43 protein-coding genes and 4 pseudogenes are annotated in these 49,709 nt (G+C 73.0%); 21 read left to right on the top strand and 26 right to left on the bottom strand.

Features of this window, described 5'->3' with window-relative positions; all coding sequences use genetic code 11:
* Positions 1–157: 157 nt before the first annotated feature.
* On the bottom strand, positions 158–2,947 hold the full coding sequence (locus AC07AZ_RS32850; protein WP_478854280.1) for a penicillin acylase family protein: 2,790 nt from the start codon (positions 2,945–2,947) through the stop codon (positions 158–160).
* A 222-nt stretch (positions 2,948–3,169) separates the two neighbouring features.
* Between AC07AZ_RS32850 and AC07AZ_RS32855 the strand changes: the two genes are divergently transcribed.
* Complete coding sequence (locus AC07AZ_RS32855; protein WP_478854282.1) at positions 3,170–3,772, top strand: hypothetical protein; 603 nt, start codon at positions 3,170–3,172, stop codon at positions 3,770–3,772.
* 419 nt (positions 3,773–4,191) lie between these two features.
* Here the strand turns inward: AC07AZ_RS32855 and soxR are convergent.
* Positions 4,192–4,671: pseudogene (gene soxR / locus AC07AZ_RS32860) on the bottom strand (redox-sensitive transcriptional activator SoxR); the annotation flags it as partial.
* 128 nt (positions 4,672–4,799) lie between these two features.
* Here soxR and AC07AZ_RS32865 point away from each other — a divergent pair.
* Positions 4,800–5,261, top strand: coding sequence for a MaoC family dehydratase (locus AC07AZ_RS32865; protein WP_478854284.1), 462 nt, complete (start codon positions 4,800–4,802; stop codon positions 5,259–5,261).
* A 49-nt stretch (positions 5,262–5,310) separates the two neighbouring features.
* Here AC07AZ_RS32865 and AC07AZ_RS32870 read toward each other — a convergent pair whose 3' ends face one another.
* The 3 genes from AC07AZ_RS32870 to AC07AZ_RS32880 form a co-directional block, all read right to left on the bottom strand.
* Complete coding sequence (locus AC07AZ_RS32870) at positions 5,311–5,934, bottom strand: TetR/AcrR family transcriptional regulator (RefSeq protein WP_478854286.1); 624 nt, start codon at positions 5,932–5,934, stop codon at positions 5,311–5,313.
* 85 nt (positions 5,935–6,019) lie between these two features.
* A complete protein-coding gene (locus tag AC07AZ_RS32875; RefSeq protein WP_478854288.1) occupies positions 6,020–6,265 on the bottom strand; it encodes a YiaA/YiaB family inner membrane protein in 246 nt (81 codons plus the stop codon).
* Between the two features lie 70 nt (positions 6,266–6,335).
* Entirely contained in the window at positions 6,336–7,487 is a 1,152-nt protein-coding gene (locus tag AC07AZ_RS32880) for an acyl-CoA dehydrogenase family protein (RefSeq protein WP_478854290.1), read from the bottom strand.
* 100 nt (positions 7,488–7,587) lie between these two features.
* Here AC07AZ_RS32880 and AC07AZ_RS32885 point away from each other — a divergent pair, with 100 nt between their 5' ends.
* On the top strand, positions 7,588–8,229 hold the full coding sequence (locus AC07AZ_RS32885; RefSeq protein ID WP_478854292.1) for a TetR/AcrR family transcriptional regulator: 642 nt from the start codon (positions 7,588–7,590) through the stop codon (positions 8,227–8,229).
* Between the two features lie 33 nt (positions 8,230–8,262).
* Here the strand turns inward: AC07AZ_RS32885 and AC07AZ_RS32890 are convergent, their stop codons facing one another.
* The 10 genes from AC07AZ_RS32890 to AC07AZ_RS32935 all read right to left on the bottom strand — a co-directional run bounded on the left by AC07AZ_RS32890 (position 8,263) and on the right by AC07AZ_RS32935 (position 20,545).
* Positions 8,263–9,345 (bottom strand): Zn-dependent alcohol dehydrogenase, encoded by a 1,083-nt coding sequence (locus AC07AZ_RS32890; RefSeq protein WP_478854294.1) that lies wholly within the window; start codon positions 9,343–9,345, stop codon positions 8,263–8,265.
* Positions 9,346–9,356: 11 nt separating this feature from the next.
* Positions 9,357–10,745, bottom strand: coding sequence for an aldehyde dehydrogenase family protein (locus AC07AZ_RS32895; RefSeq protein ID WP_478854296.1), 1,389 nt, complete (start codon positions 10,743–10,745; stop codon positions 9,357–9,359).
* 171 nt (positions 10,746–10,916) lie between these two features.
* Complete coding sequence (locus tag AC07AZ_RS32900; protein WP_478854298.1) at positions 10,917–12,251, bottom strand: ABC transporter ATP-binding protein; 1,335 nt, start codon at positions 12,249–12,251, stop codon at positions 10,917–10,919.
* Positions 12,252–12,466: 215 nt separating this feature from the next.
* Positions 12,467–13,177: a class F sortase gene (locus AC07AZ_RS32905; protein ID WP_478854300.1), complete on the bottom strand. Its 711-nt coding sequence runs from the start codon at positions 13,175–13,177 to the stop codon at positions 12,467–12,469.
* Complete coding sequence (locus AC07AZ_RS32910; protein ID WP_478854302.1) at positions 13,164–13,946, bottom strand: hypothetical protein; 783 nt, start codon at positions 13,944–13,946, stop codon at positions 13,164–13,166. Before AC07AZ_RS32910 ends, AC07AZ_RS32905 begins: the two co-directional genes overlap by 14 nt.
* 102 nt (positions 13,947–14,048) lie before the next feature.
* Entirely contained in the window at positions 14,049–15,293 is a 1,245-nt protein-coding gene (locus tag AC07AZ_RS32915; RefSeq protein ID WP_478854304.1) for an MFS transporter, read from the bottom strand.
* 38 nt (positions 15,294–15,331) lie between these two features.
* A complete protein-coding gene (locus AC07AZ_RS32920) occupies positions 15,332–16,759 on the bottom strand; it encodes a CitMHS family transporter (RefSeq protein WP_478854306.1) in 1,428 nt (475 codons plus the stop codon).
* A 171-nt stretch (positions 16,760–16,930) separates the two neighbouring features.
* Positions 16,931–19,165, bottom strand: coding sequence for a molybdopterin oxidoreductase family protein (locus tag AC07AZ_RS32925; protein WP_478854308.1), 2,235 nt, complete (start codon positions 19,163–19,165; stop codon positions 16,931–16,933).
* 160 nt (positions 19,166–19,325) lie between these two features.
* Positions 19,326–19,943, bottom strand: coding sequence for a TetR/AcrR family transcriptional regulator (locus tag AC07AZ_RS32930; protein ID WP_478854310.1), 618 nt, complete (start codon positions 19,941–19,943; stop codon positions 19,326–19,328).
* The gene (locus AC07AZ_RS32935; protein WP_478854313.1) at positions 19,940–20,545 is read right to left on the bottom strand and encodes a hypothetical protein; all 606 of its coding nucleotides are present in this window, start codon (positions 20,543–20,545) and stop codon (positions 19,940–19,942) included. The genes AC07AZ_RS32930 and AC07AZ_RS32935 overlap by 4 nt, the downstream gene beginning before the upstream one ends.
* Before the next feature lie 148 nt (positions 20,546–20,693).
* Here AC07AZ_RS32935 and hmgA point away from each other — a divergent pair, with 148 nt between their 5' ends.
* From hmgA to AC07AZ_RS32955, 4 genes and pseudogenes are all read left to right on the top strand, one after another.
* Positions 20,694–22,019: a homogentisate 1,2-dioxygenase gene (gene hmgA / locus AC07AZ_RS32940; protein ID WP_478854315.1), complete on the top strand. Its 1,326-nt coding sequence runs from the start codon at positions 20,694–20,696 to the stop codon at positions 22,017–22,019.
* Between the two features lie 26 nt (positions 22,020–22,045).
* A complete protein-coding gene (locus tag AC07AZ_RS32945) occupies positions 22,046–22,795 on the top strand; it encodes a GntR family transcriptional regulator (RefSeq protein ID WP_478854317.1) in 750 nt (249 codons plus the stop codon).
* Between the two features lie 24 nt (positions 22,796–22,819).
* Positions 22,820–23,986: a type ISP restriction/modification enzyme gene (locus AC07AZ_RS32950; protein ID WP_478854319.1), complete on the top strand. Its 1,167-nt coding sequence runs from the start codon at positions 22,820–22,822 to the stop codon at positions 23,984–23,986.
* A 97-nt stretch (positions 23,987–24,083) separates the two neighbouring features.
* Positions 24,084–24,265 (top strand): annotated as a pseudogene (locus AC07AZ_RS32955) (ABC transporter permease); the annotation flags it as partial.
* Positions 24,266–24,483: 218 nt separating this feature from the next.
* Here AC07AZ_RS32955 and AC07AZ_RS32960 read toward each other — a convergent pair.
* The 3 genes from AC07AZ_RS32960 to AC07AZ_RS32970 form a co-directional block, all read right to left on the bottom strand.
* Positions 24,484–24,753, bottom strand: a complete 270-nt coding sequence (locus AC07AZ_RS32960) for a hypothetical protein (protein WP_356046904.1) — start codon at positions 24,751–24,753, stop codon at positions 24,484–24,486.
* A gap of 115 nt (positions 24,754–24,868) precedes the next feature.
* Positions 24,869–25,690 (bottom strand): anti-sigma factor, encoded by an 822-nt coding sequence (locus AC07AZ_RS32965; RefSeq protein WP_478854322.1) that lies wholly within the window; start codon positions 25,688–25,690, stop codon positions 24,869–24,871.
* Complete coding sequence (locus tag AC07AZ_RS32970; protein ID WP_478854324.1) at positions 25,687–26,229, bottom strand: sigma-70 family RNA polymerase sigma factor; 543 nt, start codon at positions 26,227–26,229, stop codon at positions 25,687–25,689. Before AC07AZ_RS32970 ends, AC07AZ_RS32965 begins: the two co-directional genes overlap by 4 nt.
* A 225-nt stretch (positions 26,230–26,454) precedes the next feature.
* Here AC07AZ_RS32970 and AC07AZ_RS32975 point away from each other — a divergent pair, with 225 nt between their 5' ends.
* From AC07AZ_RS32975 to AC07AZ_RS32990, 4 genes are all read left to right on the top strand, one after another.
* Positions 26,455–27,987, top strand: a complete 1,533-nt coding sequence (locus tag AC07AZ_RS32975) for a DUF4331 domain-containing protein (RefSeq protein ID WP_478854326.1) — start codon at positions 26,455–26,457, stop codon at positions 27,985–27,987.
* A 200-nt stretch (positions 27,988–28,187) separates the two neighbouring features.
* Positions 28,188–29,960, top strand: a complete 1,773-nt coding sequence (locus AC07AZ_RS32980; protein WP_478854328.1) for a tetratricopeptide repeat protein — start codon at positions 28,188–28,190, stop codon at positions 29,958–29,960.
* Positions 29,957–31,750 carry a HoxN/HupN/NixA family nickel/cobalt transporter gene (locus AC07AZ_RS32985; RefSeq protein ID WP_478854330.1) on the top strand — a complete coding sequence of 598 codons (1,794 nt, stop codon included), beginning with the start codon at positions 29,957–29,959 and terminating at the stop codon, positions 31,748–31,750. The genes AC07AZ_RS32980 and AC07AZ_RS32985 overlap by 4 nt, the downstream gene beginning before the upstream one ends.
* Positions 31,751–31,795: 45 nt before the next feature.
* Positions 31,796–33,409: a serine/threonine-protein kinase gene (locus AC07AZ_RS32990; RefSeq protein WP_478854332.1), complete on the top strand. Its 1,614-nt coding sequence runs from the start codon at positions 31,796–31,798 to the stop codon at positions 33,407–33,409.
* 4 nt (positions 33,410–33,413) lie between these two features.
* On the opposite strand, the gene AC07AZ_RS32995 is transcribed toward AC07AZ_RS32990, so the two are convergent.
* The gene (locus AC07AZ_RS32995; RefSeq protein WP_478854333.1) at positions 33,414–34,220 is read right to left on the bottom strand and encodes an SGNH/GDSL hydrolase family protein; all 807 of its coding nucleotides are present in this window, start codon (positions 34,218–34,220) and stop codon (positions 33,414–33,416) included.
* 597 nt (positions 34,221–34,817) lie between these two features.
* On the opposite strand from AC07AZ_RS32995, the gene AC07AZ_RS33000 reads away from it, so the two are divergent.
* From AC07AZ_RS33000 to AC07AZ_RS33020, 5 genes are all read left to right on the top strand, one after another.
* Entirely contained in the window at positions 34,818–35,639 is an 822-nt protein-coding gene (locus tag AC07AZ_RS33000) for a glycosyltransferase family 2 protein (RefSeq protein WP_478854335.1), read from the top strand.
* A complete protein-coding gene (locus AC07AZ_RS33005) occupies positions 35,636–36,625 on the top strand; it encodes a glycosyltransferase family 2 protein (RefSeq protein ID WP_478854337.1) in 990 nt (329 codons plus the stop codon). Before AC07AZ_RS33000 ends, AC07AZ_RS33005 begins: the two co-directional genes overlap by 4 nt.
* Complete coding sequence (locus AC07AZ_RS33010) at positions 36,618–37,424, top strand: polysaccharide deacetylase family protein (protein ID WP_478854339.1); 807 nt, start codon at positions 36,618–36,620, stop codon at positions 37,422–37,424. The genes AC07AZ_RS33005 and AC07AZ_RS33010 overlap by 8 nt, the downstream gene beginning before the upstream one ends.
* A gap of 134 nt (positions 37,425–37,558) precedes the next feature.
* On the top strand, positions 37,559–38,653 hold the full coding sequence (locus tag AC07AZ_RS33015) for a DUF5925 domain-containing protein (RefSeq protein WP_478854341.1): 1,095 nt from the start codon (positions 37,559–37,561) through the stop codon (positions 38,651–38,653).
* 29 nt (positions 38,654–38,682) lie between these two features.
* Positions 38,683–39,435, top strand: a complete 753-nt coding sequence (locus AC07AZ_RS33020) for a DUF72 domain-containing protein (protein ID WP_478854343.1) — start codon at positions 38,683–38,685, stop codon at positions 39,433–39,435.
* 23 nt (positions 39,436–39,458) lie between these two features.
* On the opposite strand, the gene AC07AZ_RS33025 is transcribed toward AC07AZ_RS33020, so the two are convergent.
* A complete protein-coding gene (locus AC07AZ_RS33025; RefSeq protein WP_478854345.1) occupies positions 39,459–39,830 on the bottom strand; it encodes a GntR family transcriptional regulator in 372 nt (123 codons plus the stop codon).
* Positions 39,831–39,903: 73 nt separating this feature from the next.
* Here AC07AZ_RS33025 and AC07AZ_RS33030 point away from each other — a divergent pair, with 73 nt between their 5' ends.
* Positions 39,904–40,833, top strand: a complete 930-nt coding sequence (locus tag AC07AZ_RS33030; RefSeq protein ID WP_478854347.1) for an N-acetyltransferase family protein — start codon at positions 39,904–39,906, stop codon at positions 40,831–40,833.
* Positions 40,814–41,317, top strand: a complete 504-nt coding sequence (locus AC07AZ_RS33035) for a ribonuclease FAU-1 family protein (RefSeq protein ID WP_478854349.1) — start codon at positions 40,814–40,816, stop codon at positions 41,315–41,317. Before AC07AZ_RS33030 ends, AC07AZ_RS33035 begins: the two co-directional genes overlap by 20 nt.
* 346 nt (positions 41,318–41,663) lie before the next feature.
* Here the strand turns inward: AC07AZ_RS33035 and AC07AZ_RS33040 are convergent, their stop codons facing one another.
* Complete coding sequence (locus AC07AZ_RS33040; RefSeq protein ID WP_478854351.1) at positions 41,664–42,290, bottom strand: class I SAM-dependent methyltransferase; 627 nt, start codon at positions 42,288–42,290, stop codon at positions 41,664–41,666.
* 137 nt (positions 42,291–42,427) lie between these two features.
* Between AC07AZ_RS33040 and AC07AZ_RS33045 the strand changes: the two genes are divergently transcribed.
* Positions 42,428–42,562 (top strand): hypothetical protein, encoded by a 135-nt coding sequence (locus tag AC07AZ_RS33045; RefSeq protein WP_478854353.1) that lies wholly within the window; start codon positions 42,428–42,430, stop codon positions 42,560–42,562.
* A 10-nt stretch (positions 42,563–42,572) separates the two neighbouring features.
* Here AC07AZ_RS33045 and AC07AZ_RS33050 read toward each other — a convergent pair whose 3' ends face one another.
* Positions 42,573–43,022: a GNAT family N-acetyltransferase gene (locus AC07AZ_RS33050; protein WP_478854355.1), complete on the bottom strand. Its 450-nt coding sequence runs from the start codon at positions 43,020–43,022 to the stop codon at positions 42,573–42,575.
* Positions 43,023–43,173: 151 nt separating this feature from the next.
* On the opposite strand from AC07AZ_RS33050, the pseudogene AC07AZ_RS33055 reads away from it, so the two are divergent.
* Positions 43,174–43,278: pseudogene (locus AC07AZ_RS33055) on the top strand (chitin-binding protein); the annotation flags it as partial.
* 53 nt (positions 43,279–43,331) lie between these two features.
* Here the strand turns inward: AC07AZ_RS33055 and AC07AZ_RS33060 are convergent.
* Together AC07AZ_RS33060 and AC07AZ_RS33065 are read right to left on the bottom strand one after the other, a co-directional pair.
* On the bottom strand, positions 43,332–44,225 hold the full coding sequence (locus tag AC07AZ_RS33060; protein ID WP_478854357.1) for an esterase/lipase family protein: 894 nt from the start codon (positions 44,223–44,225) through the stop codon (positions 43,332–43,334).
* Positions 44,226–44,433: 208 nt separating this feature from the next.
* Positions 44,434–44,880, bottom strand: coding sequence for a MarR family winged helix-turn-helix transcriptional regulator (locus tag AC07AZ_RS33065; protein ID WP_478854359.1), 447 nt, complete (start codon positions 44,878–44,880; stop codon positions 44,434–44,436).
* A 160-nt stretch (positions 44,881–45,040) separates the two neighbouring features.
* Between AC07AZ_RS33065 and AC07AZ_RS33070 the strand changes: the two genes are divergently transcribed.
* Positions 45,041–45,415, top strand: a complete 375-nt coding sequence (locus AC07AZ_RS33070) for a cupin domain-containing protein (RefSeq protein ID WP_478854361.1) — start codon at positions 45,041–45,043, stop codon at positions 45,413–45,415.
* 11 nt (positions 45,416–45,426) lie between these two features.
* Here the strand turns inward: AC07AZ_RS33070 and AC07AZ_RS33075 are convergent.
* Positions 45,427–45,725, bottom strand: a pseudogene (locus tag AC07AZ_RS33075) (hypothetical protein); the annotation flags it as partial.
* Positions 45,726–45,780: 55 nt separating this feature from the next.
* The gene (locus tag AC07AZ_RS33080; protein ID WP_478854363.1) at positions 45,781–49,383 is read right to left on the bottom strand and encodes a DNA polymerase III subunit alpha; all 3,603 of its coding nucleotides are present in this window, start codon (positions 49,381–49,383) and stop codon (positions 45,781–45,783) included.
* Positions 49,384–49,709: the final 326 nt, after the last annotated feature.

Raw genomic sequence — 49,709 nt, forward strand, 5'->3', positions numbered from 1 at the left:
CATAGATTCCGCTACGGGGTGGGGCGTGAGCTCCTCCCCCCGCGGAGCACACACCCCCCCCTGCCCGCCGTCACCATCCGGTCGGCCGCCGTCTCCCCCCCCCCCCCCCCCCCCCGCCACCGGTGACCGGTGAACGTCACCGGTCACCTCCCGCCCGTCACCGGTGCGAGGTGAACTCCACGACCTGCTGGAAGGTGGGCCGGTTCTGCCAGCTGATGTTGCCGTGCTTGATGCCGCCGAGCGTCCGCTGGACGATCGAGTCGGCACACCACTGGTCGCCCGCCGAGCACAGGTCGTCGCCGGGGTAGACCTGGGCCGCGGTCTTGCCCGCGGCCTGCTTCAGCGAGCTGATGAGCAGGTCACGGCAGGCGGTGAGGCTGCCGCCGCCGCAGTACTTCTGGGCCAGCGGGCCCTGGACCGTCTCGCCGAGCACGGACCGGATGTCCTTGTCGACATAGCTCCACCAGCCGTACTGGAAGGAGCTTCCGGCGTGCGCGCCGGTCGGTCCGTGGGCCGCCGACGGTGTCTCGTCCACGGGCAGGTTGGTGCCGAAGGCGGTGTACAGGTCGCTGCCCAGGCCCGGTTCGAACTCGGCCTTCACCAGCAGCGGCCACCAGGCGTCCAGCAGCCGTACGGCGTCGGCGTCGGCGTAGGTCTTGGAACCGGCAGACGTCTCGGTGCGCTTGGCGCCCGCCGACACCCAGGCCGACAGTTTGGCGACGGCGGACGCCGCGGTGGAGTCCGTCACCGTGGAGCTGTTGACCACCTTGAGGAGGTTCGGCAGCACGTCCTCGGCCCGCAGGTCGGCCAGGGCCGCGTCCGCCATGGCCTTGGCCAGGGAGGCCCTGGTGACCCCGCCGGCGGCGGCCAGCTTCTTGACCCGGTCCTCCAGCAGGTCGCCGCGGTGCACGGACCCGTCGCCCCAGGAGGCGGTCGTGTAGTCCTTGGCCTGCTTGTTGTTCCAGGAGATGTAGTAGTCCTGGTCGACGGAGTTGGGGTGGGCGGACGCCGGCGTGTAGTCGGCGGTGTTGGTCGCCGGGTCCCAGTTCCTCCACTCGTAGGCCGCCTGGGCCCACACCGGGAACTCGGCGTCGACACCGCTCGCCCGCACCGGGTTGTCGCCGCTGTTGTAGTACGCGGTGTGCGTGGAGTCGGCGTAGAACCAGTTGAAGGTGTAGTTGATGTGCTGCACCGCCGACTGGAAGGTCTGCGGGCTCTTCACGTAGTCCGGGTCGTTGAGCATCTGGAAGCCGATGATCGAGTCGGCCTCGTGCAGGTAGGAGGAGCGCAGGGTGGTGTAGGCGACCTTCTTGCCGCCGACGGTCGCCCGGTACTCGACCGGCCCGTACTTCGTGCGCCACACCTTCATCGTGTACGAGCCCGCCGCGGTGCCGTCGGCCGTGGTCGGCTTCCAGGCGTTCTTCTGTTGCACCTGCTCCATGGCCGTGCAGGTGCCGTGGTACAGGTAGTGGTTGTCGTCCTGGCACAGCTCGACGGCGTAGGAGTCGATGATGTCCTGGCCGGAGGTCGTGGCGCTCCACGCGTAGTCCTGGCCGCGCCCGAGCTCGACGTACATGCTCAGCCCCGCGAAGGAGGCGCCGCGGGCGCTGAGGCCCGGCCCCTGGATCTCCTGGAGCATGAGCAGCTGCGGCGCGAAGTAGCCGGTCTGCGGCCCGAAGACGGCGATGGGGTGCCCGCTCGCCGTGGCCTTCCCGCTGACCACCAGGGCGTTGGACATCCCGCGCCGGGCCGAGGTGAGGGCCGTGGTGGCCGCCGCGCTGGACGTGCCGGTCGCGCTCGCGGTCGCCGCGCTGCCCGTCCGGTCGTAGACCAGCTGTTCCTGGGTGACGGAGCCCGCGTCGGGCAGCGCCTCGCCCTGCGGGCTGTCGGGCCTGGTGGCGTACGGGAAGCTCTCGCCGTTGTGGACGGTGAGGGCGGCCTCGGGGTCGTTGCGCTCGCGGAAGGACTCCCAGACCCGGGTGCCCTCGCTCACGCCGTACTTGGCCTGGGCGGCGAGCAGGGACAGCGCGTTGTTGACCTCACCGCCGCCGCCGGAGCCGAAGAGCGAGCCGATCACGGAGGCCAGCGCGACCAGGTCGGTGGTCTTGAAGTGGTCGATCGTGCCGGCGTTGGTGACGGAGTCCTTGTGTCCGGTCAGCACGTACTCGCCGGGGAAGTACCGGCCGCTGTCGGAGGCGTCGATGTAGGAGTTGATGCCGGCCAAGTAGGCGTTGACGTCGGCGAGGGCCTGCTGGCCACGGGTGCCCGCTGCGGCGACCGCGCTGTCGATCTGGGCCTGGAGGTCGGCCTCGGTGTAGGGGGCGTTGCGCCAGAACTCCTGCTCCAGGCCCTGGTTGGAGGCGGCGCCGCCCGCGAAGGAGGTGACCTGGCCGCGCCCGACGTGACGGAACACGTCCATCAGCCACAGCCGGTCCTCAGCCGCGGCATACCCGGCACCGAACTCCGTGCCGTATCTGGTGGTACCGGTGATGTGCGGCACGCCCGTCTTCTTGTCGCGGACGATCGTGACGTCACCGCGGCCGCCCGGCTTCTCGGAGGAGGCGACCTGATCGGACGGGACCCCGAAGGACGCGTCGTTGAAGAAGGTGTTGATCTTGGCGTCGGTGAGCGTGGGGTAGCCCTTGGCCAGGTTGGCGTAGGGGCCGAGCTGGTCGTCGGCGTGGGCGGGCTGGGTGCCGAAGGCCTGGTTGAGGAGGACCTGCGCGAGGGTGGCGTTGCCGTTCTCGCCGGGCGGCAGGATGTCGGAGCACTGTCCGCCGCAGTAGTCGTTGCCGGCCGGCGCCTCGGCGGCGACCGCCGCCTGGGAAAGCGGGGACAAAAGACCGGCAATCAGGACGCATATGGATGCGGACTTCAGGAACCCGGGGAGTCCGTGGGGAGTTCTCAGTCTGTCGAGAAGGGTGCTGCCTGGGGTACGCCGTGGCATGTGTGCTCCTACCGACGGAGGGTGGGGCTGGACGTTACCGCCGGTATCCCCGCGAGTGAAGATGAACATGCGTCACTTTTTGGAGTCGGTAGGAAGACTCAGGGAGGGCATCGGAAAAGGGATGGAGCCAAATCGCTTGTCGATACGTCTATTCGGCGAAGTCCGTACGACGACACCGAAGTGACCGAAGTACAGGTGCAGGTGTGACGGAGGTGCAGGACGATGGCCGGTTTCCGGAGTCTGGCGAGACAGGTGCGAGATCCGCGCAGCGATCTGGCGCTGCGGCGCTACTCGCTGCGCAAGTGCCTTGAGCGGTTCGCGCCTTACGGGCACAGGGCGACCTGGGACCATTTGTGCTCCCGGGCGGGGTTCGGACCCGAGGACCGCTCCCCCGATCCGGTGCGGCTCGTGGCCGCACTGGACGAACTGGAGGAAGCGCGGTCGGTGTGGCTGGGCTACGAGGTCGAGTTCGCCGAGCGGCGCAAGAAGGAGAAGCACGACGGGCTGCGCCGGCCGGGCAGTGTGGACGACTGGCACCGGCTGACCTGGGGCGGCTTCGGGGTCGCGTGGTGCGACGACCCGCGGGTCCACCCGCGTGAACCGCTCGGGGAGGTGCTGCGCCGACTGACCTCCGCCCTGGGGCGGGACCCGGGTGCGGAGTGCCCGGTGTGCGGCGGTGAGCGGCTCGTGTGGAAGGACGAACTGGACCACGAACCATCGACCGGTCCGGTCTGCACGGCCTGCGGGATTCTCGTACCGCGGCCCGTGCTCACGCCCGAGGCCCTGGCGGACGCCAGGCGCGGGAGGCTGTTGGTGTCGGTCTGAGCGCGAGGGGGGTGCGCCGGGGATGCCGCACCCCCTGTTCTTCCGGAACGTTCCGCGACGCGTCGCGCGCTCCGACGCCCCGGCCCGCCCGCCGGATCCGCGCGGTGGGGTCAGGAGTCGCCGGGTGCGGTGCCGCCGGGTGCACGGCCGTCAGGTGCACGGCCGTCGGATGCGCTGCCGTCGCGTGCCCCGCTGCCCGATGCACGGCCGTCAGGTGTGCGGCCGTCGGGTGCGCTGCCGTCAGGTGCACGGCCGTCGGATGCGCGGTCGCGGGGTGCGCGGCCGGCAGACGCGAGGTCGCCGGATGCCCCACGGCCGGACGCGCGGCCGTCGGGTGTCCGACCGTCAGGTGCGCGGCCGTCCGGTATGCGGCCGTCGGGTGCGCGGCCGTCGGGTCCGGTGACGTCGGATGCGCGGCCGGGGGCCTCGCGGGGGCGGGCGGCGCGTCGTTCGACCAGCAGGCGGGAGCCGGTGAGCCGGTCGCCGAAGACGTCGTCCGGGTTGGACAGGACGCAGGTGTCCATGGAGAGGCAGCCGCAGCCGATGCAGTCGGTGAGGTGGTCGCGCAGGCGGTTCAACTGCGTTATGCGCTCGTCGACTTCGGACCGCCAGGCCGCCGAGAGGCGGGCCCAGTCCTCGCGGGTGGGGGTGCGTTCCTCGGGCAGTTCGGCGAGCGCCTCGCGGATCGTGGCCAGCGGGATGCCCACGCGCTGCGCGGCCCGTACGAAGGCGACCCGGCGCAGTGCGTCGCGGGAGTAGCGGCGCTGGTTGCCGGTGGTGCGGCGGCTGCTGATCAGCCCCTTGGCCTCGTAGAAGTGCAGGGCGGAGACCGCGGCGCCACTGCGGGCGGCGAGTTGGCCGACCGTGAGCTCGTGGATCGTCTCGGGAATCTGGGGCACCCCTCGAACCCTACCGACCGCGCCACACCGCCGGTCCGTTGACACGGGCCCTCCACCCGACCATGCTAAGCAGTCGCTTAGAGACTTCGTGTCGCGCCGACGCGACATGCGACCGGGAGGCCAGGGACATGGCAGAGCCGAGGATCTTCACGTCCGCCGACGAGCTGAAGGCAGCGGTGGGCGAGCAGTTGGGGCACACCGACTGGCTGGAGGTGGACCAGAAGCGGATCGACCTGTTCGCGGAGGCGACCGGCGACCACCAGTGGATCCACGTGGACCCGGAGAGGGCGGCCGCGGGCCCCTTCGGGACGACCATCGCGCACGGCTACCTGACCCTGTCGCTGCTCCCCCTCTTCGGGCCGCAGCTGATCAAGGTCGAGGGCGTGAAGATGGGCGTCAACTACGGCACCAACAAGGTCCGTTTCCCCTCCCCCGTGCCGGTCGGCTCCCGGCTGCGCGCCACCGCCGCCATCACCGGCGTGGACGACGTGCCCGGCGGCATCCAGGTGACCGTCGCCTTCAGCGTGGAGCGCGAGGGCGGCGACAAGCCGGTGTGTGTCGCGGAGTCGGTGTCCCGCTACTACCTCTAGCGGCTCCCCCTGGGCGCGTGCCCGGCACCCCCCGTGCGGCCCCCGCGGGTCACCGGGCTCCCACCATCCGCAGAACGAGGTCGGCGTACAGGTCGCCGATCTCGTCCGGTGTCCAGGAGCCTTCGATGTTGAACCAGCGGGCCACGTCGATGCACAGGGACAGCACGGCGAGGGTGGTCCCGCGGACGTCGGGCACGTCGAACTCGCCCGTCGCCACGCCGTCCTCGACGATCCCGCGCACCTGGGCGTCGACCTGGCGGCGCAGCGCGAGGATCTCGGCGCGGGCGTCGGGGCCGAGGGAGTCCAGTTCGTACTGCACGACCCGCGCGGTGGTGCGTCCGCCGGCGTGCCAGCGGACGAAGGAGCTCACGGCGTCGGCGAGCCGCTCGGTGGCGCCGCCCTCACCCTCGGCCGCGGTCCGCAGGATCTCCAGCGCCTTCTCGTGGCCGATCCTGCTGATGCGGTGGAGCAGCTCCTCCTTGGTCTTGTAGTGGATGTAGAGCGCGGCGGGGCTCATGCCCGCGCGGCCCGCGATGTCGCGGGTCGTCGTGGCGTGGTAGCCCCGCTCGGCGAACGCCTCCACCGCGGCGACCAGCAGCCGCCGGGCCGCGTCGGGCGTGACCTCGCCCCACGGCTGCGGCTCTCCGCCGACCGTCTGCTCCGCCGTACTCATCGCTCGTTCGCCCCTCTCACCGGCACGGGGTACACCATACCGCCGAAGCTGAGCGGGCGCTTAGAGCTGGCTCGCCGGGGGCCGGTCAGAGCTTCTCGAAGGGGCTGTACGTGCGCGCCGCCGCGTCCTGCCGGTCGCGGATGACCTTGGCCAGGGTGAAGGCCGAGGTGACCAGGTACAGGACGGCGATCGCGAGGAACGCCCGCACCCAGGCGTCCGCGTGCAGCCTGAAGATGCCGATGGCGGTCGCGCCCATGGCGACGGCGAAGGAGGCGACCGCCTGGCCGTAGAAGGCGGCGGTGTTCTGCGGCTTGCCCGATGTGTCACTCATGGGGACAAGGATCGGCCCGAGGCGGCACGCGCCGCATCCGCCGGGATACTCAGACCGCACGGTGACGTACTCAGAACGCCGAGACGCCCGTGAGCGCCCGGCCGATGACCAGCTTCTGGATCTGGCTGGTGCCCTCGTAGAGGGTCATGACGCGGGCGTCGCGCAGCAGCTTGCCGACCGGGTACTCGTCGATGTAGCCGTAGCCGCCGAAGACCTGGAGGGCGTTGTTGGCGGCGCGGACGGCGGCCTCGGAGGCGAAGAGCTTGGCCTTGGAGGACTCGGTGGCGAACGGCAGGCCGCGGTCGATCAGGTCGGCCACCCGCCAGGTCAGCAGCCGGGCCGCGTCCACGTCCACGGCGATGTCGCTGATCAGTTCCTGGACGAGCTGGTGCCGGGCGATGGGCTTGCCGAACTGCTCGCGTTCGCCCGCGTACCGCACGGCCGCGTCCAGTGCCGCCTGGGCGATGCCCACGCAGCCCGCCGCCACCGACATCCGGCCCTTGGCCAGGGCCGACATGGCGACCGAGAAGCCCTTGCCCTCGGGCGCGAGCATCGCGGTGGCGGGGACCCGCACGCCGTCGAGGACGAGTTCGGCGGTGGCCTGGCCGCGCAGCCCGAGCTTGCCGTGGATGGTGCGGCGGGTCAGACCGGGGGTGTCGGCGGGCACCAGGAAGGCGGAGACGCCCTTGTGCCCGGGGGCGTCGGTGGAGCGGGCGAAGAGCAGCACCACGTCGGCCCAGGTGCCGTTGGTGATGAAGGTCTTGGTGCCGCTGATCACGTACGCGTCGCCGTCGCGGACCGCGCGGGTGGTGAGGTTGCCGGCGTCCGATCCGGTGCCCGGCTCGGTGAGTCCGAAGCAGCCGACGTACGCGCCGGAGGTGAGGCCGGGCAGCCAGCGCCGCTTCTGCTCCTCCGTGCCCCACGCGGCGACGGACTTGGCGACCAGGCCGAGGGAGACCGACACGATCCCGCGCACCGAGGAGTCGCCGCGCCCGAGCTCCTCGGTGACCAGGCAGTACGCGAGGTGGTCGCCGCCGCTGCCGCCGTACTCCTCGGGGACGGTCAGACCGAGGAAGCCGACCTCGCCGAGCTTCTTCACGATCGACCGGTCCACCTCCTCGGCACGGTCCCACTCGACGACATGGGGGGCGATCTCGCGTCCCACGAAGTCCCGGGCGAGCTGCCGTACGGCCGTCTGCTCCTCGCTGAGCCCCAGGTTCACGCCGAGTCACCCCACCCCATCCGAAACGAGTCCGCCTCTTGAAAGCCGGACATTTAAATTAGCACTGCTAGTTTCAGTGTGCAGCCCTACTATGTGCGCCATGGCCCGACCGCGCAAGCCCCTGCTCAGCACCGACCGGATCGTGGCGACCGCGCGGGAGCTGGTGGACGCGGAGGGTCTGGCGGCCGTCTCCACCCGCCGGCTCGCGGCGGAACTCGGGGTGAGCGGGCCCTCGCTGTACAACCACTTCCGGACCAAGGACGAGATCCTGGAGGCGGTCGCCGACTCGGTGAGCGCGCAGGTCGACCTGTCGGTGTTCGACGACGACCGGGACTGGCGGACCGCGCTGCACGACTGGGCCGTCTCCTACCGCGCCGCCCTGCGCGACCACCCGAACATCGTCCCGGTCCTCGCGCGCGGCCCCGGCCGCCGGCCCGCGGCGCTCCGGCTCGCGGACGCCGTCTACGGCGCGATGGTCGCCGCCGGCTGGCCGCCCGCGCAGGCCACGTCGATCGGCGCGCTGATGCGGTACTTCATCATGGGCTCGGCGCTCGGCTCCTTCGCCGGCGGCTTCGTGGACGACGCCACCGCCTACGACCCCGCCGACTACCCCCACCTCGGACAGGCCCACCTCCTCGCCGACCAGCAGGAGAAGATCGACGAGCGGGCCTTCGGGACGGGACTCACCGCGCTGCTCGACGGGCTGGCGCGGCAGTACGAGCAGGTCGGGCGCGCCGGGTAGGACTGGCCCGCGACCCGCGGGCACCCGCGCCCGTCAGAACACCACCAGCGCCCGGCCGCCCTTTCCGGCCAGCATGTTCTCGAACGCCGCCGGGATGCCGTCCAGGCCGATCCGTTCGGTCACCAGCGCGCCCAGGTCCAGGCGGCCGGCGCGCACGTGCTCGGCCAGTACGGGGAGGTCCTTCGCCGGGTCCGAGTCGCCGTAGACGCAGCCCGAGAGGGTGCGGCCCCAGTGGAAGAGCTCCAGCGCGTTGAAGGTGACCTGCTGGTCCTTGCCGCCGATGCCGACCACCGTGGTGCGGCCGCCGCGGCGGGTGGAGTCCCAGGCCGCGCGGATGGTGACCGCGCGGCCCACGCACTCGACGGCCACGTCCACGCCCTGCTTCCCGGTGCGGGCGCGGATCTCGCGGGCGGTGGTGTCGGAGGCGACGACGTAGTCGGTGGCGCCCGCCGCGCGCGCCAGTTCCTCCTTCTCCGGGGACACGTCGACCGCGACGATCTTCGAGGCGCCCGCGATGCGGGCCGACTGGAGGGTGGCGAGCCCGACGCCGCCCACCCCGAACACCGCGACCGTCTCCCCCGGCAGGACCCGCGCCGAGTGGTGGACGGCGCCGTAGCCGGTGAGGACCGCGCAGCCGAGGAGGGCCGCGTCGGTGAGCGGGACGCCGTCCGGGACCGGCAGGACGCAGGCGACCGGTACGACCGTCTCCTCGGCGAACGCGGCGACGTTCAGCCCGGGGTGCAGGTCGGTGCCGTCGGCGGCGCGGCGGGCGTGGATGTCGGCGGCGCCGTTGAGGGCGTTGGCGCACAGCCACACCTCGCCGAGCGAACAGGCGTGGCATGTCCCGCAGGACGGCGCCCAGTTGAGGACGACGCCGTCCCCCGGCGAGAAGCGGGTGACACCCTCGCCGACGGCGACGACCGTGCCGGCGCCCTCGTGGCCGAGGACGGCGGGGACCGGCACCCGCATGGTGCCGTTGGACAGGGACAGGTCGGAGTGGCAGACCCCGGCGGCGGCGAGACGGACGCGGACCCGACCCGGGCCGGGGTCCGGGAGCTCGATCTCCGTGATCTCCAGGGGGGCGCCCACGGCGGGCAGGACGGCGGCACGAACCACGGGAGGACTCCTCAGAACTGCAGGGACTTGGTCTGGAGGTACTCGGACAGGCCGTGCGTGCCGAGTTCGCGGCCCACACCCGACTGTTTGTAGCCGCCGAAGGGCGCGAGCGGGTTGAAGCGGCCGCCGTTGATGTCGACCTGGCCGGTGTCCATCCGGCGGGCGAAGGCCACGGCCTCCTCCCGGTCGCCGGCCCAGACGGCGCCGGCGAGGCCGTAGACGGTGCCGTTCGCGATCCGCAGGGCGTCCTCCTCGTCCTCGTAGCGCAGGATCGACAGGACGGGTCCGAAGATCTCCTCCTGGGCGATCGCCATGTCCGGGGTGACGTCGGCGAACACCGTGGGGCTGACGAAGTAGCCCTGCTCGCGCGGTGGTTCGGAGCCACCCGCGACCAGGCGGGCGCCCTCGGCCACACCCTTGTCGATGTAACCGAGCACCCGGGTCCGCTGCTTGGCGTTGACCACCGGGCCGATCCGGTCGCCGTACCTGGCGGCGGCGGCCGCGGCCAGTTCGACCGCCTCGTCGTAGCGTGAGGTGTGCACCAGCATGCGGGTCCAGGCGCTGCACGTCTGGCCGGAGTTGGACATCACGTTCGCGACCCCGACGTTGACCGCCTTGGCGAGGTCGGCGCTCGGCAGGATCACGTTGGCGGACTTGCCGCCCAGTTCGAGGGCCACCTTCTTGACGGCCGCGCCCGCCGCCGCGCCGATCCGCCTGCCGACGGCGGTGGAGCCTGTGAAGGAGACCAGGTCGACGCCGGGATGCTCGGCGAGGGCCTGCCCGGCGACCGGGCCGAGACCGGTGACCAGGTTGAACACGCCCGCGGGGATGCCTGCTTCGTCGACGGCCTCGGCGAAGAGCTGCGCGGTCAGCGGGGTGTCCTCGGCCGGCTTCAGCACCACGGTGCAGCCCGCCGCGAGCGCCGGGGCCACCTTCGCGACGATCTGGTGGAGGGGGTAGTTCCAGGGCGTGATGGCGGCGACCACACCGACCGGCTCCAGGTGGACGGTGGAGTTGCCGGCCTTCTCCTCGAAGGCGTACGTCGCGGCCAGTTCGGCGTACGAGCCCGCGACCGCGATCGGCACGGCGGCGTGCACCGCCTGCGAGAACGCGAGGGGGGAGCCCAGTTCGGCGGTGACCGTGCGGGCGATCTCGTCGGCCCGGGCCGTCAGGACGTCCCGGAGGGCGGCCAGCCGTGCGGCGCGCTCGGCGGGCGCGGTCCGGGCCCAGCCCGGCAGGGCGCCGCGGGCGGCCCGTACGGCGGCGTCGACGTCCTCGGCGGTGCCCGCGGGAACCCGGGCGATGACCTGTTCGTCGGCCGGGTTCACGACCTCGATCGTGTCGGGCCCCGCGGCCGGGCGCCAGGCGCCGTCGATGTACATGCCGTCGTGTGCCTTCATGGTGCGTCCTCCCGGCGGGGCGGTGTCGTCGTCCGGCTCACAAACTAGCGGTGTTAGTTTTCGGGCGCCAGACACCCCGGACGTCGGCGGAGCGAGAGTTACGTCTCGGCGCGCCCGGACGCGGCGCGGCCCGCCGCCGCGGACGGTCCGCGTACCCGCGCCGGGCGCGCGTCACTCGTCCAGGTCGGGCAGGCGGTCCGGGGCCGGGCAGATCCGCTCGCCGTGCTGGTCGAAGACGAACAGATGGGCGATGTCGACGAGCAGCGGCACCTGCATGCCCCGCCGCAGGTCGATGTCGGGAGTGGTGCGGACGACGAGATCGCCGGGCAGGCGGCCCTCGGGCGGCTCGGGGCCGGTGTCGTCGTCCGCTCCCTGATCGAGGACCACCACCGGCCCGGCCCGCAGCGTGCCCGCCCGCCCCTTCAGCCGGTCCAGGACCGTGCCCTCGCGGCGCCGGCGCCGGACCGGCCGCGCCGGACGCGGCGCCTCCAGGTCCGGTACGACCGCGGGGCGCGACCCGGTGTCGAAGTGCACGAGGACCTCGTGGCCCTGGAACTCCACGTGCTCCACCAGACCGCTGATGGCCACCTCGCCCGGGCGGGCGGACGCGGGCCGCGCGATCCGCACCGCCTCCGAGCGCAACCCCACGATGACCTCCCGGCCCTGCTGCACGCGCAGCAACTGGTGGTCCAGGCATAGGGGTTCGGGCAGGCGCAGGAACTGCCTGCCGAGGCTGATGGTCATCGCCCCGTCCAGCGGAGCGCGCACCAGACCGCACAGCAGGTTGATGCGCGGGGTGCCGATGAAGGCGGCGACGAAGACGTTGCGCGGCAGGGCGTACACCGAGCGCGGGGCACCCACCTGCTGGAGGACCCCGCCGCGCAGGACGGCGACCCGGTCCCCGAGGGACATGGCCTCGGACTGGTCGTGGGTGACGTAGACCGTGGTGACGCCCAACTCGCGGGTGAGGTGGGTGATCTCGGCCCGCAGGTGGTTGCGGAGCTTGGCGTCGAGGTTGGACAGCGGCTCGTCCATCAGGAAAGCCGAGGGGTGCCGGGCGATGGCCCGGCCCATGGCGACGCGCTGGCGCTCGCCGCCGGAGAGCTGGCTGGGGAAGCGGTCGAGGAGGTCCTCTATGCCCAGCATGCGGGCGGTGGCCTCCACCCGCGGGCCCGGGTCGTCGCCGGGGCTCTCGACCCGCAGCGGGAAGCCGATGTTGCCGCGGCTCGTCATGTTCGGGTAGAGCGCGAAGTTCTGGAACACCATCGCGATGTCCCGCTCGGACGGGAGCAGGTCGTTGGCGTGCTCGCCGTCGAGCCGCAGCTCGCCGCTGGTGATCTCCTCCAGGCCCGCGATCATCCTCAGCACGGTGGACTTGCCGCAGCCGGAGGGGCCGAGCAGGACCAGGAACTCGCCGGGCACGATGTCGAGCGAGAGCCGGTCCACCACCCGGACGCCCTTCCCGTAGACCTTGCTGACGTCGTGCAGGGAGATGGCGCGTGTCATGACGGTGCCCCCGGGGGCTCACTTGGGCGCTGGTACTCCGCGGTCGGAGGTCCCGTGCGGGTCGTACGGGCCCGTGAGTCACGGAAGCTAACGGACAGTGCGCGGTCGGGGGAAGACGCTCGACGCAATCGGACTCCGTGATCCGCTGCGGGAGGAAACGGACGCGCCGGTTCAGCGGCGCCGGCCCCCGGTCGCGGCGGGTGGCCGGCGCCCGGTCAGCGGGTCGCGGTCAGATGGGCGAAGACCACGACGTTGCCGGTGTAGCCGGTCCTGCGGGTGAAGAGGCCCCCGCAGGTGAGCACCCGCAACTCGGGGCGTCTGCTCGGGCCGTACACCTCCTTGTCGGGGAAGCGCGCCTTGTCGAAGACCCGCACGCGGTCCACGGTGTAGACGGCGGTACGGCCGTCCGTGCGCCCGGCCTCGATCCGGCTGCCGCGGGTCAGCTGGGCCAGGGCGGCGAACACCGCGGGGCCGGTCTTCGTGTCGCGGTGACCGACGGCGATGGCCGTGCCGGTCTCGCCGGGTGCGGGCCCGTCCTGGTACCAGCCGACGAGCTTGGGTCTGTCCAGGGGCGGTGTCCCGAGTTGCCGGTCGGGGCCGAGACGCAGCCCGATGACGGGCGCGGTGATGCCCAGGGAGGGGACGCGCAGGGTGGTGGCCGGCGACCGGGGCAGCGGCCGGGGCGGGGGCGTGGGGTCGGGCGACGCGGTGGGTCCGGGCTCCGGGCTCCGCCCGTCGGCGTCGCCCGGGGCGGGGTCGGCCGGAGCCCCGGCGGCCGCCGGACCGCCGGCCCGGACGGGCCCGGGCGGCTCGTGCCCCCCGCACCGGACGACCGTCACCAGGACGGCCACGATCATGGCCGTCCTGGCGAGGCGGTAGGCGCGGGTCCGGTACCAGGGCCTGCGTCTGCGCCTACGCGGCACCATGCGAGCGTCGGCGCAGCAGCCGGAAGTACACGGCTCCGCTGACCACGACCAGGCCGACGGCCGCGGCCGCGCTCAGCGGGGTGTACGCCTGCACGGTGTCGACGAGACCGCCGCCACCGGCGTGGACGCCGCCCTTCGGGGCCTCGCCGCCGCCCTCGGAGCGTTCGCCGCCCTGGCCGCCGGCCTGGTCGGGCCGGCCGGCCTGGCCGCCGGCTTGCTCGGGCCGGCCGCCCTGGCCGCCGTCACCACCGGGGCCGCTCATGCCCGCCGCCTGACGGCCGTCCTCCCCGATCGGGCGGTTCGGGTCCTGGTTGCCCTCGCGCCGGTCCTCGCGGCAGCTGACCTTGAAGATCTTCACCTTGGGCGACGGGACCGGGGCGGTGGCCCCGACGGGCGTGATGGTCCACTCCAGCGTGTACGACCCCTCGGCCAGCCCCAGCGTGTCGGTGTGCCCGGCACCCTGGGTCAGCTCGATGCTGCCGGTCACGGTGGCACTGGAGGGCGCCGGGGGCCGCGCCTTGATGGTGTAGGCGACGGTCGGCAGCTCGCCGAAGTTCGCGGCGTCGAGGTAGAACCTGCAGACCACCGGGTCGTCCTTCGAGACCCCGAAGGGCACCTGCTCACGGTGGATCCTGATGTCGGCACCGTCGCCGGGGGCGGCCATGGCGGTCGGCGTCGCGATCCAGGTGGCCCCGGCCGCGGTGAGTACGGTGAGGGCCGCGGCGCCGAGGCGGGTGCCGACGGCGGACGGGGGCAGCAAGGTGGGCATGGACGTTCCTCCGAGTCAGACGATTTTCACACAAATCGCGCTTTCATCTGACTCTCTTTCACATCCGCCGCCCACGGCACGGCAGCGCCACCCGACGCGCCGTCAGATGTCGCTCGACCGGCGCAAGCCGCCTCCGGTACGGCCACCGGCCGGGACCGACCCGGCCGCCGGAGCGGTTCCCGGAGCCGCCGGCGCACGCAGGGCGCCGCCGGCCGAGAGCAGCAGGAGGGCGCCGAGCATCACGAACGGCGCGGCCGCGCCCGTGGCGCCCGCGACCAGTCCGGCCGCCGCCGGAGACGCGACCTGGCCCAGCCGGTTGCCGGTCAGCCGCAGCGCGAGGGCCGTGGACCGGGCACCCTCCGGGGCCGCCTGGACGACCGTCGTCATCGACAGCGGCTGACCGACACCGAGACAGAAGCCGAGAGCGATGAGCAGGAGGGCGAGCGCCCACACCGGCACCGGCACGGCGATCCCGGCGCACAGCACGGCCGCCAGCACACAGGTCACGGTGAGCAGCAGGGTGCGGCCCAGCAGCCGCAGCAGGGGGGTCAGCACGAGGCGGCAGGCGATGGTGGCCGCCGCGCGCAGGCTGAGCAGCAGGCCGATCACCGGCGGTGCGATGCCCCGGTGGTCGCCGACCACCGGCAGGTAGGCGGTGAGGACGTCGGTGGCGGAGAGCACGGAGAGGCTGACCAGGAGGCCCGCGGGCACGCCGCGGGCGCGCAGGATGCGGCCGAGCGGGACGGGTCCGCCGCGTCCGGCGGACGACGGGGCCGTCGCGGGACGTTCGATGCGCCACAGCGAGGTGAACGCGACCGTGGCGCCCGCGCCCGCGGCGAACAGGGCGAGCGCGCTGGTGCCGGCCCGGTCGGGGCCGCCGATCAGGGCGCCCGCGGCGATCGGTCCGGCGAGCTGGCCGAGCGAGGCGCCGATGGTGAAGTGGCCGAAGTTGCGGTCCTGTTCGTGCGGGGCGGACTGGCGGGCGACGAGCGACTGGGCGCCGATCACGAAGCACAGGTGTCCGAGGCCCGTCACGCCGCTCCAGACCGCCATCGTCCACAGGGAGCCCGCGGCACCGCTCAGCGCGCAGCCGGCGGAGATGAGGAGCACACCGGAGGGCAGCAGGGGCGCGCAGCGGCCGTGGTCCGTACGGCGGCCGAGCGGGACGGCGGCGAGGAGCGGGAGCAGGGCGTACACCCCCGCGACCACCCCGACCGCCCGCTCGTCCGCGCCCAGCGCGAGGGCCCGGTAGGAGACGGCGGGCCGGGCCATCGACACCGCCCCCTGCGCGAAGCAGAAGGCGATGACGAGGCGGAGCAGCCAGCCGCGGTTCTCACCGGGCGCCATGGTCAAGTCCTCTGTACAAGAGTCTTTGTGACGTCGCGTCAGATGATGCCGAAGAGGATTCCGGCGCCCAGGATCACCGCCGAGGTCAGCGCGGCCCACTTCACCACGAACCTCGTGTGGTCGCCGAACTCGACCTTGGCCATGCCGACCAGGACGTACACGGCCGGGACGAGCGGGCTGGACATGTGCAGCGGCTGGCCGACGAGCGAGGCGCGGGCGATCTCCAGGGAGGAGACGCCGTGGGCCTGGCCGGCCTCGGCGAGCACGGGCAGGACGCCGAAGTAGAAGCCGTCGTTGGACATGAAGTAGGTGAGCGGGATGCTCAGGACGCCGGTGACGAAGGCCATGTGCGGGCCCATGCCGTCCGGGATGTTGTCCACCAGCCACTTGGCCATGTGGTCGACCATGCCGGTGCCGGTGAGCACGCCGGTGAAGACGGCGGCGGCGAAGACCATGCCGGAGACGTTCAGCACGTTCTCGGCGTGCGCGCCGATCCGGGCCTTCTGGTCGGGCATGTGCGGGAAGTTGACGGTGAGGGCCAGCGCGGCGCCGAGCACGAACAGCACCGGGATCGGCAGCCACTCCATGATCATGGCGGTCAGCAGGGTGACGGTGAGCAGCGCGTTGAACCAGTACAGCCTGGGGCGGAGGGTGGCACGGTTCGGGTCCAGGCCGCGGAAGCCGTCGTCGTCGGCGTCCCCGGTGTGGTCCTCGGGCGTGTCCGCGCCCGTTCCGGTGCCCGCGCCGCCGGTGCGCACGGGGGTCGGGCCGGTGCCGGGGCCGGAGCCGCCGGCGCCCACCAGGACCGTCTCGGTCTCCTTCTCCTCGACCAGCGCCTCGTCCAGCGTCAGCACGCCGAGCCGCCTGCGCTCGCGGCGGCCGAGGACGTACGCGAGGACGAGGACGCCCAGCAGGCCGACGGCCAGGGCCGGGATCATCGGGACGAAGATGTCGCTCGCGTCCAGCTTCAGGGCGGTGGCGGCGCGGGCGGTGGGGCCGCCCCACGGCAGCGTGTTCATCACACCGTTGGCCATGGCGGCGACACCGGTCATCACGACCAGGCTCATCTTCAGGCGCTTGTACAGCGGGTACATCGCCGAGACCGTGATCATGAAGGTGGTCGAGCCGTCGCCGTCGAGCGAGACGATCGCGGCGAGCAGGGCCGTGCCGACCACGATCCGCAGCGGGTCCGCCTTGCAGAACCTCAGGATGCCGCGGACGATCGGGTCGAAGAGACCGACGTCGATCATCACCCCGAAGTAGACGATCGCGAACATGAGCATCGCCGCCGTGGGGGCGAGGCTGGTGACGCCGTCGATGACGTAGTCACCGAGCTTGGCGCCCTTCCCGACGACGACACAGAACAGTGCCGGGATCAGCACGAGCGCCGCGATCGGCGACATCTTCTTCAGCATGATCAGGACCAGGAAGGTCGCGATCATGGCGAAGCCGAGGATGGTCAGCATGAGTGGATACCTAACGTTCGCCCTTGAACTCCCACCAGGGCCGGCGGTGGCGTTGACGTTAGGTCTGTTCGTTCGGCGTTAACAAGACGTTGACCTGCGAGCAATAAGCGCAAAATCGCAGGTCACGGCTTTGCACTGGTCAGGGCGTGGGCGCGGTGGGGCTCATTCCGGTCACGGGGCGACCGCGGTGACCTCGATCGGTACGCCGTTGAGCACCGCGTTGCCCGACAGCGGATCGAGCAGGCTGCCGTCCAGGAGCTGGTTGACGTTGACGCCGGGATCGGTCGCCGCGTGGCTCATCCGGGTGCCGGGGCGGTCGTGGCCCCAGCCGTGCGGCAGGCTCACCACGCCCCGGCGCACGCTGTCGGTCACCTCGGCGGGGGCGGTCACCTCTCCCCCGGCGCCCTTCACCCGCACCGGCGCCCCGTCGCGCACCCCCAGCCGCTCCGCGTCCTCGGGATGGATGTGCACGGTGCAGCGGTTCGTACCGCCGGTCAGGGCGGGCACGTTGTGCATCCAGCTGTTGTTGGAGCGCAGATGGCGGCGGCCGACGAGGACGAGCCCGTCGGGGAGCTCGCGCAGGGCCCGGCGCAGCCGCGGCAGGTCGTCCGCGATCGGCCCCGGCAGCAGTTCCACCTGACCGCTGGTGGTCTTCAGCGGCTGCGGCAGACGCGGCTGGAGCGGTCCGAGGTCGATGCCGTGCGGGTGTGCCAGCAGTTTCTCCAGGCTCAGCCCGTCCGGGCGCAGGCCGAAGCCGTCGCCGTAGGGGCCGAGGCGCAGCATCAGGTCGAGCCGGCGCTCCGGGCCGCTGACGCCGGTGAGCAGGCCGGCCAGCTCGCGCGGGTCGCGCCCGTGCACGGGCGAGTGCGCCTCCTTGACCGCCTTGCCGAGGGTCTGGTCGATCACCAGGGTGTCGACGGCCGCCGGGTCGGCGCCGTGCATGCCGGTCGCGGCCAGGGTCAGCCGGGCCAGGATCTCGGTCTCCGGCATCCGGCCGGGTTCCAGCGGGACGGCGGGGCGGGTGTAGCGGACCTGGTTGCGGACGGCGAGGGTGTTGAAGGCGAAGTCGTGGTGCGCGCTCTGCGCGGGCGGGGGCGGCGGCAGGACGACGTGCGCGTGGCGCGAGGTCTCGTTGAGGTAGGGGTCGACGCTGACCATGAAGTCGAGCGAGCCGAGCGCCTTGTCGAGGCGGTCGCCGTCGGGGGCGGACAGCACGGGGTTGGCGGCGACGGCGACGAGGGCGCGGACCGGCTCGCCCTGTGCCGTCGCGGTGTCGATCTCCTCGGCGAGCGCGGACAGCGGCAACTCGCCCTTCGCCTCGGGATGTTCGCTCACCCGTGAGTGCCAGCGGCCGAGCGCGAACCCGTGGCCGGGTCCGGCCGGGCGGGGCGTCCGGTCGGTGGCGGCCTGCGGGAAGAGGGCGCCGCCGGGGCGGTCGAGGTTGCCGGTGAGGATGTTGAGGACGTCGACCAGCCAGCTGGCCAGGGTGCCGTGCGGGACCGTGCAGCTGCCGATGCGGCCGTACACGGCGGCGGTGGGCGCGGCGGCCAGTTCCCGGGCGAGGGCGCGCGTCTCGGCGGCGTCCACGTCACAGGCGGCGGCGACCGCCTCGGGCGTGAACTCCGCGACGGCCTCACGCAGTTCGTCGAGTCCCCGGACGTGCGCGGCCAGTTCGCCGAGGTCGGCGAGGTCCTCGGCGAACAGGACGTGGGCCATCGCCGCGAGCAGCAGGGCGTCGGTGCCCGGCCGGATCGCGATGTGCCGGTCGGCGAGCTTCGCGGTGCGGGTGCGGCGCGGGTCGATGACGGTGAGGGTGCCGCCGCGGGCCTTGAGCGCCTTGAGCTTGCCGGGAAAGTCGGGCGCGGTGCACAGACTCCCGTTGGACTCCAGGGGGTTGGCGCCGATGAGCAGCAGGTGGTCGGTGCGGTCGAGGTCGGGGACGGGGATGAGGTTGGCGTCGCCGAAGAGGAGCCCGCTGGAGACGTGCTTGGGCATCTGGTCGACCGTGGAGGCGGTGAAGACGGAGCGGGTCCCGAGCCCCGCGAGCAGCACCGGCGGGTAGAGGGCGCCTGCCATGGTGTGCACGTTGGGGTTGCCGAGGACCACGCCGACGGAGTTCGGGCCGTAGCGCTCGACGACCGGGCGCAGGCCCGCCGCGACCGCGTCGAACGCCTCCTGCCAGGTGGCCTCGCGCAGTTCGCCGTCCCTGCGCACGAGCGGGGTGCGCAGCCGGTCGGGGTCGCCGTCGACGGCACCGAAGGAGGCGCCCTTGGGGCAGATGAACCCGCGGCTGAACACGTCGTCGCGGTCACCGCGGGCGCCCGTCACCCGGGTCCCCTCGACGGTGAGCGTCAGCCCGCAGGTGGCCTCGCACAGGGGGCAGATTCGCAGGGCGGTGCGGGACACGGGTCCTCCCGGGGAGCGGCGGCGGTGGCGCGGGGACTGACACCGAGCATACCGACCGGTATGAACGGTGGGGAGTACTTGCCGGCGGCGGCTCGCCCGATTCCGGCGGGGACGTGCGCGGGCCGGGGTCGGTCCAGGCCGGGTGCGCCCGGCGGCGGGCTCAGTCCAGCACCCGCGCCAGATACGCCCGCAGCAGCTCCCGGGTCTCCTCGATGATCCGCGGGTCCCCCTCCGGAGCGACCCGGAAGGCGAGGTGGACCAGGGTGTCGGCGGTCTCCACCGCGATCAGGAAGGTGCGCCGCAGGTCGTCGTCCGGCTCCCGGTCGAGGTAGCCGGACAGCAGGTCGGTGAGGCGGTCGGCGACGCGGTGGTTGGGTTCGGCGTACCGGGCGCCGACCGGTATCTGGTTGCCGAAGTCGACGAGGGAGAAGCCGGGCGCGGTGCGCTTCATGGCGAGGTACTCGTCGAGCACCGCGTCCACCGCCGCCCGCCATCCCCCGCCGCCGGTCTCCTTCAGCCGCTCGGCGACGCGCTCGGTGTAGCGCTCCAGGTTGCGCTGGGCGAGCGCGTCGGCCATCGCGCGCTTGTTGCCGAAGAAGCGGTAGACCGAGCCGATGGGGACGCCGGCGCGCAGCGCGACGGCACGGGTGCTCAGATCGTCGTAGCCGACCTCGTCGAGGAGGTCGGCGCAGGCGTCGAGTATGCGGGTCAGACGTTCGGCGCTGCGCCTCTGCACGGGCGCACGGCGGAGCGATGTCGCGTGGGGCACGGGCTTCATGATGCCTTCCCGCCTCGGTCCGGTGAACCTCGCCCCTCAGTACGGAGATCAGTGCCCGGTGCACTCAACGCGTGGCCCGCGGTCGTGGAAGCGTCCGCCCCGGACACCGTGACGTCCGCCGTGCTCTCCACCGGTTCGCCGGCCACGGACCACACCGTGTCGTCGTCGGCGTACAGGCGCGCGGTGACGTGGTGGGTGCCGTGCGGGACGTAGCGCGGCGCGAGGTGGTGTCGGGTGGTGCGCAGGGAGGCGACCGCGCGGCCGTCGACGAGGAGGAGGGCGTGCCCGCGGCCTGCCACGGGCTTCGCCGCGGCGCCGGCGGCGGAGAAGCGGAAGTGGTGGAGCGTCAGCCGGACGTCCCAGCCGGCGTCGGCGTCGGGTTCCACCTCGATGCCGACCCCGGGTGCGTCCTTGTCGTCCACCTCGCGGTAGTGCCGCCCTTCCCGGTCCGTCTTCTCCAGGAGCCTGCCCACCGCCACGGTCGGTGCTCCGGCACTCCCGCCCGGGTGTTCCCGTGCGTCGCCTGAACCGCAGCTCACGGATCCGGTCAGCAGCAGGACACAGACCGTGAGCGCGGCGAGAGGTCCACGCGTCCACGACATGCGGGGAGGTTAGAACACCGGTCCGGCGGCCGGATCCCCCTCAGGTCTGGTTCCTGTCGTCCCCAGTGAGGAGGCCCCCGACCTCTTGCGCCGGGGAAAACGCAATCCTACGGTGTTGCATAGGAATCGATACGCAAGGGAGCGATCAATGAGCGGGGACGCGCGGAAGGCCGCCGAGGAGTTGGCCCACCTCTCCGGTTTCGGCAACGAGCACAGCTCCGAGGCCGTCCCGGGGGCGCTGCCCGAGGGACGCAACTCGCCGCAGCGCGCACCCCTCGGGCTCTACGCGGAACAGCTCAGCGGTACGGCGTTCACCGAGCCGCGGGCGCACAACCGCCGCTCGTGGCTGTACCGCATCCACCCGTCGGCCGCGCATCCGCGCTTCACGCGCACGGACAACGGCGCGCTGCGCACGGCTCCCTTCACCGACGAGGTGCCCGACCCGAACCGGCTGCGCTGGGACCCGCTGCCCGAGCCGCCGGCGGGGACGGACTTCCTGGCGGGCCTGTGGACCCTCGGCGGCAACGGGGACGTCACCCAGCGCACCGGCATGGCCGTGCACCTGTATCACGCCACCTCCTCCATGGACCGGGTCTTCGGCGACGCCGACGGGGAGCTGTTGATCGTCCCCGAACACGGCGGGCTGCTGCTGCACACGGAGTTCGGCCGGCTGCATGTGGAGCCGGCACACATCGCACTGATCCCGCGTGGGGTCCGCTTCCGTGTGGAGCTGCTGGACGAGTCGGCCCGTGGCTATGTGTGCGAGAACTATGGTGCGGCCTTCCGCCTGCCCGACCTCGGCCCGATCGGGGCCAACGGGCTCGCGGCCCCGCGTGACTTCCGGGCCCCGGTCGCCGCGTACGAGGACGTCGAGGGGCCGGTGGAGGTGGTCAACAAGTTCTGCGGCAACCTGTGGACGGCCACCTATGACCACTCACCGCTGGACGTCGTCGCCTGGCACGGCAACTATGTGCCGTACGTCTATGACCTGCGCCGTTTCAATGTGCTCGGCACGATCAGCCACGACCATCCCGACCCGTCGATCTTCACGGTGCTGACCTCGCCCTCCGACACCCCCGGACTGGCGAGCGTCGACTTCGTCGTCTTCGCGCCGCGCTGGCTGGTCGGCGAGGACACCTTCCGGCCGCCGTACTTCCACCGCAACGTGATGAGCGAGTACATGGGCCTGATCGAGGGCGCCTACGACGCGAAGAGCTCCGGCCCGGGCGGCTTCGTGGCCGGCGGCGGCTCGCTGCACAACATGATGTCGGCGCACGGACCGGACCGGGAGACCTTCGACCGGGCGAGCGCCGCCGAACTCGTGCCGCAGAAGCTCGACGACGGGCTGGCGTTCATGTTCGAGACCCGCTGGCCGCTCTCGCTCACCCCGCACGCCGCCCGGGCGGAGCACCTGCAGCCCGGCTACGACGACGTGTGGCGGGGCCTGGAGCGGCACTTCCGCCCCTTGCACTGAAGATCCCCTACCGGTACGGATGGCGCGTGACCTCCTTCGCCCCGGACTCGATCGTCCTGAACCGCAAGCTGCCGCTCTGGTACCAGGTCTCGCAGTCGCTGCGCGCCTCGATACTGGGCCGCTCGCCCCGGGACCCCCTGCGACTGCCCACCGAGGAACAGCTCGCGGGGCACTACGGGGTGAGCGTGCTGACCATGCGTCAGGCGCTGAAGGAGCTGGAGGACGAGGGGCTGATCACCCGTCACCGGCGGCGCGGCACGTTCATCGAGCCCGGTGTGCGGCGGGGCGCGCCGGTCCGGCTGCTGGGCTCGGTGGACACGATCGTGGCCCAGCAGTCCGGCATGACCACCGATCTGCTGGACCAGGGCAGGACGCCGGTCCCCGCCCAACTCGCCGAGTACTTCCCCGACCTGGCCGAGGTGGCGACGTACCACCGGCTGCGCAGCGACGAGAAGACCGGCGAACCGACCAACCACGCCCGCAACTTCGTCCGCCCCGAACTCGCCGTGGGCATCGACGCGGAGGACCTGGTCCGCTGGCCGATGACCAAGGTGCTGCGGGACGTCGTCGGGGCGGACATCAGCCGCATCACGGACACGGTGGAGGCCCGGCTCGCCGACCCGGAGACGGCCCGGCTGCTCCAGGTCCCGCTGCTCAGCCCGATCCTGCACTACACCGGCGTCACCTACGACAGCGCGGGCCGGCCGCTGGACGTGGCCGTCATCCACTACCGGGGCGACCGTTTCTCCTTCACGGTCACCCTCGACGCCACCTGACCCGTGCCGCGGCCCGCCGATACGATGCCCAGCGTGACGCACGACGACGCTCCGCTGCTCGCGGACCTCATGCCGTGGTCCGTCGCACCGCCGCGGCTCGGCCGGGGGTGGCCGACGGGTCCGGACGCGGCATCCTTGAAAGCCCGCTGGGACACCCTGATGAAGGCCCAGGGCCCGGACCGCGAGGCCCTGTTCGAGCCGACCCGCGCACGCACCCCGCACTCCGCCGTCGGGCAGTTGCCGGGCCGGCCCGGCGACACCGGGAAGCTGGTCCGCGCCTCGGGTCCCTGCCCGGAGCCGGTCCGTGTGCTGAGCGCCCCCTTCGACGAGCGGTGGCTGATCCCCGACCACCGTCTGATCGACGCGGCCCGACCGGAGTTGTGGCGGGTGGCGGACGAACGGCAGATCTTCCTGGTCGAGACGCCCGCCGCCCCGGGCGCGGCCGGCCCCGTCGTCGTGGCGACCTCCCTGCTGCCCCTGTTGCGCCCCGGGCCGGTCCGCCCGCTGTACCGCCGCCCCGGCGGGCGGGAACCCAACCTGGCGCCGGGTCTGCTGGGCCACCTGGCCACCCGGCTCGGCCACCGTCCGGCCCCGGAGGACGTCCTCGCCTGGATCGTGGCGACGGCACGTCCGGGCGCGCGGGTGCCCCTCACCACGGACGCCGGCCTGTGGGCGCGCGGCGTGGACGTGGGCCGCCGTCTGGTCTGGCTGATGCGCCGCGACGGCGACCGTCCCAGGCTCCCGGGCGGCCGCCGCCCCTATGTGCGGGCCCCGCTGCCCGCGCTCCCGCTGACCCTGCGCTACGACCGCGACGAGGAGACCCTGTACCTGGACGAGGGCCGCGTCTCGCCGGTGCCGCCCGGGGCCTGGGACTACGAGGCCGGCGGGGTCCGCGTCCTGGAACAGTGGTTCACGAGCCGCACGAGTGAGCCCGAGCCGGGCACCCTGGCCGCGATCCGCCCCTCGGCCTGGCCGCAGCCGTGGACGTCGGAACTGCTGGAACTGATCACGGTCCTGGCTCTTCTGGCGGAACTGGCGCCTGAACAGGCGGAGTTCACGGTCACCTCCCCGCTCACCGCCACCGGCCTCCACCAGGCGGGCGTCCTCCCGCCGCCGGCCACGGCCCACCGCCCGGCCTCGGTCCTGGACCACCAGGAGGAGGGCCCGGAAGGCCAGTTCACCCTCCTGTGACTCCCGCCGGCCACAGGGAGGTCGGCGCGGGGGGCCTCAGCGGGCGGGGTCGAAGGCGTCCCGCACACGGGATCGCCGGCCGGACTCAACGCCGGTCACGGCGGCACAGTGGAATCCGATCAGGGCGGTGACGGCCGCTCCGCGGGGCCTGTTCGCAGGCGCGCCGGTACCGCGGCGAGCCGTCTGGCCGTGGCGCATCCCGTCGCCGGGTCGCCGGCCTGGTGTGCCGTGCTGCTCGCGGTGTTCGTACCGCTCGCCGTGCGGGGATACGCGCGCGGCGAGGTGCCCGTGTCCGTGCCGGGGACGTCTTCGGGTGGTGGGCCGGGGTGCGGTGGGGTCGGTGGAGCGGGTCCGGGTGGTCCCGCGCTCGGGAAGGCGGGGTCGGGCGGCGCCGCGGCCGTGGGGATGACGGACGGCGGCATCGCGGCACCGCGCCGGGACGGCGGCGCGACCCGAGCGCGGGCCCCGGGGTCAGCCCCGGGGAACGCCGGTACGGCTCAGCGCCCGCCGAACAGCGAACGGCGCAGTCGGCGCAGCGGTGCGAAGAGCGAGACCCGCCGCACCCGCGCACCCGTGGCGCTGCGGTTGTGCCCGGTGTCGCGCGCGGTCAGTTCCCGCATCAGCGAGGTCGCCTCGATCGTCTCCCGCTGCGGTATGGCGGGTCCCGCCAGTACCGAGAGGTGGCGGTCGAGGCGCGAACTGGTCGCGCTGCTTCCGCAGGTGATCGCAGGGACCCTCGCCCTGCTGCTCACTGCTATCTGTTCCATGTCACTCCCCACCCGTACGAGTCCACCCGGCCCGGGCAGGTTAACCCTATCGTCCCCCGGGGGCACTCGTGTATCGCGGTCACAGGATTCACCTTCCCCGTAAGGAGGTTGATGATTACTCTCCGAATCCAACCGATTTCAGGGCGAGTTGGACAACCGGCTGCGTAGTGGGCTGCGCTGACCCCCCGTCGGGCTCGACCGTCACAGCGAGTGACGTCGCGGACGGGGTGAGACCCGACGCGACGAGGGGCGTGTCGGCCTCGAAGAGACCGAGGGAGCGCGGTTGCACGCCGGGGCGCATGAGCCACAGCTGGCGCACCCTCCCGCTCGGTGGGGCGCCGTACCCGCTCAGGGTGACGACCGCTCGCCCCTCCGACGCGGACGCGATCACCCCGATGGTCCGGCCCCCGGCGTCCCGGCCGGTGCCCGCCCGCGCGTCGGGAGCCGCGAGAACGTGGGCGATCTCACGGGTCCTCGACTGCTGGGCGTCCAGCTTGTCCTGGGTCTGGTTCGCCTGGACGGCGAAGAGCGAGGCGACCACGAGCGCCGCGGCGGCCGTGGCGGTGGCGAACGGCACGAACAGGGGGCGCGGCCGGGACGCGCGGGCGCGCGCCGGCGGCGGCTGGGTGCCCCACACGTGGGGCGGCAGCTGCGGTGCCCGCGCCCGTGCCGCCTGCGGCGAGGGGGACTCCTGCGGAGTGGCGCGTACGGCGGCGAACACCCGGTCGCGCAGGGCGGCCGGCGCGGGTGCCGCGGTCGACCAGGCCAGCCGGACGGCGTCCTCGGACAGCGCCCGCACCTCGGCGCCGCACCGGTCGCAGTCCTTGAGGTGCTTCTCGAAACGGACCCGCTCCGCGGGCTCCAGCGCGTCGAGGGCGTACGGGGCGGCGAGGGAGTGGACGTCCTCGCGGCGGAACAGGCGGTCGCGCAGACTCATGCGACACCTCCCAGGCACTCGCGCAGCCGGGTGAGCCCGTCGCGCATACGGGTTTTGACCGTGCCCAGCGGCAGGGAGAGCCGCTCGGCCACTTCACGGTACGTGTAGCCGTCGTAGTAGGCGAGGGTGACGGACTGACGCTGGAGGGTGGTGAGCCGGTCCAGGCAGCGGCGCACCCATTCGCGTTCGAGGCCGGCCTCGACCTCCTCGGTGACCTGGTCGAAGGCGGGGTGGTGGGACCGCCGGGCCTCGCGCTGCTCGCGCTCGCCGGCCGCGCGGGCGCTGCGCACCCGGTCGACGGCGCGGCGGTGGGCGACGGTGAGGACCCAGGACAGCGCGCTGCCCCGGCCGGGGTCGAACCGGGGGGCGGAGCGCCAGAGTTCGAGCAGCACCTCCTGCGCGACCTCCTCCGACTGGGCCGGATCGCGCACCACGCGCCGTACGAGACCGAACACCGGGCCGGACACCAGTCCGTACAACTGCTCGAACGCCTTCTGGTCACCACCAGCCACGAGCACCAGCAGCTCGTCCGCCTCCACGCGGTCCCCCTCTCAGTGGGCCACCCGCGGCCCGTGCCGTCATCCGGGGCACCCAGCGAACGTGCCCCCGGACGGTGTTACGGATCAGTGTGCGGAAAACGCGGGTCGCCGACGATGAAACAAGTTTTCAGCTGGTGCGTAAGAACGTTTGGGATTCCACCAATCCACCCTGCCGATCGCTCCGAATGGCGTTCGTCAGGCAAGTTGGCACTGAGGACGGACGGCATGACACCTATCTCCAGGAGCGGTGCGGGACGCAGGAGTTTCGCGACCCTCGTATGTGGTGCGCTGGCCGCCGGGGGGCTCGCAGCCGCCGGCGTGGCCACGCTGGAACCGGGGGCGGCCTCCGCCTCCAGTCACCGGGAGGCTCCGCTGATCTCGGGGCAGCCCCAGTACGACAACACGGACGTGTACGCGTTCGTCAGCCCGGACCACCCGGACTCCACCACCATCATCGCGAACTGGATCCCGTTCGAGGACCCGGCCGGCGGCCCGAACTTCTTCACGTTCGCCGACGACGCGCAGTACGACCTCCACATCGACAACAACGGTGACGCGCAGGGCGATCTGCTCATCCGCTACACCTTCAAGACCCACACGAAGAACAAGAAGACGTTCCTGTACAACACCGGTCCGGTCACCAGCCTGGACGACCCCGACCTGAACGTCACACAGACCTACGACATCGACCTGGTCAAGCTGCACAACCAGAAGGTGATGTCCTCGACGAAGATCGCCGACGACGTGCCGGTCGCGCCGTCGAACGTCGGCAAGGCGTCGATGCCGGACTACAACAAGCTGCGCAAGCAGGCGATCTACAAGCTGAGCAGCGGCGCGCAGACCTTTGCCGGCCAGGCCGACGACCCGTTCTTCCTCGACCTGCGCGTCTTCGACCTGCTGTACGGCGGGAACCTGTCCGAGGTCGGCCGGGACACGCTCAAGGGCTACAACGTCAACTCGATAGCCCTCCAGGTCCCCACCAAGATGATCACCGAGTCCTCGTACCAGCCGGTCGTCGGCATCTGGTCGACCACGCAGCGCCGGAACGCGCAGGGGTACTACTCGCAGGTCTCACGCCTCGGCAACCCGCTGGTCAACGAGGTCGTCAACCCCATCGGGGACAAGGACAAGTTCAACGCGTCCGCGCCGTCGGACGACGCCCAGTTCCTGAAGAACGTCACCAACCCCGAGCTGCCGAAGCTCATTGAGGGCATCTACAAGATCAAGGCGCCCGCCGAGCCGCGCAACGACCTGGTCGACGTGTTCCTGAAGGGCGTCAAGGGCCTCAACCAGCCGCCGAACGTCAGCCCCTCCGAGGAACTGCGTCTCAACACCTCGATCAAGCCGGCCGCCAGCCCCAAGCGCCTCGGTGTCCTCGACGGTGACAACGCGGGCTTCCCGAACGGCCGTCGGCTCACCGACGACGTGATCGACGCCTCGCTGCAGGTGGTCGAGGGCGAGCTGGTCGGCTCCAAGAACGACCTGGGCGACGCGGTCGACAAGAACGACAAGAAGTTCGGCCACTCCTTCCCCTACCTGGCCAACCCCACCGCGGGCTCCCGCGGCGCGCTCGCCAAGGGCACCAGCGGCGGCAACGACGTCCGCAACCAGCTCGGCGACGCGCTCCAGCCGGCCGGTGTCTCCGGCAGCTCCAACACCCCGCTGATCGCCACCTCCGCAGGCGCCGGCGCGATCGGTGTCCTGCTGATCGGCGGCGGCCTGATGTGGTGGCGCCGGATGCGCGGGCGGGCGTACTAGAACCCGCCGGCGGCCGGGCGGCCGCGGCGCCCCGTCGACTGCCCTCGACCGGGCCGTCCCCGCCCCGCCGCCCGCCATCCCCACAGTCCGGCGCGGCCCGCACGTAACCCATCCCCCACGGCGCGGGTCGCGCCGCCCCACACGACGACTTCCTTTTAGATCCCGCAGGTTGAAGCACCCCAGGCGACCGAGGAGAGGGCATGGCCCCGCGTACGAACGACAGCGCACCGGAGAGCGGGCACGGCGACGAGCCGGCCGCACCGGCCGGGCGCGAGCGCGGCGCGGAACCGGCCGCCGCCACCGGCCCGCACCTCCCTCACGCCGCCGGGAGTGACGCCGTCGGCCGGAGCGGCCCGGGTGCCCGCGAGGACACCGGGGCCGAGTCGACCGCCGGTCCCGGCCCCGACGCCACCCTCGTGGCGACCTCCGGGACGGCGACGCCGGAGACGGCGGCCCCCGAGACGGCGGCCCCGGAGTCCGGGGCCGGCGAACCGCCGGAAACCGAGGTGGCCGCCGGGACGCCCGCCGGAGAGGGCAGCGAGGTGGCCGCGGGGACGCCCGTCGAAGAAGGCACCGACGTCGTCTCCGCTGCCGCCGCCGGTGATTCGCGGGTCGTCGCCGTACGGCGGGTCGGTGCGGCCGGCCGGCGGTGGCGGGTCGCTCAACTCGCCGGGTGCGCGGCCCTGTTGGCCGTGGCGCTGACCGCCGGATCCATCGCGCTCGGAGCCGTGCGGGACGGTGGCGGGACGGCCGCCGTCGCGGCCGCGCCCGCCGGCCTCTCCCCGGCGCTGCTGTCCAGCGGCGGCCTCGACGCGAGCATCACCGCCCTGCAGGCCCATCTCCGGGCCCAGCCCAAGGACTTCGGCGGCTGGGCCACGCTCGGTCTCGCGTACGTCGAGCAGGCCCGCACCAAGGGGGACCCCTCCCGCTATCCGCAGGCCGAGCAGGCACTGAAACGCTCCCTCGACCTGAAGCCGGACAACGAGCAGGCCCTCTCCGGCCGCGCCGCCCTCGCCGCGGCCCGCCACGACTTCGAGAACGCCCTGGCCTACGCCGACCGGGTCCTCGCCGAGAACCCCTACAGCGAACGCGCCCTGTGCTCCCGTATCGACGCCCTCGTCGAACTCGGCCGCTACGCCGACGCGTCGAAGGCCGCGGACACCGCCGACGCCCGGCGGCCGGGCATCCCGGTGTTCACCCGGTACGCCTACGTACGGGAGTTGCGGGGTGACGTCGGCACCGCCCGCCGCGTCCTGGAGCACGCCCTCGCCACCGCCTCCACGCCCGGTGACATCTCCTACGTGGCCTCGGCCCTGGGCCAACTCGCCTGGAACCAGGGCGACTACAAGACCGCGCTGAACCGCTACGCGCGCGCCCTGGCCGCCGACGAGAACTACCTCCCCGCGCTGGAGGGCCGCGCCCGCGCCGAGGCCGCGAGCGGTGACCGGGCCGGCGCGATCCGCGACATGGAGGACGTCGTCTCCCGCTTCCCGCTGCCCGGCCCGCTCGTCGAACTCGGCGAGCTGTACGAGCAGCGCGGCGGCTCCGGCGACCGCGCCCGGGCCGGCGACCAGTACGCCCTGGTCGACGCCTGGATCGCGCTCGCGCGCGCCAACGGCGTCAACGCCGACCTCGACACCGCGCTCGCCGCGGCCGACCACGGCGACCGGAAGGCGGCCCTGCGCGCGGCCCGCGCCGAGTGGGCCCGCCGGCACACCGTGCACACCGCGGACGCGCTCGCCTGGGCCCTGCACGTCAACGGCCGTGACGCGCAGGCCCTGCCGTACGCCCGCCGGGCCACGGCCACCGGCTACCACAACGCCTCCTTCCTCTACCACCGCGGCATGATCGAACGCGCCACCGGCCACGGCACCGCGGCCCGCGCCTCGCTGCGTGCGGCCCTGGAACTGAACCCCGGCTTCTCCCCGCTCGGCGCACGCGCGGCCCGTACCGCGCTGGGATCCGCCCGGTGAGGGCCCGCCGCCTCGCCGCCGGCGCGGCCGTCCTGACCGCCGCCGCCGGACTCGCGCTGCTTCCCGCGGGGGCCGCGAGCGCGCACCCGCTCGGGAACTTCACCGTCAACCGGTACGACGGTCTCGTGGCCGCCCCCGGCACGCTGCGCGTCGACCACGTCGAGGACCTCGCCGAGATCCCCGCGACCCAGGCGAAGCCGGACCTGGAACGGCTCGGCACGACCGAGTGGGCGCGGCAGCGGTGCGTCAAGGCCGCCGAGGGCAGCAAGGTCACCGCTGACGGCCGTACCGTCCCGCTCACCGTCGCCACCAGCCGCGCGCGTCTGCGGCCCGGTCAGGCCGGGCTGAACACCCTGCGGGTGGAGTGCCGGCTGACCGCCGCGCTGCCCGCCGGCGACTCCGTCACCCTCGGTTTCCACAGCGCGGGCGCCACCACCGGCCCGGGCTGGCGGGAGATCACCGCGCGCGGCGACCGGATGACGCTCACCGCGACGGACGTGCCGAAGACCTCGGTGTCCCACGAACTGACCGTGTATCCGAAGGAGTTGCTCTCCTCCCCCGCGGACACCGCGACCGCCTCCCTGCGCGTGCGCCCGGGCGGCCCCGCCCTCTCCGAGGAGCGGCCGGACGCCCCGGCGGCCTCCGTCCTGCCCCGGGGCGCCGACCGCTGGACCCGGGCCCTGGACTCCCTGGTCGCCCGGCACGACCTCACCCTCGGCTTCGCCGCGCTGGCCCTGCTCATCGCCGTGGTCCTCGGCGCGATGCACGCGCTCGCCCCGGGGCACGGCAAGACCCTCATGGCCGCCACGGCTGCCGCTCGGGGCGGCAAGGCCCGGATGAAGGACGTCCTGCCGCTGGCCGCCTCGGTGACCATCACCCACACGCTGGGCGTGGTCGGCCTCGGCCTCCTGGTCACGGCCGGTTCGGCGGCGACGCCCTCGGTGATCGCCTGGCTGGGCATCGCGAGCGGCGTCCTGGTCACCTGCGCGGGCACGACCCTCCTGCGCAGGGCCTGGCGCAACCGCCCCCGCCACCAGGAGCCCCGGACCATCCAGGGGCACCGGCACGACCACAACCATGATCACGGGCATGACCACGGGCATGACCACGGGCGGCCGCACGAGCACGCGAGTGAACACGGCCACAGTCACCCCCACGACGACGTCGAAGCCCACGCTCACGCCCATGCCCTGGAGCGCACGCCGGTTCTCGTCGCCGCGCACGGCCGGGCGGCCTCCGACGAGCACGCGCCGGAGCACGCCCCCGGCCACACCCACGACTCGGCACGCCCCCACGAGCACGACCACCACCCGGACCACGGGCACGGGCACACGCACGGGCACGGGCACGGGCACGACGATCACGAGCACCCCCACGACCACCCGCACGGCCCCCACGCCGTGGAGCACACGCACGGCGGCTTCACGCACACCCACGCCACCGCGCCCACCCTCCGCGGCACGATCCTCCTCGGCTTCGCCGGCGGTCTCGTGCCGAGTCCGTCCGCCGTCGTGGTGCTCGTCGGCGCGGCGGCGCTCGGCCAGGCATGGTTCGGGCTGCTGCTCGTCGTCGCGTACGGCGTCGGTCTCGCCCTCACGCTCACCGCGGCCGGCTTCGCCGTGGTCAGGCTGGGGACCGGGATGACCCGGGCCCTGGAGCGGCGGCCGCGCTGGGCGGCCGGCCGGCTGACGGTCCTGGTGCGCCGGACCGCGCCCCTCGCGTCGGCGCTCGTGGTGCTCGCGCTGGGAGCGGGACTCGTGCTCAAGGGGGCGGCATCAGTACTCGGCTGAGCTACTTTTGTGGGGAGATCACGCCGAGACGGAGGGGGGACGCGCGTGTCCGGAGAACCTGGCGGTGAACGGCTGATCGCCGGCCGCTACCGCCTTCTGTCGCCGCTCGGTGAGGGCGGCATGGGAACCGTGTGGCGTGCCCGTGACGAGGTGCTGCACCGCGAGGTCGCGGTCAAGGAGGTGCGCGCGCCCGCCGGCCTGCCGGACTCCGAGGTCGAGCGGCTGTACGCCCGACTGGAGCGCGAGGCGTGGGCGGCGGCCCGGGTCGCCAACCGCAACGTGGTCACGGTGTACGACGTGGCCACACAGGACGGCCGCCCCTGGATCGTGATGGAGCTGGTCCGCGGCGTGTCCCTGGCCGACGCGCTGGAGGCGGAGGGCCCGCTCGACCCGCGGCGCGCCGCGCACATCGGTGCGGAGGTGCTCGCCGCGCTGCGCGCCGCCCACGCGGCCGGGGTGCTGCACCGGGACGTGAAACCGGCCAACGTCCTGTTGTCGAACGACGGCCGGGTGGTGCTCACCGACTTCGGGATCGCGACGGTCGAGGGCAGTTCGGCGCTGACCATGACCGGCGAGGTCATCGGGTCGCCCGAGTTCCTGGCCCCGGAGCGGGCGCTGGGCCGTACGCCCGGACCCGAGTCCGACCTGTGGTCACTGGGGGTGCTGCTGTACGCGGCGGTCGAGGGCAACTCGCCCTTCCGCCAGGACACTCCGCTCAGCACCCTGCGGGCCATCGTCGACGAGGAACTGCCGCCGGCGCGCCGGGCGGGGCCGCTGCTTCCGGTCATCGAGGGGCTGCTGCGCAAGGATCCGGCGGAGCGGCTGCCGGCCGACCGGGCCGAACAGGACCTGCGGGCCGTCGCCGCGGGCGGCGCACCGCGCGCGGACCCGCTGCGGGCGGCCCCCTACACCCCGACGACGACGGGCCGGCCCGAGTCCTGGTCGTCGGAGCCCCCGCCGCCTTCCCCGTCCCCGTCCACCGCGGCGTACGGGTCCGGCACGACCACGGCGGCGCCCCGGCCCGGCCGCGACCGGCGTGCGGTCGTGGCGTTCGTCGCCGGCCTCGCGGTCCTCGCGCTGGCGATCGCCGGACTGACCTACGTCCTGCTGAACCACGACGGAGGCGGCGCCGGAAACGAGGGGCGGCCGTCCGGCAGCAGCAGTGTGGGCGTGGACTCGGGTCCCACCACCGGCAGCGGGGACTCGGCGGGGGAGGCTCCGGCGTCCTCCCCGAGCCGCAGCCGCGGCCCGTCGAGCGCGCCGCCCGCCCAGTCCGTCCAGGTCACGCTGACGGGTGCGCACACCGAGTACTCGGGGACGTGCCCGCCGCCGAACGGCCAGGCGCCGGCGTTCACGGCGACCATCACGGTCGGCCGGCTGCCGGCGCGGGTGAGCTACCGCTGGGTGTCGCGGGACGGTCACCTGATGGACAGCGGCTGGAAGACGCTGTCGTTCCCCGCGGGTGGCGGGCGGACCAGGCAGGACCGGGCGTTCGTGACGACGTACGACGAGAGCGGGACGATCGAGAACGCGATCAGCGTCGAGGTCCGTGATCCGGTGCGCACGACGTCCAACCCGGTCCCCTTCTCGGTCACCTGTGTGGCGGAGACCCCGTCGGGCGGGGCCTCCCCCTCTGTTTCCGCTTCGGTCAGTCCGTAGGGAATCAGGCCGCGCTGTTCAGTACGGGCAGGTAGCCGCCGGACTGGCCGGCCGCGGTCGGGTGGTACGACTCCCCGATGTTGAGCCAGTTGACGCTGTGCAGCCAGGAGTCGCCGGAGCAGATCTCGTGGCCGGCGAAGGTGGTGCGGACGTCGCCGAAGGTGAAGCCGTGGCTGGCGGCCCGGGCGGCGATGGCGGTGTCGAGGTAGTCGGCGGCGTCGTTGATCGCCTTCCGCTTCGTCTCGGAGAGGCCGAGGCAGGTGGTGCCGAGCTTGTAGAAGCGGGGGTAGCCGATGACGACGACGCGGGCGCTCGGTGCCCTGGTGCGGATGGCGGAGTAGACGCTGTCGAGCTTGCCGGGGAGCGTCGAGTCGACGTACGCCCGGGCGGTGGCGATCCGGTCCAGGCAGGAACTGTCGGACTGGAGCACACAGGTCGTCATGACGTCGGCGAAGCCCGCGTCGTTGCCGCCGATGCTGACGGAGACGAGGGCGGTGGAGGCGCTGAGCGGGGTGAGCTGGTTGGCCAGAACATCACCCGTTCGGGCGCCCGAGCAGGCGGTGAAGTCGAAGGACGAGGGTGAGTGCGCGGCGGCCCAGAGATAGGGATGGGCCTTCGTGCTGCGCTTGCAGTCGCCGCTGGAGCTGATGTAGCTGCCCGTTCCGACCCCGGAGGAGTAGGAGTCACCGAGCGCCACATAGCCGCCTGTGGCGACGAGTTGGGACGCCTGGGCCGTGGTTGCCCCGGTGAGGGCGATGCCGGCGGCGAGGAGGAGTGAGCTGACGTATGCGGCAAGTCGGGAACGTCTCATGGAACCTCCCTTTAGCAGGATCTCTGCCATAACCGTCGTAGCAACTACGCGTGTTGAACGGAAGTGTCCATGCCAAGAATTCTCGGAAACGCCCCCTGTTCGGAGGCTTTTCCGAGGGGGCGTCAGGCAGCCTCGCGCCCCGCGTCCACACCTGTCGATCACCCCAATGGGGCGAACAGGTAAGCGGACGTGTCAAATCCGGTCAAGACATGAACAATCAGCGGGCGGTAACGGTCAAACCAACAAAAACCGTGAGGCCTAGTTCCACGTCTTGCCATACTTGCCCAATCATCAATACCGTCGTACATCTCACCCGCATCGGCCCGTCATCAAGCGGCTCCAGGGGAGGGCTCGGGACCGCGACGGAATCCGGCGCGGGGCGCGGTAGGGGGGTGCCGTGCCCGGTGACCGCACACGTGACCGGGCCGTGCCGCGAGACCGGCTGCCGATTCCGGCAGACGGCCAGTTTTGCCAGCTCACCCGGCGTCGCACGGAGTTCCGTTCCGTGCTGCCCCGAGTGAGAACCCCCCTTTCGAACCGGACATGAGCCGGACCGCCCAGGGGCGGGCGGTCCACCGGACGAGAGGGACCAGACTCATGAGCTCTGTTCTGCAGCCGGCGACCACGGGACAGCAACCGTCCACGGCCGCCCAGTACCGGCCCGTCTCCTCACACCTGGCCATCGCGCCACCGGTGAGTGTGGTGATTCCCGCCATGAACGAGGCCGAGAATCTCCCCTACGTCTTCAGGACCCTTCCGGACTGGATCCACGAAGTGGTCCTGGTGGACGGCAACTCCACCGACGACACCATCGGGGTGGCCCGCGCGCTGTGGCCCGCCGTGAAAGTCGTCGAACAGCACGGCAAGGGCAAGGGGGACGCGCTCACCAGCGGATTCGAGGCGTGCACCGGCGACATCATCGTGATGATCGACGCGGACGGCTCGGCCGACGGCGGCGAGATCGTGTCGTACGTCTCCGCCCTCGTCTCGGGCGCGGACTTCGCCAAGGGGTCCCGCTTCGCCAACGGCGGCGGCACGGACGACATGACGCCCGTGCGCAAGCTCGGCAACCGGGCACTGTGCACGGTCGTCAACCGCAAGTTCGGCGCCCGCTACACCGACCTCTGCTACGGGTACAACGCCTTCTGGCGGCACTGCCTCGACAAGATCGACCTCGACTGCACGGGCTTCGAGGTGGAGACCCTGATGAACATCCGGGTGGTCAAGGCCGGACTCAGGGTGCAGGAGATACCCAGCCACGAGTACCTCCGCATCCACGGCACCAGCAACCTGCGCGCCGTGCGCGACGGACTCAGAGTGCTGCGCGTCATCCTCCGGGAGCGGTCCAACCGGCGCGCCCTGCGCCGCCGGGCGCCGCACTCGCCGATGCTCGACTCCCTCCCGGGAGAGCTCTCGTGAGCGATCCCGACATCTCCGTCGTGATCTGCGCCTACACCGAGGACCGCTGGGAGGACATCCTCGCGGCGGTCTCCTCGGTCCTGGCGCAGTCCCGGCCGGCCGTGGAGACCCTGCTGGTCGTCGACCACAACCCGGTCCTCCTCGACCGGCTGTCCCGGCACTACGGGGAAGCCCACGAGGTGCGGGTGCTCGCCAACGCGGGCGTGCGCGGCCTGTCCGCCGGCCGCAACACCGGGATCGCCGCCTCGTACGGCGCCGTGGTGGCCTTCCTCGACGACGACGCGGTGGCCGAACGCGACTGGCTGCGGCACCTCGCCGAGAGCTTCGCCGACCCACGGGTCATGGCCGTCGGCGGACGGGTGCTGCCGGTCTGGGCCTCGGGCAGCCGGCCCGCCTGGTTCCCGGAGGAGTTCGACTGGGTGGTGGGCTGCACCTACCGGGGCCTCCCCCCGGGCCGGGCCCGGGTCCGCAACGTCCTCGGCGGCAACGCCTCGTTCCGCCGTACGGCCTTCGACGCGGCGGGCGGCTTCGCGACCGGCCTCGGACGCGACGGCGACAAACGCCCGCTGGGCTGCGAGGAGACGGAACTCTGCATCCGCCTCAGCCGTGTCAGACCCGACGCGATCCTGCTGGTCGACGACCGGGCGGTGATCCATCACCGGGTCCCGGCCGCACGCGAGCACTTCGCGTACTTCCGCGCGCGCAGCTACGCCGAGGGCCTGTCGAAGGCACTCGTGGCGCGAAGTGTCGGCGCCGGCAAGGGACTTGAGACGGAGCGCCGCTACACCACCCGGGTCCTGCCGGCCGGTGTGGCCCGGGGGCTGCGGGACGCCCTGCTGGCTCGGCCGGGCGGTGCGGGACGGGCCGGCGCCATCGTCGCGGGGCTGCTCACCGCGGCCGGCGGATACCTGGTCGGCAGTGTCCGGGCGCGCCGGGGCAACGTCACCCTCCGGGCGACGCCCCCGGTGGGAGCGGCACATGAGTGAGACGCCGGTGCCGATCCTCATGTACCACGCGGTCGCCGCCGACCCGAACGACGCCACACGCGCGCTCTCGGTGACCCCGGACGCCTTCGCACGGCAGATGGCACTGATCGCGGAGTCGGGCCGCACGCCGGTCGGCACGGCCGCGCTGGCGGCCTGCTGGCGCTCGGGCCGCCCGCTGCCCGAACGGCCGGTGCTGATCACCTTCGACGACGGCTACGAGGGTGTGCACCGCCACGCCCTCCCCGCGCTCGCCGAACACGGCTTCCCGGCCACCCTGTTCGTGACCACGGGCTGGCTGCGCGGCCCGCACGACACCGGCGGCGGCCTCGACACCATGCTCGACTGGGACCAGGTCCGCGAACTGGCAGCCACCGGCGTCGAGATCGGCGGGCACAGCCACACCCACCCGCAGCTCGACCAGCTCGACGACGACCGGCTGCGCACCGAACTGGTCCGGTGCCGGGAGATCGTCGGGGACCAACTGGGCCGCGCACCCGCCTCGTTCGCCTACCCCTACGGCTACTCGAACCGCCGGGTCCGGCAGGCGGTGCGCGGCGCGGGATACGGCCAGGCGCTCACCGTCGGCAACGCGCCGGCCCGGCGCCGGCAGGGACCGTACGCCCTGCGGCGGGTGACCGTGCGCCGTGGCACGGACCTCGCCGAGTTCGAGCGGCTGGTCGAAGGGCGCGGGATCGCCCGCGCCTTCGCCCGGGACCGCGCCCTGACCAAGGGGTACGCCGTGCTGCGCGGGGCACGGCGGGCCGGGCGGACGGCGACCGGCGCGGTGCTCCGCCGCTGAGGGGACGGGGGTGGCGTGGGCCGGCCGGAGGTGACGCCGGCCGGCCGGGGCGGTGGGGACGTGACGCGGCCGACGCGAGCGGCGCGGTCCGGAAAGCGGGTGCACACGGCGCCCCCGTGCCGGATCATGGCGGCATGTCTGTGAACCCTTACGACGCGCTGCCGGTCCGGCTCAACGTCGACGACAGCGACTCCCCGTCCGACGTCGTCGACGCGCTGTTCCTCGGCCGCTTCGCGACGGGCGAGCAGCCGTACTCGCACGCGGCCAACATCGACCGGGTGCGGTCCGGGGTCACCCTGCTGCCGCCGGGCGCGCAGGTACTGCGCATCGCCCGCGACGACGACCGCAGCGCCACCCTGGCCGAGGGCGACGGCTGGACCCTACTGGTCTCGCGCTGGAACCGGGGCGCCGACGTCACGGTGACGGCGACCACCGCCGAACTCGCCGCGAAGATCCTCGACCAGGCCACGGACGGCGCCGCCGACGAACCCGAACCCCAGCCGGAGAACGTCACGATGGGGTTCTGGTACGTGTCCCCGAGGCGCGGACCGCACCGCACCACCCGGCAGATCTCCGCCGGCACCTGGGACGAGATCCGCCCCAACTACACCGCGCCGGTGGCGGACGCGATGGACCGCCTGATGAAGACCACCCCCGAGGACATCGCGGGCCGGCTGCTGCTCCTGCACGGCCCGCCGGGCACGGGCAAGACCTCGGCGCTGCGCACCCTGGCGCGCTCCTGGCGGGACTGGTGCCAGGTGGACTGCGTGCTGGACCCGGAGCGGCTCTTCTCCGACGTCGGCTATCTGATGGACATCGCGATCGGCGAGGAGGACGCGGCGGGCAAGGGCCGCTGGCGGCTGCTGCTGCTGGAGGACTGCGACGAGCTGATCCGCGGGGAGGCCAAGCACACCGCCGGCCAGGCCCTGTCCCGGCTGCTGAACCTGACGGACGGCCTGCTGGGCCAGGGCCGCAACGTCCTGGTGGCCGTCACCACCAACGAGGACCTGGAGCGCCTGCATCCCGCCGTCGTACGGCCCGGCCGCTGCCTGGCCCGGATCGAGGTGGGGGCGCTCACCCGCCGGGAGTCGGTGACCTGGCTGGGGACGGAGGAGGGCGTGGGCCGCGAGGGCAACTCGCTGGCCGAGCTGTTCGCGCTGCGCCGGGGCACCTCCCCGGCCTCGCTGCCGGAGCCGCGCGGCGGGGTGGACGCGGGGCTGTACCTGTAGCACGGCGCCCGGAGTGTTTTGATGGACGTATGACCCTGTTCGTCGGCACGTCGGGGTGGCAGTACAAGGACTGGCGGGGTGCGTTCTACCCCGCCGGATGTCCCACCCGCCTGTGGCTGGAGGAGTACGCGCGGCACTTCGCGACGGTCGAGGTCAACAACGCCTTCTACCGGCTGCCCGCCCGCGAGACCTTCGAGGCGTGGCGGGAGCGGACCCCGCCGGACTTCGTGGTCGCCGTCAAGGCCAGCCGCTATCTGACCCACATCAGGCGGCTGCGGGAGCCGCAGGAGCCGGTACAGCGGCTGATGAGCCGTGCGGAGGGGCTCGGCGACCGGCTGGGACCGGTGCTGCTCCAGTTGCCGCCGACCCTGCGTGCCGACGCGGAGCTGCTGGACGCCTGCCTGGCCTGCTTCCCGGCCGGCACCCGGGTCGCGGTCGAACCGCGGCACGAGACGTGGTGGACACCCGCGGTCCGCGGGGTGCTGGAGAAGCGGGGCGCGGCACTGTGCTGGGCCGACGTGCGGGCGCGTCCGGCGACTCCGCTGTGGCGGACCACCGGCTGGGGGTACGTCCGCTTCCACCAGGGCCGCGCCCGGGCGTGGCCGCACTACGGCCGGCGGTCCCTGACCACCTGGGCGCAGCGGATCGCGGCCACCTGGCGGGCCGGGGACGACGTGTACGCGTACTTCAACAACGACCCCGACGCGGCCGCCGTCGGGGACGCGGTGACCTTCGCGCGAGTGGCCCAGGCGTCGGGGCTCAGGACGACCCGCACTCCGTGAGACGGCGTCCGGTCCGCTCGCCGTCACTCCGTGCCGTAAGCCGCCCGCAGGGCGTCGCGTACCGAGGCCAGGGCCGCGTTCTCGTCCAGGCCCAGCCGGCGCACCCGCTCCGCGTACGCCTGCGCGGCCGCCGCCGCCTCACGCTCGGCGGCCGAGCCGGCGGCGGCGACGAACGTCCCGTTGCGCCCCCGGGTCTCGATCACACCGTCCGTCTCCAGCGCGCGGTACGCCTTGGCGACCGTGTTGGCGGCCAGCCCGAGCGACTCGGCCAGCCCGCGCACGGTCGGCAGCCGGTACCCCACCGGCAGTACGCCCGCCCGCGCCTGCCCGGAGATCTGCGCACGCACCTGCTCGAACGGCGGGGCACTGTCATCGATACGGATCTTCAAGGTCACGCAGCGATTGTCGCCCACGCGGGCCGGAAAATGAGAGGCACCGGGACGGGTTTCCCCCGTACCGTGCGCCCCCATGACAGTGATCGTGCGCGAGCTGCGTCGCGGAGCGCGAGCCGACCTGGACGGCTTCGCCCGCGTCCGGAAGCTGGCGCTGCCCTTCGTCCTGTTCACCCCGGAGTCCGTCCTCCACGACCTCGACCACGCCCACCCGGCCTCCCGTTACCGCCCCCTGGTCGCGGAGGAGGACGGCGAGGTGATCGGCACCGCCCAGGTCGGTCTCGTCCACGACAGTCCGCAGCCAGGCCAGGGCTACGTCAACGTGTACGTGCATCCGGAGCGCACCCGGCGCGGGGCGGGCTCACTGCTGGTGCGCACCGCCGAGGAGTACCTGGGCGACGCGGGCGCGACCCGGCTGTTCAGCTGGGTCCTGGACGAACCCGCCGACCGCGCCTTCGCCGAGCGGCACGGGTACACCGCGAGCCGCTCGGCGCACTTCCTCCGGCTGGACCTGGCGCACGGCACACTGCCGCCGCTCCGGGAGCCGCCCCCGGGTGTCGAACTGCGGACCGGAGCCGACTTCGCCGGCGATCCCCGGCCGCTGTTCGAGCTCGACGCCGCGACGCTGGCGGACGAACCGAGCGACGTGCAGCAGGAGTTCACCGACTACGAGGTCTGGCTGGAGGAGACCTGGCGTCATCCGCTGTTCCGTCACGACCTGACCTCGGTCGCGGTCGTCGGCGGCCGCCCCGCCGCCTTCAGCGCGGCGCGCACCGACGGCGGCACCCGCTACGGCACCGTGATGACCGGTACCGCCCGCGCCTTCCGCGGCCGGGGGCTGGCCAAGCTCGCCAAGAACCACTCGCTGCACCGGGCCCGCGCGGCGGGGTACACGGAGGCGTTCACGGGCAACGACGCGGGCAACGAGCCGATGCTCGCGATCAACAGATGGTTCGGCTACGAGATCTGCGCCACGGAGGTGCGCCATGTCCGCGAACTCGGCTGAGGGGACGGCCCGGTTGGACGTCGTGCTCGTCAAGGCGGGTCGCACGAAGATCCGTTACGCGGCGGAGGTGCTCGCCGACGACGGCGTCCGCGTCGCCGTGCGGGCGCCCTGGGCGGGTGACGGTGTCCGGGACTTCGGCTTCGTGCGGTTCGAACCGGGCGACGTGTTCACCGAGTACTACTGGCGCGACCGGTGGTACGCGGTGAAGGAGGTCCGGGACGGCGCGGGCGCGCTGAAGGGCTGGTACTGCGACGTCACCCGCCCGGCCGTCCGGACGGCGACGGAACTCGTCGTGGAGGACCTCGACCTGGACCTGTGGCGCTCCGCCGACGGCTCCGACGTACGGCGGCTGGACGAGGACGAGTTCGCCGACAGCGGCCTGCCGGAGTCGGACCCGCCGGCGGCGGCCGCCGCGAGGGCCGCGCTCGACGAACTGGAGGCACTGGCCCGAGCCGACGAGGACTTCGGCGCGCTGCTGGCGTAGGGGGGCGCGGGGAGGCCGGAGGCCGGGGGCCCGGAGGCCCGGAGGCCCGGAGGCCGGGGGCCCGGAGGCCCGGAGGCCGGGGGCCCGGGGGCCCGGAGGCCGGGGGCCCGGAGGCCGGGGGCCGGGGGCCCGGAGGCCGGGGGCCCGGAGGCCGGGGGCCCGGAGGCCGGGGGCCCGGAGGCCCGGAGGCCGGGGGCCCGGAGGCCCGGAGGCCGGGGGCCCGGAGGCCCGGAGGCCCGGAGGCCCGGAGGCCCGGAGGCCCGGAGGCCCGGGGGCCCGGGGGCCCGGGGGCCCGGGGGCCCGGGGGCCCGGAGGCCCGGAGGCCGGTTCCGGCCGCCGGCCGCGCCTACGACCCGGCCGTCACCGCCACCACCGCGTACCGCTCGTCCGTCACGTCCTTGCCCCACAGGCGGGGCTCGTCGGAGAGTCGCTCCAGGCGTACGTCCCGTGCGAGGGGTGTGAGCAGGCCGGTGAGGCGGTCCGCCGGTATGCCGACCGGGTCGAGGGCCCCCCACACGCCCTCGACCAGCACGAACCGCCCGCCGGGGCGCAGCAGCTCCCGCCAGTGGCGCAGGACCCGGCCCGGGTCGGGCAGCGTCCACAGCACGTGCCGGACGAGGATCACGTCGAAGCGCTGCTCGCCCACGGGCGGTGCCGCCGCGTCACCGGTCAGGAACGCGGCGTCACGGCCGGCGAGCTTGGCGCGGGCGAGGTCCACCATGGCGGGCGAGCTGTCCACGCCGGTGACGCGGTGTCCCTGTTCGGCGGCGAGGAGGGAGAGGCTGCCGGTGCCGCAGCCGAGGTCGAGGACGTCGGAGGCGGCCGCGGGCAGCCAGTCACGGAGCCGGCCGGCCCAGGCCAGGCGCACTCCGGCGTCACGCAGTCCGTGGTCCGGCTCCTCGTCGAAGGAGGCGGCCCGGTCGTCCCAGTCCACGTCCGCCCCGGCGGCTGCCCTCGCGTCGTTCGTCGTCATGGGCCCAGAGTGACACCCGCCACTGACAGTGGAACGTGACAGCCGCCACTGACAGACCGGCGCCGATGAGGAACTCTCCCCGAAAGGGTCTACCTCCGTGAGAACGCGGAACCCGGTAGACGCTGAAGGAGGCAGCCATGCGCCGTGTGAAAGTGCAGAGGCCCCTGAGGAAGTCGGACACCCGCCGGGTCCGTGAGGAGGCCGAGGAGCGTCCCGCGGCGCGCCCCGAGGTCCGTAAGGACATCGCGCGCACCTGGTGGCCGGACGGCTGACCCGCCCCGCTCAGTCCAGCCGCTTGCGGTACTGGAGGCGGTCGTAGGGCCCCTCGGTCCGCCGTCCCTGGAGTTCGTACCCGTACTTCGGGTAGATCCGCTGGTTCTCCCACATCAGCACGTTCGTGCAGAGCCTGACCTCGCTCAGGCCGAGCGCCCGCGCGTGTGCGTCCACGAACCGCAGCAGCCGCCGTCCCACTCCCCTGCCGTGCGCGTCGGGGTGGACGGCGATGCTGTCGAGGAACAGGTGGTCCTCGCGCGCCTCGACCACGACGAGCCCGAGCACGGGATCGCCGGTCACGAACACCTTTCCCGCGGCCACGTCCGCCGCGTGGTCCGCGCCCACGGGCTGCGGCACGACGCCGATGCGGGGGAGGTAGGGCAGATAGGCGGCGTCGGTGACGGCCTTCACCGCCGGCACGTCGGCGGCGACGGCCGCCCGGATCTCGTCGTCGGTCACGTCTCGCACGCTACCTGCCTCATCGCAGCCTGAGCAGCGCCTTAAGAGGGCCCTAAAGATCGCCGGGACACTCCTCCGGCAGGCGTTCTCACGTTTTCCTGGTTCCGGCACCCCCCGTACCGGTTCCGAGGAGATCTCCCATGGCCGCCCGCCGTGTCTCGCGGTCGGCGGCGCGGCCGCCCCGGCGCTGGGCGCGGCGGCGCTGTTCGCCTCGGTCCGCCGACGGGCGGTGAGCGGCGGGCGGCACGGCCGCTGACCCGGACTCCGGGGCCTGACCGGCGGCTCAGGTCGGTCAGGCCCCGGCGGACGTCAGTCGAAGACGGACGCGCAGGTGGTGGCGGTGGCGTGCGCCGGGTCGAGCGCGTTGGCCACCTCGTGGAAGGCGATCCGGTCGATCAGTCCGATCGCCGCGTGCTCGGAGAGGTCGAGCGGGCACAGGTCCTGGAGCAGGACGTTGTGCACGTCGGACCCGCTGAGGAACTGGCTCCGGTACGGCGTGACGACCTCGTCGTACTGGGTGGCGAGGACCGTGTAGTGCACGCCGGGCTCGGTGTCGCCGCCCGCGTTGAGTCTGGTGAGGAAGGCGGAGCCCGCGACCTGGTCGGCGAGGGCGGGGGTGGCGGTGGAGAGCAGGTCGGCGGCGCCGGGGAAGTACGGCAGCAGCTTGGCGAGGCCGGACAGGGTGGTGCCGTGGTTGTCGGGCGCGATGCCGACGAGGGCGTTCACCTTGGCGGCTCCGCCGAGGAACTTCAGGTAGTAGCGGGGCATCATCCCGCCCTGCGAGTGGCCGACGAGGTCGGTCTCGGCGGTGCCGGTGGCGGCGAGCACCTTGTCGACGAAGGTCTTGAGCTGCTCGGCCGACTTGTCGATGGGGGCGAGGCCGTAGAAGGCGGGGACGCCGGGCAGTTGGCCGTAGTCGAAGGAGAAGACGCAGTACCCGCGGTCCTTCAGGTAGGGCGCGAGGACGAGCCAGTTGTCCACGGAGTTCGCGAACGTGCCGTGCACGAGGACGACGGGACGGGGGTGGGCGGCGGACGGCTTGCAGGAGTAGTCGTTCCAGCCTCCCCCACTCCCGGCTTCGCTCGCGCTGAGGGACCCCCGGCTGGGGGCGGCGGCGTGGGCGGTGGCGGCGGGGACGACGGCGACGGCTGCGGTCAGCAGCAGTGCGGCGAGGGGTCTGAGCGCTCGTTTCCAGGGCAGCATCGAGTGATCTCCTAGCGGCTCACGGGAGGTGCGACGGCCTTACGCCCTGTGATCCGGATCACGAGGAATGCTGTTCACTCGTCAAGTTACGGATGAGTAGCAGAACTGTGAAGTTACGCGTCAGTAAAAACTTCCAGTGATAACTGGCGCTGACCGGCGCCGATCGCTTGGGTGCCCTCGGTCAGGTCGGCCAATCACCAATGAACCGTCACCAGGCAGGCTTGATCGGACCATAGGGTGCGATGCGCCCCAATTGTTGGCACAACACCCGCACTTCACCCTCGCCGAGCAACTCCGCCCACTCCCGCACGACCGTCGCCGCGGCCGCCTCGGCCGCCCGGGTGCACGCCAGCCCCCGCTCGGTCAGTACGACCAGCCGGGCCCGGGCGTCGCCGGGGTGCGGCCGGCGCTCGGCGTAGCCCTTCCGCACGATCTCCTCGACCAACTGACTCGCGGCCTGCTTGGTCACGCCGAGGTGGGCGGCGAGGTCGGTGACCGTCGCCCCGCCGGGGGCGAGCCGGGCGAAGGCGAAGCCGTGTGCGGGGCGCAGCCCCTCGAAGCCGCGGGCGACCACGCCGTCATGGATGCGCTGGGTGAGGTCGCCGGCGACGGCGAGCAGCGCGGCGGACAGGGCCATGGCCTCGGAGTTCTGCACGACTGCATTGAAACACCCTTGACTAATCGGTCAAGCAGCTTGACCATGGCCATATAGTCAAGCTGCTTGACCATCTGCTCACGGATGGTGCCGGACAGTGCGCGGAACGTCCGTGGGCACGCGGACCACCCGAGAACACACGAGTCCAGGAGGCACACCCATGCCCGTCGTTCGTTCGTCCGAGGCCGTCACCCACGAGATCCACGGCGCCCGCTTCGTCTCGTACGCCACCCCGCGCACCGGGAGCAGGGAGTTGTGCGCCTGGCGGGGCGAGATCCCCGCCGGCACCAGGGCCCCCGCGCACACCGTCAACCGGGAGGAGATCCTCCATCTGCTCAGCGGTGAGCTCCTGGTCACCCTCGACGGCGAGACGGGTCCGCTCTGCGCCGGGGACACCCTGATCATCAACTCCGGGTCCACCGTGGGCATCGAGAATCCCACCGACCGGACCGCCGTCGCCTGGGTCACCACCTCCGTCGGCCTGGAGGCGGAACTCGCGGACGGCACACGGATCGTCCCGCCGTGGGCCAACTGAGGCCGTGGGCGGGGCAGCGCGATGACGGGCCGGCCGGCGAGGAACCCCGCGACGCGGTCCGGCCCCCCGGGCACCACGCACGTCGTTCCGGGCCGGGCGTCGCGCAGTGCCGTCCGGGCCGGCAGCGGGCCGGGCCCGGCGCCGAGCAGGCAGTCGACCCCGTGCGGCGCCACCGCCGTACCCGGATCGCCGAGGCCGGTTCGTCCGGGCTCCGCCCGAAGTACCGCTCGACGCCCCGCAGATCGGCCGGCGTCCCGTCCGGGGGCAGCGCCTCGACGACCGGCATGAACTCCCCGAGCAGGCCGAGCAGTTACGGCAGGGGGGCCTCGCGGGTCGGAGGCAGCCGGAAACGTACGCGGAGGAGGTCATCCCGCACTCCCCGGGCTCTGGTGCCACAACTTCCTTGTTTTCGCGGGCTCTTCGCCCGCCGGTCGCAGATCCGCCCACGGGTGCATCTCGTAGCCGGTCGACATCCGGATGGTGCGGCCGCGAGCGGCCTCCATCGGGTCCTGGGCGGCGGAGCCGGCCGGCGCGGGCCGCCCGTCCGATCCGGCGAGCCGGGCCCGGCTCGCTTTGTCTCCGTCGTCCGGGGCGCCCGCCGGCTCCCCCGTTGGCGCCGGCCGGGCGAGCCGGGCCGCCACCGCGTCCATGCCGCCCTCGCCGTGCAGTTCGACCAGTTCGGCGAGGTTCCAGGCGGCCGCGCCGACCACGCTGAGGCTGCGCGGGCCCCGGCGCTGCACCACCCCGCGCACCAGCAGCAGCCAGGAGTGGAAGACGGTGTGGGCGCAGGCGTCGTGGGAGTCGTCGAAGAAGGCGAGGTCGACCAGGCCGGTGCCGTCGTCCAGGGTGGTGAAGATGACCCGCTTGCCGGACCGGATCGGCGGGGTCTGGGTGGCCGCCCTGGCACCCGCGACCAGGACCGTCTCCCCGTGCCGTGCCTCGCGCAGTCTGCGTGCCGGCACCACGCCCAGTTCGTCGAGGAAATCCCGGTGGTCGTCCATCAGGTTGCGCGAGGCGTCCATGGACAGCACGCCCAGTTCGGCGCTGAGCCGTTCCGCGGAGGAGAGGTCGGGCAGCCCGGCCGGTGCGGTCTCCCGCCCACCGGACAGCGGGAGTTGGCCGCCGCCCGCGCCGCGGCCGCCGCGGTGCAGCTCGGCCAGGTGCAGTTGCAGGTCACGGCGGTTGGCGCCGAACGCGTCCAGCGCGCCGACCTGCGCGAGCCGTCCGGCCAGCGGGCGGCTGGGCCGGGCCCGTTCCCAGAAGTCGAGCAGCGAGGCGTACGGCTGCCCGTCGGCGATCCTCGCCGCCTCGGCCTCACTGATGCCGTAGACGTCGGAGAGGGCCAGCCGGAGCCCCCAGACCCCTGATTCAGACACCAGTTCGATACGGTGGGTGACCGCCGACCGGTTCACGTCCAGCGGCAGGATCGGCACCCCGCGCCTCCGCGCGTCCGCCAGCAGCAGCCGCTTGGGGTACATCCCCGGGTCGTGGGTCAGCAGCCCGGCGTAGAAGGCGGCCGGATGGTGCGCCTTGAGCCACGCCGACTGGTACGTCGGTACGGCGAAGGCGACCGCGTGCGCCTTGCAGAAGCCGTAGGAGCCGAAGGCCTCGACGATCCCCCAGGTCCGCTGAATCGTTTCCACGTCGTAGCCGTTGGCCGCCGCGTGCTGCGCGAACCAGAACCGGATCCGTCCCTGCGACTCCGGGTCGGACAGCCCGCGCCGCACCCGGTCCGCCTCGTCGCGCCCGCAGCCGGTCATGATGTCGACGATGTCGATGATCTGCTCGTGGAAGACGACGACTCCGTACGTCTCCTTGAGCGGCCGCTCCAGGTCCGGGTGCGGACAGCGGACCGGCGCCCGCCCGTGCCGCGCCTCGATGAACGGCCGCACCATGTCGGCGGCGACCGGGCCGGGCCGGAAGAGCGAGATGTCGACGACCAGGTCGTGGAAGGTGGCCGGCTGGAGGCGCCCCACCAGGTCCCGCTGGCCCGGCGACTCGATCTGGAAGCAGCCCAGCGTCTCGGTGGAGCGGATGAGTGCGTACGTCGCCGGGTCGTCGGGACGCACGGCGTCCAGGTCGATCCGCTCCCCCGTCGCCCGTTCCGTCTCCGCGACCGCGTGGGCCATCGCCGACTGCATCCGCACGCCCAGCACGTCGAGCTTGAGCAGCCCGAGGTCCTCGACGTCGTCCTTGTCGAACTGCGCCATGGGAAACCCCTCGCCACTGGTCGGCACGACCGGCGTACGGGACAGGAGGGTGGCGTCGGAGAGCAGGACCCCACAGGGGTGCATCGCGATTCCGCGCGGGAGGGCGTCGAGGGCCTCGACCAACTCCCAGAGCTTTCCGGACTTCGTGTCCTCCTGCCGGAACTCCCTTGCCAGTGACTTGAGTTCGGGCAGTTCCGCCAACGCCGCGCGGGCGTCGCGGGCACGGATGTGCGGGAAGGACTTGGCGATGCGGTCGATGTCGGCGGGGTCCATGGACAGGGCCGCGCCCACGTCACGGATCGCGTGCCGGACCCGGTACGTCTCCGGCATCGCGACCGTCGCCACCCGCTCGGTGCCGAAGCGGCCGATGATCGCGCGGTAGACCTCCAGGCGGCGCGCGGACTCCACGTCGATGTCGATGTCGGGCAGCACCTGGCGGCGCTTGGACAGGAAGCGCTCCATCAGCAGCCCGTGCTCGACCGGGTCGGCGTGCGCGATGCCGAGCAGGTGGTTGACCAGGCTGCCCGCGCCGGACCCGCGCGCCGCGACGCGGATGCCCATCTTCCGTACGTCGTCCACCACTTGGGCGACGGTCAGGAAGTAGGAGGCGAAACCGTGGTGGGCGATGATGTCCAGCTCCCGGTGCGCCCGCTCCCAGTACGCGCGCCGGGTGTCGTAGCCGAGCCGCACCATGCCGGCCGCCGCCCGTGAGGCGAGCGCGCGCTGGGCGGTGCGGCGGCCGGCGCCGACCAGGTGCGGCTCGGGGAAGTGGACGGTGCCGATGCCGAGGTCGTCCTCGGGGTCGACGAGGCACTCTGCGGCCGTCGCCCGGGTCTGTTCCAGCAGCCGGTGGGCGGTGTCACGCCGGAAGCCGGCGGCCTCCACGATCCGCCCCGCCACCTGGAGCATGGCGTCGCCGTCCTTGAGCCATGCCTCACCGGAGTCCAGCTCCCCGGCGGGATCGACGGGCACGAGCCGACGGGCGGCGTCCAGGACGTCGGCGACCGGGCCGGCCCCGGCGTCGGCGTACCGGACGGCGTTGCTGAGCACGGGCCGGACACGCTGCTCGGCGGCGAAGCCCAGGGTGCGGGCGGCCAGCCGCAGCGAACCGGGGCCGGTGCCCTGGCGGCCGTGCCAGACGGCTTCGAGGCGCAGGGCGTCGCCGTAGATCTCCCGCCAGGGGACCAGGAGCCGGGCGGCGCGGTCGGGGCGCCCGGCGGCGAGCGCGCGGCCGACGTCGGAGCCGGGGCCGAGCAGGACGGTCAGGCCGTCCCCCGCGTTGCCGGCCCAGGGCAGCAGGGGGGCGCCCTCCCCCGCGTGCGCCGCCGTGACGAGCCAGCACAGGTCGGCCCAGCCCCGGGCGCCGTCCCGGGCGAGGAAGGTGACGCGGGGTGTCGACTCGTCGATGAAGGCGCCCCCACGCACGGGGGTACGGCGCCTCTCCCGGCCCGCGCGGGCCTCTCCGCGCACCTGCGCGTCCCGGCCGGGGCCGTTGCCGCCGGGGCCGTTGCCGCCGGGACCGTTCCCGCGTACGGGGCCGGGGCCCGCAACCGCCAGGTCCACGCCGAACAGCGGGCGGACGCCGGCCTGCGCGCAGGCCTTGGCGAAGCGGACCGTGCCGGCGAGGGTGTCGCGGTCGGTGAGCGCGAGGGCGTCCATCCCCCGCTCGGAGGCACGCTCGGCCAGCCGCTCCGGGTGGGTGGCTCCGTAGCGGAGGGAGAACCCGGAGACGGTGTGCAGATGCGTGAAACCCGGCACCCGCACCTCCCGCACTCGTGAGCCTCACCGACTCTCGAACATCTGTTCCCAGTCACCCCACCCCCACCATAGACCAAATTTCGAATGCGTGTGCGATACGGGTGGGATACCGGTCCGATGCCGTCCCACCTGCGCGAACGCGCCGTGACCGGGGTACGGCGGCAGGACGCGGACCGCCGGGGCCGAGCCCCGTAGGCACCCGGCGCGGACGGAAGCGTGGGGGGGGGGGGGGGCGCCCCCCACCGGCCGGGCCCAACGCAACCACGCGCCCCCCGCCCACCGGAACAGCGCGGACACCCATAACCCAACAGAAAAAACAAGTCACC

The sequence above is a fragment of the Streptomyces sp. NPDC043878 genome (assembly GCF_056435735.1).

Excerpts from the sequence above, each read along its gene's own strand:
- AC07AZ_RS32895 (WP_478854296.1), bottom strand. The coding sequence starts at position 10,745 with ATGAAGGCACACGACGGCATGTACATCGACGGCGCCTGGCGCCCGGCC.
- AC07AZ_RS33020 (WP_478854343.1), top strand. The coding sequence starts at position 38,683 with ATGACCCTGTTCGTCGGCACGTCGGGGTGGCAGTACAAGGACTGGCGG.
- AC07AZ_RS32975 (WP_478854326.1), top strand. The coding sequence starts at position 26,455 with ATGACACCTATCTCCAGGAGCGGTGCGGGACGCAGGAGTTTCGCGACC.
- AC07AZ_RS33035 (WP_478854349.1), top strand. The coding sequence starts at position 40,814 with ATGTCCGCGAACTCGGCTGAGGGGACGGCCCGGTTGGACGTCGTGCTC.
- AC07AZ_RS32920 (WP_478854306.1), bottom strand. The coding sequence starts at position 16,759 with ATGCTGACCATCCTCGGCTTCGCCATGATCGCGACCTTCCTGGTCCTG.
- AC07AZ_RS32850 (WP_478854280.1), bottom strand. The coding sequence starts at position 2,947 with ATGCCACGGCGTACCCCAGGCAGCACCCTTCTCGACAGACTGAGAACT.
- AC07AZ_RS32930 (WP_478854310.1), bottom strand. The coding sequence starts at position 19,943 with ATGAAGCCCGTGCCCCACGCGACATCGCTCCGCCGTGCGCCCGTGCAG.
- AC07AZ_RS32905 (WP_478854300.1), bottom strand. The coding sequence starts at position 13,177 with ATGGTGCCGCGTAGGCGCAGACGCAGGCCCTGGTACCGGACCCGCGCC.
- AC07AZ_RS32935 (WP_478854313.1), bottom strand. The coding sequence starts at position 20,545 with ATGTCGTGGACGCGTGGACCTCTCGCCGCGCTCACGGTCTGTGTCCTG.
- AC07AZ_RS33045 (WP_478854353.1), top strand. The coding sequence starts at position 42,428 with ATGCGCCGTGTGAAAGTGCAGAGGCCCCTGAGGAAGTCGGACACCCGC.
- AC07AZ_RS33030 (WP_478854347.1), top strand. The coding sequence starts at position 39,904 with ATGACAGTGATCGTGCGCGAGCTGCGTCGCGGAGCGCGAGCCGACCTG.
- AC07AZ_RS33000 (WP_478854335.1), top strand. The coding sequence starts at position 34,818 with ATGAGCTCTGTTCTGCAGCCGGCGACCACGGGACAGCAACCGTCCACG.
- AC07AZ_RS32950 (WP_478854319.1), top strand. The coding sequence starts at position 22,820 with ATGCCCAGCGTGACGCACGACGACGCTCCGCTGCTCGCGGACCTCATG.
- AC07AZ_RS32995 (WP_478854333.1), bottom strand. The coding sequence starts at position 34,220 with ATGAGACGTTCCCGACTTGCCGCATACGTCAGCTCACTCCTCCTCGCC.
- AC07AZ_RS32965 (WP_478854322.1), bottom strand. The coding sequence starts at position 25,690 with ATGAGTCTGCGCGACCGCCTGTTCCGCCGCGAGGACGTCCACTCCCTC.
- AC07AZ_RS32885 (WP_478854292.1), top strand. The coding sequence starts at position 7,588 with ATGGCCCGACCGCGCAAGCCCCTGCTCAGCACCGACCGGATCGTGGCG.
- AC07AZ_RS33040 (WP_478854351.1), bottom strand. The coding sequence starts at position 42,290 with ATGACGACGAACGACGCGAGGGCAGCCGCCGGGGCGGACGTGGACTGG.
- AC07AZ_RS32875 (WP_478854288.1), bottom strand. The coding sequence starts at position 6,265 with ATGAGTGACACATCGGGCAAGCCGCAGAACACCGCCGCCTTCTACGGC.
- AC07AZ_RS32960 (WP_356046904.1), bottom strand. The coding sequence starts at position 24,753 with ATGGAACAGATAGCAGTGAGCAGCAGGGCGAGGGTCCCTGCGATCACC.
- AC07AZ_RS32855 (WP_478854282.1), top strand. The coding sequence starts at position 3,170 with ATGGCCGGTTTCCGGAGTCTGGCGAGACAGGTGCGAGATCCGCGCAGC.
- AC07AZ_RS33015 (WP_478854341.1), top strand. The coding sequence starts at position 37,559 with ATGTCTGTGAACCCTTACGACGCGCTGCCGGTCCGGCTCAACGTCGAC.
- AC07AZ_RS33070 (WP_478854361.1), top strand. The coding sequence starts at position 45,041 with ATGCCCGTCGTTCGTTCGTCCGAGGCCGTCACCCACGAGATCCACGGC.
- AC07AZ_RS32910 (WP_478854302.1), bottom strand. The coding sequence starts at position 13,946 with ATGCCCACCTTGCTGCCCCCGTCCGCCGTCGGCACCCGCCTCGGCGCC.
- AC07AZ_RS32865 (WP_478854284.1), top strand. The coding sequence starts at position 4,800 with ATGGCAGAGCCGAGGATCTTCACGTCCGCCGACGAGCTGAAGGCAGCG.
- AC07AZ_RS32915 (WP_478854304.1), bottom strand. The coding sequence starts at position 15,293 with ATGGCGCCCGGTGAGAACCGCGGCTGGCTGCTCCGCCTCGTCATCGCC.
- AC07AZ_RS32980 (WP_478854328.1), top strand. The coding sequence starts at position 28,188 with ATGGCCCCGCGTACGAACGACAGCGCACCGGAGAGCGGGCACGGCGAC.
- AC07AZ_RS32870 (WP_478854286.1), bottom strand. The coding sequence starts at position 5,934 with ATGAGTACGGCGGAGCAGACGGTCGGCGGAGAGCCGCAGCCGTGGGGC.
- AC07AZ_RS33010 (WP_478854339.1), top strand. The coding sequence starts at position 36,618 with ATGAGTGAGACGCCGGTGCCGATCCTCATGTACCACGCGGTCGCCGCC.
- AC07AZ_RS33060 (WP_478854357.1), bottom strand. The coding sequence starts at position 44,225 with ATGCTGCCCTGGAAACGAGCGCTCAGACCCCTCGCCGCACTGCTGCTG.
- AC07AZ_RS32900 (WP_478854298.1), bottom strand. The coding sequence starts at position 12,251 with ATGACACGCGCCATCTCCCTGCACGACGTCAGCAAGGTCTACGGGAAG.
- hmgA (WP_478854315.1), top strand. The coding sequence starts at position 20,694 with ATGAGCGGGGACGCGCGGAAGGCCGCCGAGGAGTTGGCCCACCTCTCC.